Origin of the sequence: Algoriphagus vanfongensis DSM 17529 (genome assembly GCF_000429465.1) — a bacterium.
Lineage (GTDB): Bacteria > Bacteroidota > Bacteroidia > Cytophagales > Cyclobacteriaceae > Algoriphagus > Algoriphagus vanfongensis.
Genome location: NZ_AUBX01000015.1, coordinates 57,672 through 115,342 on the forward strand (window position 1 = coordinate 57,672; position 57,671 = coordinate 115,342).

At 43.5% G+C, this 57,671-nt stretch carries 53 protein-coding genes (1 of these 53 only partly in view); 21 read left to right on the forward strand and 32 right to left on the reverse strand.

Translation table 11 applies throughout. From position 1 onward, the window contains the following. Nucleotides 1-464: 464 nt before the first annotated feature. Nucleotides 465-1,931 carry a glycine--tRNA ligase gene (locus tag G460_RS0113490; protein WP_026955857.1) on the forward strand — a complete coding sequence of 489 codons (1,467 nt, stop codon included), beginning with the start codon at nt 465-467 and terminating at the stop codon, nt 1,929-1,931. Between the two features lie 154 nt (nt 1,932-2,085). On the opposite strand, the gene G460_RS0113495 is transcribed toward G460_RS0113490, so the two are convergent. Continuing rightward, nucleotides 2,086-3,105 carry a glycoside hydrolase family 43 protein gene (locus G460_RS0113495; protein WP_035464448.1) on the reverse strand — a complete coding sequence of 340 codons (1,020 nt, stop codon included), beginning with the start codon at nt 3,103-3,105 and terminating at the stop codon, nt 2,086-2,088. A 169-nt stretch (nt 3,106-3,274) separates the two neighbouring features. Here G460_RS0113495 and crtD point away from each other — a divergent pair, with 169 nt between their 5' ends. After that, on the forward strand, nt 3,275-4,753 hold the full coding sequence (gene crtD, locus G460_RS0113500) for a 1-hydroxycarotenoid 3,4-desaturase CrtD (RefSeq protein ID WP_026955859.1): 1,479 nt from the start codon (nt 3,275-3,277) through the stop codon (nt 4,751-4,753). A gap of 383 nt (nt 4,754-5,136) precedes the next feature. Here crtD and G460_RS0113505 read toward each other — a convergent pair whose 3' ends face one another. Further along, nucleotides 5,137-5,643, reverse strand: coding sequence for a regulatory protein RecX (locus G460_RS0113505; RefSeq protein ID WP_026955860.1), 507 nt, complete (start codon nt 5,641-5,643; stop codon nt 5,137-5,139). A gap of 67 nt (nt 5,644-5,710) precedes the next feature. Between G460_RS0113505 and tpiA the strand changes: the two genes are divergently transcribed. From tpiA to G460_RS0113535, 6 genes are all read left to right on the forward strand, one after another. Continuing rightward, nucleotides 5,711-6,472: a triose-phosphate isomerase gene (gene tpiA / locus G460_RS0113510; protein WP_026955861.1), complete on the forward strand. Its 762-nt coding sequence runs from the start codon at nt 5,711-5,713 to the stop codon at nt 6,470-6,472. 3 nt (nt 6,473-6,475) lie between these two features. Next, the gene (gene prmA, locus G460_RS0113515) at nt 6,476-7,303 is read left to right on the forward strand and encodes a 50S ribosomal protein L11 methyltransferase (protein WP_026955862.1); all 828 of its coding nucleotides are present in this window, start codon (nt 6,476-6,478) and stop codon (nt 7,301-7,303) included. Nucleotide 7,304: 1 nt separating this feature from the next. Then, nucleotides 7,305-7,493, forward strand: coding sequence for a hypothetical protein (locus G460_RS0113520; protein WP_026955863.1), 189 nt, complete (start codon nt 7,305-7,307; stop codon nt 7,491-7,493). 97 nt (nt 7,494-7,590) lie between these two features. Next, nucleotides 7,591-9,315, forward strand: a complete 1,725-nt coding sequence (gene recJ / locus G460_RS0113525) for a single-stranded-DNA-specific exonuclease RecJ (protein WP_026955864.1) — start codon at nt 7,591-7,593, stop codon at nt 9,313-9,315. A 1-nt stretch (nt 9,316) separates the two neighbouring features. Beyond that, nucleotides 9,317-10,057 (forward strand): LPS export ABC transporter ATP-binding protein, encoded by a 741-nt coding sequence (lptB, locus tag G460_RS0113530; RefSeq protein WP_026955865.1) that lies wholly within the window; start codon nt 9,317-9,319, stop codon nt 10,055-10,057. After that, nucleotides 10,057-11,586 (forward strand): GH3 auxin-responsive promoter family protein, encoded by a 1,530-nt coding sequence (locus G460_RS0113535; RefSeq protein ID WP_026955866.1) that lies wholly within the window; start codon nt 10,057-10,059, stop codon nt 11,584-11,586. Before lptB ends, G460_RS0113535 begins: the two co-directional genes overlap by 1 nt. 12 nt (nt 11,587-11,598) lie before the next feature. Here G460_RS0113535 and G460_RS0113540 read toward each other — a convergent pair whose 3' ends face one another. Next, nucleotides 11,599-11,937, reverse strand: a complete 339-nt coding sequence (locus tag G460_RS0113540) for a tRNA-binding protein (protein ID WP_026955867.1) — start codon at nt 11,935-11,937, stop codon at nt 11,599-11,601. A 73-nt stretch (nt 11,938-12,010) separates the two neighbouring features. Here G460_RS0113540 and G460_RS0113545 point away from each other — a divergent pair, with 73 nt between their 5' ends. Beyond that, a complete protein-coding gene (locus G460_RS0113545; RefSeq protein ID WP_026955868.1) occupies nt 12,011-12,367 on the forward strand; it encodes a hypothetical protein in 357 nt (118 codons plus the stop codon). A 49-nt stretch (nt 12,368-12,416) separates the two neighbouring features. Here G460_RS0113545 and G460_RS0113550 read toward each other — a convergent pair whose 3' ends face one another. From G460_RS0113550 to G460_RS0113590, 9 genes are all read right to left on the reverse strand, one after another. After that, the gene (locus tag G460_RS0113550) at nt 12,417-13,157 is read right to left on the reverse strand and encodes a 1-(5-phosphoribosyl)-5-[(5-phosphoribosylamino)methylideneamino]imidazole-4-carboxamide isomerase (RefSeq protein ID WP_026955869.1); all 741 of its coding nucleotides are present in this window, start codon (nt 13,155-13,157) and stop codon (nt 12,417-12,419) included. A gap of 137 nt (nt 13,158-13,294) precedes the next feature. After that, complete coding sequence (locus G460_RS0113555; protein ID WP_026955870.1) at nt 13,295-14,332, reverse strand: WD40/YVTN/BNR-like repeat-containing protein; 1,038 nt, start codon at nt 14,330-14,332, stop codon at nt 13,295-13,297. A gap of 10 nt (nt 14,333-14,342) precedes the next feature. Next, complete coding sequence (locus G460_RS0113560; protein WP_026955871.1) at nt 14,343-15,257, reverse strand: hydroxypyruvate isomerase family protein; 915 nt, start codon at nt 15,255-15,257, stop codon at nt 14,343-14,345. Between the two features lie 3 nt (nt 15,258-15,260). After that, nucleotides 15,261-16,574, reverse strand: a complete 1,314-nt coding sequence (locus G460_RS0113565) for a Gfo/Idh/MocA family oxidoreductase (protein WP_026955872.1) — start codon at nt 16,572-16,574, stop codon at nt 15,261-15,263. A gap of 19 nt (nt 16,575-16,593) precedes the next feature. Next, complete coding sequence (locus G460_RS0113570; protein ID WP_035464450.1) at nt 16,594-17,547, reverse strand: formylglycine-generating enzyme family protein; 954 nt, start codon at nt 17,545-17,547, stop codon at nt 16,594-16,596. 16 nt (nt 17,548-17,563) lie between these two features. Beyond that, nucleotides 17,564-20,878 carry a VCBS repeat-containing protein gene (locus G460_RS0113575; RefSeq protein ID WP_026955874.1) on the reverse strand — a complete coding sequence of 1,105 codons (3,315 nt, stop codon included), beginning with the start codon at nt 20,876-20,878 and terminating at the stop codon, nt 17,564-17,566. Nucleotides 20,879-20,930: 52 nt separating this feature from the next. Further along, nucleotides 20,931-22,784: a RagB/SusD family nutrient uptake outer membrane protein gene (locus G460_RS0113580; protein WP_026955875.1), complete on the reverse strand. Its 1,854-nt coding sequence runs from the start codon at nt 22,782-22,784 to the stop codon at nt 20,931-20,933. Between the two features lie 12 nt (nt 22,785-22,796). Continuing rightward, entirely contained in the window at nt 22,797-25,952 is a 3,156-nt protein-coding gene (locus tag G460_RS0113585; protein WP_026955876.1) for a SusC/RagA family TonB-linked outer membrane protein, read from the reverse strand. A gap of 263 nt (nt 25,953-26,215) precedes the next feature. After that, nucleotides 26,216-26,800, reverse strand: coding sequence for a hypothetical protein (locus G460_RS0113590; RefSeq protein WP_157366932.1), 585 nt, complete (start codon nt 26,798-26,800; stop codon nt 26,216-26,218). Between the two features lie 142 nt (nt 26,801-26,942). Between G460_RS0113590 and G460_RS0113600 the strand changes: the two genes are divergently transcribed. After that, a complete protein-coding gene (locus G460_RS0113600; RefSeq protein WP_026955878.1) occupies nt 26,943-29,756 on the forward strand; it encodes a YCF48-related protein in 2,814 nt (937 codons plus the stop codon). 6 nt (nt 29,757-29,762) lie between these two features. Here G460_RS0113600 and G460_RS0113605 read toward each other — a convergent pair whose 3' ends face one another. From G460_RS0113605 to G460_RS0113630, 6 genes are all read right to left on the reverse strand, one after another. Further along, complete coding sequence (locus G460_RS0113605) at nt 29,763-30,287, reverse strand: GNAT family N-acetyltransferase (RefSeq protein WP_026955879.1); 525 nt, start codon at nt 30,285-30,287, stop codon at nt 29,763-29,765. Nucleotides 30,288-30,371: 84 nt separating this feature from the next. Then, nucleotides 30,372-31,448, reverse strand: coding sequence for a peptide chain release factor 1 (gene prfA / locus G460_RS0113610; RefSeq protein WP_026955880.1), 1,077 nt, complete (start codon nt 31,446-31,448; stop codon nt 30,372-30,374). Between the two features lie 49 nt (nt 31,449-31,497). Beyond that, complete coding sequence (locus G460_RS0113615; RefSeq protein WP_026955881.1) at nt 31,498-32,325, reverse strand: SGNH/GDSL hydrolase family protein; 828 nt, start codon at nt 32,323-32,325, stop codon at nt 31,498-31,500. Nucleotides 32,326-32,523: 198 nt separating this feature from the next. Beyond that, the gene (glmS, locus tag G460_RS0113620) at nt 32,524-34,365 is read right to left on the reverse strand and encodes a glutamine--fructose-6-phosphate transaminase (isomerizing) (protein WP_026955882.1); all 1,842 of its coding nucleotides are present in this window, start codon (nt 34,363-34,365) and stop codon (nt 32,524-32,526) included. Between the two features lie 122 nt (nt 34,366-34,487). Then, on the reverse strand, nt 34,488-35,789 hold the full coding sequence (locus tag G460_RS0113625) for a DUF4270 family protein (RefSeq protein WP_211226755.1): 1,302 nt from the start codon (nt 35,787-35,789) through the stop codon (nt 34,488-34,490). 19 nt (nt 35,790-35,808) lie between these two features. Then, nucleotides 35,809-36,621: a glycogen/starch synthase gene (locus tag G460_RS0113630; RefSeq protein WP_026955884.1), complete on the reverse strand. Its 813-nt coding sequence runs from the start codon at nt 36,619-36,621 to the stop codon at nt 35,809-35,811. A 127-nt stretch (nt 36,622-36,748) separates the two neighbouring features. Here G460_RS0113630 and panC point away from each other — a divergent pair, with 127 nt between their 5' ends. The 6 genes from panC (at nt 36,749) to G460_RS0113665 (ending at nt 41,997) form a co-directional block, all read left to right on the forward strand. After that, on the forward strand, nt 36,749-37,597 hold the full coding sequence (gene panC, locus G460_RS0113635) for a pantoate--beta-alanine ligase (RefSeq protein ID WP_026955885.1): 849 nt from the start codon (nt 36,749-36,751) through the stop codon (nt 37,595-37,597). Between the two features lie 25 nt (nt 37,598-37,622). Further along, complete coding sequence (panD, locus tag G460_RS0113640; protein ID WP_026955886.1) at nt 37,623-37,970, forward strand: aspartate 1-decarboxylase; 348 nt, start codon at nt 37,623-37,625, stop codon at nt 37,968-37,970. Then, nucleotides 37,970-38,974, forward strand: coding sequence for a lysylphosphatidylglycerol synthase transmembrane domain-containing protein (locus tag G460_RS21880; protein WP_035464452.1), 1,005 nt, complete (start codon nt 37,970-37,972; stop codon nt 38,972-38,974). The genes panD and G460_RS21880 overlap by 1 nt, the downstream gene beginning before the upstream one ends. 30 nt (nt 38,975-39,004) lie before the next feature. Continuing rightward, a complete protein-coding gene (locus G460_RS0113650) occupies nt 39,005-39,697 on the forward strand; it encodes a zinc metallopeptidase (RefSeq protein ID WP_084421324.1) in 693 nt (230 codons plus the stop codon). 95 nt (nt 39,698-39,792) lie between these two features. Next, the gene (locus G460_RS0113655; RefSeq protein ID WP_026955888.1) at nt 39,793-40,932 is read left to right on the forward strand and encodes an acyl-CoA dehydrogenase; all 1,140 of its coding nucleotides are present in this window, start codon (nt 39,793-39,795) and stop codon (nt 40,930-40,932) included. Between the two features lie 138 nt (nt 40,933-41,070). After that, the gene (locus G460_RS0113665; RefSeq protein ID WP_026955889.1) at nt 41,071-41,997 is read left to right on the forward strand and encodes a helix-turn-helix domain-containing protein; all 927 of its coding nucleotides are present in this window, start codon (nt 41,071-41,073) and stop codon (nt 41,995-41,997) included. Here the strand turns inward: G460_RS0113665 and G460_RS0113670 are convergent. The 4 genes from G460_RS0113670 to G460_RS0113685 form a co-directional block, all read right to left on the reverse strand. After that, entirely contained in the window at nt 41,983-42,750 is a 768-nt protein-coding gene (locus G460_RS0113670; RefSeq protein ID WP_026955890.1) for a geranylgeranylglyceryl/heptaprenylglyceryl phosphate synthase, read from the reverse strand. The genes G460_RS0113665 and G460_RS0113670 overlap by 15 nt on opposite strands. Continuing rightward, complete coding sequence (locus G460_RS0113675; RefSeq protein WP_026955891.1) at nt 42,728-43,105, reverse strand: SH3 domain-containing protein; 378 nt, start codon at nt 43,103-43,105, stop codon at nt 42,728-42,730. Before G460_RS0113675 ends, G460_RS0113670 begins: the two co-directional genes overlap by 23 nt. After that, complete coding sequence (locus G460_RS0113680) at nt 43,098-43,457, reverse strand: phage holin family protein (protein ID WP_026955892.1); 360 nt, start codon at nt 43,455-43,457, stop codon at nt 43,098-43,100. Before G460_RS0113680 ends, G460_RS0113675 begins: the two co-directional genes overlap by 8 nt. A gap of 64 nt (nt 43,458-43,521) precedes the next feature. Beyond that, entirely contained in the window at nt 43,522-44,115 is a 594-nt protein-coding gene (locus G460_RS0113685) for a YkgJ family cysteine cluster protein (RefSeq protein ID WP_026955893.1), read from the reverse strand. A 165-nt stretch (nt 44,116-44,280) separates the two neighbouring features. On the opposite strand from G460_RS0113685, the gene G460_RS0113690 reads away from it, so the two are divergent. The 3 genes from G460_RS0113690 to guaB all read left to right on the forward strand — a co-directional run bounded on the left by G460_RS0113690 (nt 44,281) and on the right by guaB (nt 47,611). Beyond that, nucleotides 44,281-45,003, forward strand: a complete 723-nt coding sequence (locus tag G460_RS0113690) for an LOG family protein (protein ID WP_026955894.1) — start codon at nt 44,281-44,283, stop codon at nt 45,001-45,003. Next, nucleotides 45,003-45,941 carry a lytic transglycosylase domain-containing protein gene (locus G460_RS0113695; protein ID WP_035464454.1) on the forward strand — a complete coding sequence of 313 codons (939 nt, stop codon included), beginning with the start codon at nt 45,003-45,005 and terminating at the stop codon, nt 45,939-45,941. The genes G460_RS0113690 and G460_RS0113695 overlap by 1 nt, the downstream gene beginning before the upstream one ends. Nucleotides 45,942-46,132: 191 nt before the next feature. Beyond that, a complete protein-coding gene (gene guaB / locus G460_RS0113705; protein ID WP_026955896.1) occupies nt 46,133-47,611 on the forward strand; it encodes an IMP dehydrogenase in 1,479 nt (492 codons plus the stop codon). A 78-nt stretch (nt 47,612-47,689) separates the two neighbouring features. Here the strand turns inward: guaB and G460_RS0113710 are convergent, their stop codons facing one another. Then, entirely contained in the window at nt 47,690-48,166 is a 477-nt protein-coding gene (locus G460_RS0113710; protein WP_026955897.1) for a GNAT family N-acetyltransferase, read from the reverse strand. Nucleotides 48,167-48,232: 66 nt separating this feature from the next. Here G460_RS0113710 and G460_RS0113715 point away from each other — a divergent pair, with 66 nt between their 5' ends. Then, nucleotides 48,233-49,009, forward strand: coding sequence for a type III pantothenate kinase (locus G460_RS0113715; RefSeq protein WP_026955898.1), 777 nt, complete (start codon nt 48,233-48,235; stop codon nt 49,007-49,009). On the opposite strand, the gene G460_RS0113720 is transcribed toward G460_RS0113715, so the two are convergent. Further along, nucleotides 49,006-49,641 (reverse strand): peptidoglycan DD-metalloendopeptidase family protein, encoded by a 636-nt coding sequence (locus G460_RS0113720; RefSeq protein ID WP_051316069.1) that lies wholly within the window; start codon nt 49,639-49,641, stop codon nt 49,006-49,008. The two genes, G460_RS0113715 and G460_RS0113720, sit on opposite strands and share 4 nt — an antisense overlap. Before the next feature lie 130 nt (nt 49,642-49,771). Here G460_RS0113720 and G460_RS0113725 point away from each other — a divergent pair, with 130 nt between their 5' ends. Next, nucleotides 49,772-50,725, forward strand: coding sequence for a pyridoxal-phosphate dependent enzyme (locus tag G460_RS0113725; protein WP_026955900.1), 954 nt, complete (start codon nt 49,772-49,774; stop codon nt 50,723-50,725). A gap of 8 nt (nt 50,726-50,733) precedes the next feature. Here G460_RS0113725 and G460_RS0113730 read toward each other — a convergent pair whose 3' ends face one another. From G460_RS0113730 to G460_RS0113765, 8 genes are all read right to left on the reverse strand, one after another. After that, entirely contained in the window at nt 50,734-51,786 is a 1,053-nt protein-coding gene (locus G460_RS0113730) for an oxidoreductase (protein WP_035464456.1), read from the reverse strand. Next, nucleotides 51,787-52,413: a response regulator transcription factor gene (locus G460_RS0113735; protein ID WP_026955902.1), complete on the reverse strand. Its 627-nt coding sequence runs from the start codon at nt 52,411-52,413 to the stop codon at nt 51,787-51,789. A gap of 37 nt (nt 52,414-52,450) precedes the next feature. After that, nucleotides 52,451-53,206 carry a sensor histidine kinase gene (locus G460_RS0113740; RefSeq protein ID WP_026955903.1) on the reverse strand — a complete coding sequence of 252 codons (756 nt, stop codon included), beginning with the start codon at nt 53,204-53,206 and terminating at the stop codon, nt 52,451-52,453. Further along, the gene (locus tag G460_RS23190) at nt 53,206-53,610 is read right to left on the reverse strand and encodes a hypothetical protein (protein WP_157366933.1); all 405 of its coding nucleotides are present in this window, start codon (nt 53,608-53,610) and stop codon (nt 53,206-53,208) included. The genes G460_RS0113740 and G460_RS23190 overlap by 1 nt, the downstream gene beginning before the upstream one ends. A 348-nt stretch (nt 53,611-53,958) precedes the next feature. Beyond that, a complete protein-coding gene (locus G460_RS21885) occupies nt 53,959-54,330 on the reverse strand; it encodes a hypothetical protein (protein ID WP_051316048.1) in 372 nt (123 codons plus the stop codon). Between the two features lie 136 nt (nt 54,331-54,466). Then, nucleotides 54,467-56,986 carry a cytochrome c biogenesis protein CcsA gene (gene ccsA, locus G460_RS0113755; RefSeq protein ID WP_026955905.1) on the reverse strand — a complete coding sequence of 840 codons (2,520 nt, stop codon included), beginning with the start codon at nt 56,984-56,986 and terminating at the stop codon, nt 54,467-54,469. A 22-nt stretch (nt 56,987-57,008) separates the two neighbouring features. Beyond that, nucleotides 57,009-57,425 (reverse strand): cytochrome c maturation protein CcmE domain-containing protein, encoded by a 417-nt coding sequence (locus G460_RS0113760; RefSeq protein ID WP_026955906.1) that lies wholly within the window; start codon nt 57,423-57,425, stop codon nt 57,009-57,011. A gap of 3 nt (nt 57,426-57,428) precedes the next feature. Further along, a protein-coding gene (locus G460_RS0113765) for a CcmD family protein (RefSeq protein WP_026955907.1) crosses the window boundary here: on the reverse strand, nt 57,429-57,671 show its 3' portion. 6 nt of this gene lie beyond the right edge of the window; 243 of the gene's 249 nt are visible here — the last part of the coding sequence; its start codon lies off the right edge, out of view; its stop codon occupies nt 57,429-57,431.

A 57,671-nucleotide genomic window follows, 5' to 3' on the forward strand; every position in this document is an offset into this window, starting at 1 on the left:
TATTTAGTACTAATGATTAATTTTAAAATGTGCCATTTGACCAATACATTCCAAATGTGAAAATTCACTTTATTGACATTTATCAAAAAGAATAAGGAGGTGATTATATCTTCCCAAACATTACTCTCTCCCCAATATCTTCACCACACTTTTGAAAAGAATTTCTGAAAGATTCCAGTTTTACCCATCAAAATTGACAGTATTCGTAGACTGAAGACCGGTTGCGTCTAATTCCTGATGGGATTCAGGGATTGTTTGGTAGCCGGGGATCAGTCCGGAATGGGTTTGGAATCGGCCTATGCATAGTTTTAAAACCACTCCCAAGTCTAAACACGTTCTAACTGAGTTGAGCTTGCGGAATAGTTCTAAAAATATACTTTTCGATGACCCAAAATCCATTCGGGGCAGCCTGATTTTCCAATTCTCTTCCTGCAAATCAATTTGTTTCTTTATTTTTGCGCCCTATGGCAAAGACAGCAAACCAGGCGGAAAACGCCCAATTGAAAGATATTATTTCCCATGCCAAGGAGTATGGTTTTGTGTACCCAAGTTCTGAGATCTATGATGGCTTGCAAGCGGTCTATGATTATGGGGCTTACGGGGTTGAGTTGAAAAACAACCTAAAGCGTCTCTGGTGGGAAACCATGACCCGTCTTCATGGCAATATCGTGGGGATAGATGCAGCGATTTTTATGCATCCGACAACTTGGAAAGCTTCCGGTCACGTGGATTCTTTCAATGACCCTATGATCGACAACAAAGACAGCAAGAAGCGTTATCGTGCCGATGTGTTGGTTGAAGAGCATGCTGCCAAATTGGAAAATGAAGGAAAAGAAGACGAGGCGAAAGCTTTGACTGCGTCTTTGGCAAGATTGCTGGAAGCGGAAGATTTGGCTGGAGTTCGTGATTTGATCGTGAATACCGGGATCGCTTGTCCGATCAGTGGAACTACCAATTGGACCGATGTTCGTCAGTTCAACTTGATGTTTTCTACTCAAGTGGGTTCTGTGGCTGAAGATGCTTCCACTATCTACTTGCGTCCAGAGACTGCTCAAGGGATTTTCGTCAATTTCCTGAATGTGCAAAAAACAGCCAGAATGAAAGTTCCTTTCGGGATTGCCCAGATCGGTAAGGCTTTCAGAAACGAGATCGTTGCCCGTCAGTTTATCTTCCGTATGCGCGAATTTGAGCAGATGGAAATGCAATTCTTTGTACGTCCTGGTTCAGAACTGGAATGGTACAAGCAATGGGCTGAAACCCGTATGAACTGGCACTTGGCTTTGGGCACGCCAGCCGAAAAATTGAGAAAGCATGACCATGAGAAATTGGCTCACTATGCCAATGCTGCCATGGATATCGAATATGAATTCCCATTTGGTTTCAAGGAAGTGGAAGGGATTCACTCCAGAACTGATTTTGATTTGAAATCCCATCAGGAATTCTCCAAGAAGAAGCAACAATACTTCGATCCGGAAATCAACCAGAACTACATTCCCTATGTGATTGAAACATCAATCGGTGCCGACCGCTTGTTCTTGTTGACCCTTTGCAATGCCTTCACTGAAGAAAAAACTGAAGAAAAGAGCAGAACCTATTTGAAATTCCATCCGGCTATCGCTCCAGTGAAAGCAGCTATCCTTCCGATTACCAAGAAAGATGGATTGCCAGAGAAAGCGAAGGAAATCGTGGAGTTGCTGAAGTATGATTTCAACATCATTTATGAAGATGCGGCTTCTATTGGAAAGAGATATACCCGTCAGGATTTGATTGGTACACCTTTCTGTATTGCTGTGGATCATCAGACGTTGGAAGACAATACCGTTACGATCCGTCATAGAGATACCACCGAGCAAGAAAGAGTTTCCATCTCTGAATTGCATGGCAAAATTGCTGAGGCAACCAGCTTCAGAAGAGTTTTTGAAAAGATTTAATGTCGGATACTTAATGCCCGATGAACTATAAAAAAAGCCTTGAGAATTTAATTTCTCAAGGCTTTTTGTTTGGTTTCTTCCGCCCGGTTTCGTGTCCTCACGAAACCTTTTATTCTGCGTACTTTTCAGAATTCAAACTTTATCCTACTGAATTTCAATCAATCGGATTCGCCGCCACTCCTTCAAAAGTCATGACAATGGGCTTGATGGTGCCATCCTCATTGAATTCCATCACATCGATACATGTCACACGATGATCTCTGTCCTCGTTTGGAATGGGTCTTCTGTGATAGATCATATACCAATCATCTGAGTTGGGCTTTTGGATCACAGAGTTATGTCCTGCTCCAGTTGCGATGCTATCTCTTTCCAAGATGGTTCCCACTCTTTCAAAAGGCCCTGTCGGAGAATCAGACATGGCGTAAGCTACTTTGTAGCTTTCATTCGTCCAGCCACCTTCAGACCACATTAGATAATAAGTTCCATTTCTCAAAAACATAAAAGGGCCTTCCACATAGCCTTCTGGGGTAATTTCATGGAAAAGCTCACCATCTTCCCAAGGTTCAAAACCGGTAAAGTCAGCGTTTAATTTCCCCAAATTACAGTGTCCCCAGCCTCCGTAAAAGAAGTAATGGGTGCCATCTACATCTTTGAATACAAACTGATCGATCGGCTGTGCACCATTGTAAAATTCAGAGAGTAAAGGTTCTCCCAAATAGTCTTTGAATGGACCTCCCGGGTTGTCAGCCACAGCGATGCCGATTCCACCAAAGTGGTTGATGTCATTATTCGGATCGTAACCCGCACGCTCGGGAGTCTGGATGTCATTGGCAGAGAAAAAGAGGTAATATTTCCCATCCTTTTCAATTGCCGCTGGAGCCCACATAGCCTGTCTGGCCCATTTGATTGCTGCGGTATCCAGGATATTTGCATGCTTTTCCCACGTCACCAAGTCTTTGGAAGAGAATGCATCAAAGTGCAATTGTTCTTTGTATTTGGCCGAAAAAGTCGGATACACCCAATATTCATCTCCAAAAACGATCCCTTCCGGATCAGCATACCAACCCTCAAAAATGGGGTTGCCAGAAAGCTGTGGAGCTTCTTCTTTCGTTTCAGTTTTAGTAGAGCATGCAAACGCTAAAAGCGAAAGCCCCCAAACAAAATGCTTTTTCATCAAATAGAGAATTGGTTTGAAACCTTAATATTAGAAAATGTATGCTTCACAAGTGTCAGCTTTTTCTGGACGGGGAATAATAGGTTTGGGTGAAGTATTTAGGTTCTTCGGAATTTAAAATTCCGAAGAACCTAAAACAGTCTAAACTTTTGTATGTTAGTAAAACTACATGAATCAAAAACTAGCCATAGTCATCGGATCGGGAATTGCCGGAATTGCCGCGGCCATTCGTCTTGCCGTAAAAGGGTATCAAGTCGAGGTTTTTGAAGCCAACTCATATCCAGGCGGGAAATTATCGGAAATCAGAAAAGACGGATACAGATTCGACGCAGGACCATCTCTTTTCACTTTGCCAGAGCAAGTGGAAGAGCTCTTTTGCCTGGCCGGAAAAGATCCTAAAGAGCACTTTGACTACCAAAAACTGGATGTGACCTGTCATTATTTTTGGGAAGATGGAAAAAGAATTCAGGTTTGGGCAGATATCAATCGCTTTGCCGAGGAAGTAGAAACCAAATTAGGCGAACCCGCGGATCATATCAGATCGGCACTGAAAGATTCCTCCTTTATCTATAAGCATCTGGCTCCGCTTTTTATGCATCAATCTCTCCATAAGTTGAGAACTTGGACTGGACCAGATGCTTTGAAATCCTATGGAAAAATAGGAAGGCTTGGGATTTTCTCTACCATGAATCAAGCCAATGAAAAGCTATTCGAAAATCCGAAATTGGTGCAATTATTCAATCGCTATGCGACCTACAACGGTTCTGACCCGTATCAGACCCCAGCGACCCTGAATATCATCCCTCATTTGGAGTTCAATATCGGTGCCTATTTCCCCAAAAAAGGGATGCATGATATTACGCTTAGCTTGTACCAACTCAGCAAGGACTTGGGTGTAAACTATCATTTCGATTCAAAAGTAGAAGAGGTAATTGTAGAAAGAGGAAAGGCTGTGGGTGTTTTCGCCAATGGGAAAAGGTTTGATGCTGATTTGGTCGTAAACAATATGGATATGGTCAATGCTTACAAGACCATTTTGAAGAAACAAAAACAACCCAAGCGACTCCTCAACCAGCCCAAATCCAGCTCGGCATTGATTTTCTATTGGGGGATCAAGAAAGAATTTAAAGAATTAGACCTGCACAATATCCTGTTTTCGGAGGATTACAATAGCGAATTTGAGCATATCTTCAAAAAAGGAACCATCTACCAAGATCCTACGGTCTATATCAATAGTACTTCTGTTTGCAAACCTGATGATGCACCAACAGGATGCATGAATTGGTTTACCATGATCAATGTCCCCAATAATCAAGGTCAGAACTGGGATGAGTTGATAGCAGAGGCAAGAAAAAACATCCTTGCCAAAATCAATCGTATTCTGAAAACCGATCTGGAACCCTTGATTGAAGTCGAAGAAATGCTGGATCCCAGACTAATCGAGATCAAAACTTCCAGCGCGCAGGGAGCCTTGTATGGCAATAGTTCCAACAACCGATTTGCAGCTTTTCTCAGACATGCCAACTACTCATCAAGTATCAAAAACCTATACTTCTGCGGAGGATCTGTGCATCCCGGCGGAGGGATTCCTTTGGCCTTGCTTTCGGCGAAGATTATGAGTGATTTTATTCCAAAATTGGAAGACTGAGAGAAAAGAGAATAGAAGATTAAGAGATTGTCCTAAGTCCATGGTTCATAGCTTTCACACCAGTCCATTTAAATTCTTCTAAAACGTCCAATTTTGTAGAATCCGTCAAACTCCACTCTACTACGCGTAAATCGTAATTCGTAAATCAAAAAATCTCCGTTGCTCGTTTTTCGTAAATTTCCTATCGCTTTCGATTATAGAGATTGAGAGAATAAGAGATTGTACTTGGTCCATGGCTTTCGCACCAATCCTTTTAAATTCTCCCAATGACGTTCAATTTTGTAGAATCCGTCAAACTCCACTCTATTGCTCGTAAATCGTAATTCCTAAATCAATAATTCTCCGCTGCTCCAACTTCTCATTTCGTAAACTATGATTACTAATCACTGAGACTGAATACTAGCCAAGGCTTCCTGCACCAAATCCTGCTCAAAACCCTTCTGCATCAAATAGCCGACAACTTTATAACGCTTTTTGAAAAGGTCAGCTTCAGTAGTCTTCTCCCATTTCTTTTCGGTCTCACACAGCAGAGTGTCATAGTATTCCTCAGGATCTATCTCTGACAAACCCTTTCTGATCAATTCTTCAGAGATCTGTCGCATTTTGAGTTCTAGCTTGATTCTGTTTCTACCCCATTTCTTTAGGCGGAATTTACCCCGGGCAAAAGCCTTAGCATAGCGCTCTTCATCCAGAAATTTCTCAGTGATCAGATACTCGATCAGCTCCTCTGCTTTTTCTCCCGAAATCTTTTTTTCATAGAGCTTTCGGCGGACCTCCCAGGCACATCGCTCTTGGTAGGCACAATAGCTCGAAAGCTTCTCTTTAGCTTCCTCGAGAGTCCAGGTTTTTTTTGGGCTAGAGGAAGGCTTATTTTTTCGCCAACCAGACATTTTCCTTACTTTTAGGCCAAAATGAAAATTTTTAGAAACTCAAACCTATAAAAATTTTAAATCCGATATGCGCAAAAAAATCATCGCCGGAAACTGGAAAATGAATCTGACTTTTGATGAAGGCCAAAAACTGACCTCTGAAATCGTCAACATGTACAAAGACGAGCAGGTTTCCGATGTGACGGTAGTGCTCAATCCTCCCTTTCCTCACCTATTCCCAGTTAAGAAATTGATCGGAGATACCGCAGGAATTTTCGTTGGCGCCCAAAACTGCTCCGACAAAGACTCTGGTGCCTATACCGGTGAAACCTCTGCTTCTATCATCGCTTCTTTTGGAGCACAATATGTGATCATCGGACATTCGGAAAGAAGAGAATACTTCAAAGAAGATAATGAGCTACTGGCACTGAAAGTGAAAAAGGCTTTGGAAAATGGCTTGACCCCGATTTTCTGCTGTGGTGAATCTCTTGAAATTCGCGAGGCTGGTACTCACGAATCCAACGTGAAATTCCAATTGACTGACTCCCTATTCTCTCTCAGCGCAGAGGAAATCCAAAAAGTAGTCATCGCATACGAGCCTATCTGGGCTATCGGAACAGGAAAAACCGCATCAGCTGACCAAGCTCAGGAAATGCACCAAGCTTTGAGAAGACATCTAGCCAGCAAATATGGCAAAGAAGTAGCTGCTGAAATTTCGATTCTTTACGGAGGTAGCATGAAGCCGGACAATGCCAAAGAATTGCTTTCCAAAGAAGATGTGGACGGTGGTTTGATCGGCGGGGCTTCTTTGAAATCAAGAGACTTTATCGACATCGTAAAATCTTACTAAACCATGGATTACCTGGAATTTAAAATCACCTGCCTGGAGGAATTCCGGGAAATCCTGATTGCCGAATTATCTGAAATTGGCTTTGATTCCTTCCTCGAGACAGAGGAAGGAATTGATATTTATGCCCCTTCTGATTCCTTCGAAAGAGTAGCATTTGACGAGCTAATCGCAAAATACCAAGAGGCTGCTCAGATTACGGTGACCGAAGGAAAGGTAGCCAAAGTCAACTGGAATGAGGAGTGGGAAAAAAACTATGATCCCATCGCAGTAGATGATTTGGTCTATGTCAGAGCTTCTTTTCACCCAGCAAAAGAGGGATTCAAGCATGAGATCGTCATCAACCCGAAGATGTCTTTTGGCACAGGGCATCACGCGACTACTTTTCAGATGCTCAAACTCCAAGGGACTATCGCCCATCATGGAAAAAGAGTCTTGGATGTTGGTTCTGGCACTGGAATTCTCGCTATTATGGCTCATCTTCTGGGGGCCAGTGAGGTAGAAGCTTTTGATATCGACGACTGGTGTGTGGACAATGGCAATGAAAATTTTGAGCTCAACGGAATGGGGCTGAAGATGGGGCTCGGTACCATTCGTGAGGTAAAACCTCAAGGTCCTTACGACATTGTTTTGGCAAACATCAACAAGAATGTCCTCTTGGATGAAATGGAGGTGTATGCCTCACTTTTGGAAAAAGATGGATTTCTCTTCCTCAGCGGTTTCTATACAGAGGATATTGAGGATCTCTTGGAAGTGGCAAATCCACTGGGACTTGAGATGATCAAAAGCTCTGAAAAGAACAATTGGGCAGCATTAATCCTTAAAAAATCCTAAGATGCAGGAGCTGATTAGTTATGCAGTCATTTTCGCAGCCTTGATCGGACATTGTCTTTTGGCTGGTAAAATGTACCGTACAGTACATGCAGATAATGACCTGAGCATCAAGGAGAAGAACGACTGGAAACTTAAAGCACTTATTTTTCCTGGATTTTTTTGGTTTCGCTACAAAAACACGAAAGGCTGAAGCCACTGAAACCTTTTCGGGTTATCTTCGATTGAAAGACTAATGCCCTCTTCAAAAGAGGCAGATTCTATCCCAAATTCTTTCGTAATTTAGCCAAATGGAGTACGTCTGGAAGCAAAAACCCAAAGCCTCACAAGCCACCATTGAGCGATTAGGCAAAGAGATCAATGTGAATCCCACCTTGGCGAATATGTTGATCAATCGGGATGTGGAGAGTTTTGAGCAGGCCAAGGACTATTTCAGACCTACTTTGAGCCAATTGCATGATCCTTTTTTGATGCAGGACATGCAAGCTGCCGTGGAAAGGATCGAGCTGGCGATCGCAAGCGAAGAAAAAATCCTTGTCTACGGAGACTACGACGTAGACGGAACGACAGCCGTGGCCTTAGTTTATAGTTTTTTAAAAGGCATTTACCCTCATGTGGACTTTTATATCCCAGATCGCTATAAAGAAGGATATGGTATTTCCGAAAGGGGAGTCCGCTACGCTGCCGAAAATGACTTTTCCCTGGTAATCGCACTAGACTGCGGGATCAAAGCTATTGACAAGGTCAATCTTGCCAAGCAACTGGGAGTCGATTTCATCATCTGTGACCATCATACTCCGGGCGACGAACTGCCACAGGCTATCGCAGTGCTGGATGCCAAGCGAAAAGACTGTGTCTATCCCTACAAAGAACTTAGTGGTTGCGGAGTGGGCTTCAAGCTGATTCAGGCTTTTGCGAAAGCAAAAAAAATGGAAGAATCCAGCCTTTATGGCTACTTGGATTTGCTGGTAGTAAGTATTGCTGCTGATATCGTACCAATCACCGGAGAAAACCGTATCCTCGCCTATTACGGGCTGGACCGAATCAATAATTCTCCTAGGCCGGGACTCAAAGCCCTTATTTTCCGCAGTAAAATAGAGAAGGATATCGGCATCTCCGATATAGTCTTCAAAATCGGACCTCGTATCAATGCCTCCGGGAGACTCGAGCACGCCAAAGCTTCGGTGGAGCTCTTAATTTCCACTGATTTGGAAGAAGCCATCGAACGGGCCAAACTTGTCGACGAAGTCAATGCGACCAGAAGGAATTTTGACGAAAATATCACCAAGGAAGCTTTTGAAATGATTGCTTCCCGAGAGGAAGAAGCTGAGTGGAATACCACGGTTCTTTTCAAGGAAGATTGGCACAAAGGAGTGATCGGAATCGTAGCCAGTCGCTGTATCGAAAAGTATTACAGGCCTACGATTATCCTCACCGAATCCAACGAAAAAGCCACTGGAAGTGCACGCTCAGTGGTAGACTTTGACATCTACGAAGCTATTGCCGAATGCTCCGATTTACTGGACCAGTTTGGCGGACACAAGTATGCTGCTGGTCTCACCCTATCGGTGGACAAGGTGCCTGCTTTTCAAAGCAAATTTGAAGCAGTAGTCAAAAGTCGCATCGAGGAAGTACACCGCAAACCCGTCATAGAGGTAGATGACGAATTGCTATTAGATCAGATCAATTACAGATTTTACAATATACTCCGCCAAATGGCACCTTTTGGCCCTGGCAATCCAGAACCTGTGTTTAGGATTTCCAATGTCTTGGCAGAAGATGTCACCGTTTTGAAAGACAAGCACCTGAGATTCAAAATTGTGCAAGATGGACAGGTGACCACGCCTGTATGTCTCGGATTTGGCATGGCAGACCGCGCCAAAGACCCGGATCTGACTACCGTGAATATGCTACGAGGCAGGATGCGATTTGACATTGTAGCGGAGATGAGAGAGAATTTTTTCAGAGACAGGAGTAGCCTGCAACTCTATGTGAAAGACATCAAATTTGATTAGGATGAAACTTCGGGCCGACCATTTGGTAAAAATCTACAAAGGCAGACGTGTCGTCAATGACATTTCTGTGGAAGTCAAACAAGGTGAAATTGTCGGGCTTCTCGGCCCCAATGGAGCTGGAAAGACTACTTCATTTTATATGATAGTGGGACTGATCCAGCCTAACGAGGGGAAAATTTTTCTGGAAAATGAAAATATCACCAGTCTCCCGATGTACAAGCGAGCTCAGGAGGGAATCGGCTATCTCGCTCAGGAGGCCTCCGTTTTCAGAAAATTATCGGTCGAAGAGAATATTCGGGCCGTATTGGAAATGACCAATATGCCCAAAGCCCAGCAGAAAGAAAAGGTAGAAAGTCTCCTCGAGGAATTCAGTCTGACTCATGTCCGCAAAAACTTAGGGATGGTCCTATCAGGAGGCGAACGAAGAAGAACCGAAATCGCTCGGGCTTTGGCAGTAGATCCCAAATTTGTGCTCTTGGATGAACCTTTTGCCGGGGTCGATCCTATCGCAGTAGAAGAGATCCAAACCATCGTCGCCAAACTCAAAACCAAAAATATCGGAATCCTGATTACAGATCATAATGTCAACGAGACGCTCTCAATTACAGACAGGGCATATTTGATGTTTGAAGGGAAACTGCTCAAAGCAGGGACTGCCGAAGAGCTAGCCGCAGATGAGCAAGTCCGAAAAGTATATTTAGGAAGTCAATTTGAGCTGAAACGTAAAATTTTTAATCACTAATGGAAGTCTTAAACAGCTTCATGACCTGGATTTTCAAAAACAGACTGGGTCAGATCGACAATTTTAAGAAAAACCCAATTCCTGTTCAGGAGGAGATTTTTTGGGATTTGATAGAGGCCGGAAAGCACACCACGTTCGGAAAAGAACATGATTTCGCGTCCATCAAAACCTATCAGGATTTTGCTGCAAAAGTTCCCGTACTCGATTATGCTGGCATCAAGCCCTACATCGATCGACATATGAAAGGGGAGCAGTTTGTACTCTGGGACACCGAGATCGAATGGTTTTCGAAGTCCTCAGGTACTACCTCCAGTCGCAGCAAATACATTCCTGTTTCTGAAGAAAGTCTGGAAGATTGTCATTACAAAGGTGGCAAAGACATGGTATCGATCTATGTAAACAACTTTCCAGAGTCTAAACTATTCTCAGGCAAAAGCCTCTCTGTAGGTGGTACACTGGAGAAAAACCCACTTAATCCTGATGGGAGTGCAAAAGTCGGTGATATCTCTGCCGTCATCATGCAAAACCTCCCGATCTGGGCTCAATTTGTCAGGACTCCATCGCTAGAAACAGCTCTGATGGGGGAATGGGAGGCCAAAATCGACAAAATGGCTAAAGAGACGATGAATGAAAATGTCGTCAGCATTGCCGGTGTTCCCACTTGGACCATCGTTTTGATCCGGAAGGTTATGGAACTAAAAGGTGCCAAGAATATTTTGGAAGTCTGGCCCAATCTGGAGGTCTTTTTTCATGGCGCAGTAGCTTTTGGCCCCTACAGATCACTCTTCAAAGAACTCATTCCCTCGGACAAAATGAGGTATATGGAGACCTATAATGCTTCCGAAGGGTTTTTTGGGCTTCAGGATCAGCCTGACTCTGACGAGCTTCTACTTCTCTTGGATTATGGGATTTTCTACGAATTTATCCCCATGGAAGAATGGGATAGCGATAGCCCTCAAGTGATCCCGCTACAAGAGGTAGAAGTAGGGAAAAATTATGCACTTATCATCACAACCAATGGAGGTCTCTGGAGATACAAAATAGGAGATACGGTCAAATTCACCTCGACAAGCCCCTATCGCTTCCGGATCTCTGGAAGGACAAAACACTTCATCAATGCATTTGGCGAAGAGGTCATTGTAGAAAATGCTGAAAAAGCCATTGCCATGGCTGCTGAAGAAACGCAGGCAACTGTGTTGAACTTCACTGCTGCCCCGGTATATTTTGAAGGGAGTGACAGCAAGGGTGCACATGAGTGGATCGTTGAGTTCAAATCCCCCCCAGCACAGCTTGAGCGCTTCAAGGAGGTGCTGGACCAGCATTTACGAGAAGTCAATTCTGACTACGATGCTAAAAGACATAAAGACTTGGCTCTTGAAAAGCCAATAATTCATATAGCTCCAGAAGGTCTGTTTGAACATTGGCTCAAATCCAAAGGAAAGCTGGGAGGACAAAATAAAGTCCCAAGGCTTGCTAACACACGGGAATATTTGGACGAGTTACTGCCTCTACTTCAGGAGCTGGCATAGATCAGAACCTGCTCAATGAAGCTTTGCACCATTGGGAGCTGTCCGCTCTGCTGTAGTCAGAATGATAGCTCCATTCGGATCTGAAAATCCAGTAATCAAGACTTCTGACATAAAATCAGCAATTTGCCGGGGTTTGAAATTGACCACGCAGAGTACTTGCATGCCAATGAGATTTTCTGGGTCATATAGCTTGGTGACTTGCGCAGAAGATTTTTTCACTCCAAGCTCTTCTCCCAAATCAACCCAAATTTTATAGGCAGGTTTTCTCGCTTTCTCAAAATTTTCTACCCTTAAAATTGTTCCTATTCTAAGATCAATTTTGGAAAAATCTTCGATATCAATCGTTTGCATAGAAAAATTTTTTACTATTTTTAGAAACTCTTTGCAAACCTATTACTTAAACTTTGGTAATCCAATTTTAAAAATGTCCAAAATTTCAATATTTTCTTTCAAGAAAGCTGGAATTCTTAGTGGAGTCACGCTAGGATTATGCCTATTGGCAGGAGAATCTTTTGCTCAAAGCGAGCGAGACAAATTGGAGCCTGAGTCTTCCAAGACGATGGATAGAGTCATCTTGGAGGATCAATTAGAGCAAGAAGTGGTGATTCCCAAAGTTTTACCAGCGACAAACAAGTCTACTCAGAAGCCATCTCCGATCCCAAGTACTCCTATTCGTAGAGAAGTGGTTTTGAATCCGGAGGGTAAAAAAGTAGAGCCAGTACCATCTACGCTATCATTCAATATCTTTTTGTACGTGGTGGACAAGTTCAAAGCAGATTAAGTTGTGTTTTCTTAATATGAAAAAAAAGAGGCTCATGGGCCTCTTTTTTTTATGCTTCTGCTAGAAATTCTTCTAAGTCCTTCAAACTGATTCTACCCTCATAGAAGGCCCGTCCAAATACCGCAGCTTTTAATCCAGCTTCTTTCATTTTTCTAAAATCATCTATCCCCCTGACTCCTCCGCTGCCTGCGAGATGAATAGACGGGAATTTTTCCATGATCTGTCGATACAGCTCAATATTTGGCCCTTCCATGACGCCATCTCGACTGATATCGGAGCATTTGACATACTTGAGTCCTCTATCATGAAAAAACTCAATGTGATCAAAAAGATCAATACTGGTTTTTTTCAACCATCCCCGGATTTTGATTTTGTAATCGGCAGGATTGGTATCGGCAGCGAGATTTATTTTTTCACGGCCATAGGAAAGGAGAAATTGTGAAAATCGCTCTGGATAATTGGCTGCTGCGGAAGAAATAGTGACGGTCTTGGCTCCAAACTCAAAGCTTTTGATGACATCACCATCTGTCGTGATGCCACCGGTATAATCCACCTTCAGATCGGTATAGCCCGCAATCGCCTCTAGAATGTGATAATTTTTGGGTTCGCCTCGACGGGCTCCATCCAAATCCACTAAATGCAAGCGTTGGATACCGATAGATTCAAATTGCTGGGCAATTTCCAGTGGATTATTGGAAATCACTTCTTCGGTAGAAAAATCACCTCTTTGGAGCCGGACACATTTTCCGTTGATCAACCAAATGGAAGGAATGATTTCAAACGTCATCATATTTTTAGGTTTATTGGACTGAGATCTGCGTATTGCATCCCTAAGATAATACTGTAGTCAGGTTTCCACTATATCGAAAAATTAATTCTTTTGAATATTTTTTAGATACCCGTGGTCAAACCCATTCCTTGATCACCTTAAAAAATCAATTTTGCCACCTTCCCATCCGGTCCAGATGCCCACATACTCCCTCCACTGTGGCTCAGCTCAACAGCCCGGAATGTCTCCTGAGAAAATGACTCCCAACTAAGACCTCCATCTTTTGAAAAGTCTGTTCCGGTCGTCCCCACAGCAATAATCCATTGAAATCTAGGGAAATATTGCACACCTGAACGATAGCCCAAAGGCGGTGAAGTAGGTTCTACCCATTGCTGGTGAGTGAGTGAAAACAAACCAAAATTCCCCTCTACCAAGTCTGGCTGAGTATAATCCCCGCCGACCATGATCAACTCTCCTTTTCCATCTGAGGTCATACTAAAAATCCCTTGAGAAGATTCCCCCTGATTCATAGGGCTTTTAGTTTTTAGCCAAGTACTTCCACGGTCACTTGAGATGTAAAGATTGGACTCGCTACCACCGCTACCCAGAAAAAGCTCATCTCCTACCGCCAGTAGATTTGAGGCACTCGCTGCAAATGCAGCCTCTCCTGAGATTGGATCAGGAAGGGTTTTGAGTGCAGTCCAAGTAGTTCCTTGGTCGATAGTCTGCAGCAGCATCCACTTGCCATCCACCGGATCGCCGATCACATAGCCCCGATCCTCATCAGCAAATGTAATCCCGTCCAAAAATGCTTCTTCTACCTCTTGATGCTTGAGCAACCAAGTCTTACCCCCATCTTCGGTCTTGTAAATGACCGATGGCTGGCCTGCAGACACCACCACAGCAGTCTCCGCATCAAAGGCATGGATAGATCTGAAATCTACCGTATCCAAGCCAGCCACAATTCCGTGAGTCCAAGTCTTGCCTCCATCCACAGTCCTTAGCCAAGTACCTTCGGAGCCACTCGCCCAAGCAATATCTTTGGTGACAGCAGAAAGCCCTCTCAAAGAGCTTTTCACGGGAGTTTCAAAAATTTCCCAACCCGATGGTTTATCGGGAATACTTTCCTCTTCTGAATTTTGGCAGGAAAAAAGCGCTAACCCGAAGGAAAGCGCTAATAAATACTTCTTGATCATGCGATATAAATTAAGGAACATCCACCGCTCTGTAGGCCTGGATCAGGGCTTCTTCCCCCTCCTTGCCAGGTTGGGCATTGCCGTGCTCCATTCCACAGATACCTTGGAAGCCTTTTTCATGGATAAATTTAAAGACATTACCATAATGAATTTCGCCTGTTCCTGGTTCCTTTCTGCCTGGATTATCTCCGATTTGGATATAAGCAATCTCATCCCAGGTCTTTTGCATAGTGGCAATGAGATTTCCTTCATTGCGCTGCATGTGATACGCATCGTATAGGATCTTACAAGCCGGACTATCCACAGCTTTGCAAATCATATAGGATTGATCAGCATGTCTTAGGAAAAGGTCCGGATTGTCACTCAATGGCTCCATCACCATCACCAATCCATGCGGCTCGAAGATTTCAGAAGCTCGCTTATAAGCCTCGATGATATTGGCTGTCTGGACACCCATGGGAAGGTTTCTCTCAAAATAACCAGGAACTACAGTCATCCAAGTGGCATTGACACGCTTGGCCACCTCCACAGATTTTTTACAGGTAGCCAAGAATGTATCCATGAATTCTTGCTTTCCAGTAGTCAGAGATACTTTCCAGTTGTCTCCACCATCAATGACAAAAACTCCCATTCTCATCCCGAGCTCCTCCATAGTTTTGGCAATCAGAGTCTGATCTTCGACTGATCTGCCAAGCATTCCATTGTCTTCCAACGAACGGAAACCTTGATCTGCCATGAATCTCAACTCATCTTCAAGACCTCCCGGAGCTGAATTGCGAAACATCCCGAAATGTGGAGCGAAGTCCATTTTGAAAACTGGAGCTTTCTTTTGTTCCATTCCAAAAGCAGGCATAGCCATAGCACCTGTCATACCCATCAAGGTACTTCCTAATCCTACTTTTTTGATAAATCCTCTTCTTTCCATGGCTTAGATCACTTTAGTTTTTCCAGGAACCGCATGTGGATAATACCCATCTTCACCCGGCAAAACTTTTGGATTAGCATCCCAAGCCAAAGTCTCTGGCATCAGGTCTATGGAACCATTGAGTGCTTCATCCCACGTCAAAGGCTTACCGGAATACGTAGCATAACGTCCCATAATGGCAGTCATGGTACTTTTAGCGGCATTTTCAGCATCCGCATATTTATAATCCCCATTGAAAAGAGCCTCCCAAAGCAAATCATGCTCTACTTGATAGGGATTAGGCTGATTTTTTCTGTCATGCTCATAGAGCACATTTCCTTTCCAATCTTTCAGAGTACCGTGATTTCCAGCACTTAGGTAAGCTGTGCCTTTAGTACCTTGGAAGCTTTCGTCTACTCTATTTTGAGCGCCAGGAAAATGCCTGCACTCACTGTGGATCACAGAGCCATCCGCATAAGTATATGTCAATACATGATGGTCAAAGATTTCACCATTTTCTTTACCAGTTCTCACCAATCGACCTCCGGTACCTTCCGCTTTCACAGGGTAGCCTTTCTTCACCCAATTGGCAATGTCGATGTTGTGGACGTGCTGCTCATTGATATGATCACCACACAGCCAGTTGAAATAATACCAGTTTCTCATTTGGTATTCCATTTCAGTTTGGCCAGGTTGTCTTTCTCTTACCCAGACACCCCCGTCATTCCAATATACCTGTCCATTGATGATATCACCGATTTCACCATCATGGATTCTTTTGATAGTTTCGACGTAGTTAGCTTGATAATGTCTCTGAAGACCCACTACCACGTTCAATTTTTTGGCTTTTGCCTCTTCAGCAGCCTTTAGGACTTTACGGATACCCGCAGCATCTACTGCTACCGGCTTTTCCATGAATACTTGCTTTCCTTGCTTGACAGCTTCTTCGAAGTGCATGGGGCGGAATCCTGGAGGTGTGGCCAATATCACCACATCCGCTTCGGCAATAGCTTGCTTGTAGGCATCAAAACCGACAAACTTTTTATCTTCTGAAACAGTGACTACATCTTTGCCATACTTCTCGATCAGAGGCTTGTATGCCCCATCCAAACGATCTCTAAAGGCATCAGCCATAGCGACCAGCTTGATGTTATGACCAGTATTTAAAGCTTGAAAAGCGGCTCCGGTACCACGACCGCCGCACCCGATTAGGGCAAGCTTAAGCTCAGTGACAGGTGCTGCATAAGCACCGGGAAGAACAAATGAGGAGGCTAGCAATCCGCCTGTGGCTAGAGCAGAGGTTTTGATGAAATCTCTACGTGAGTTTTCTAATTTCATAATATGGTTGTTTTGAGGTTTAATAATCTGTGATAGGGGCTGCGGTGTAGTAGGCTTTGATTTCTTCTTCGCTAGGTGGAGTCAAAGGTCTAACTAGTCGCATGCCTAAAAATGGAGCTTCGGGAAACCACCATTGACTTTTCGGGATCTGCGGATCGATTCGCTTCCAATCAGCACTGGAGACAAACCGTTTGGAAGAAGTGATTTCCGCAGATGGCGTATCATAGCTTCCCCCTCTTACCACTCTCGGATATAGTTCACTTGAGGGGTTTAAGGGATTTTCTTCTGCTGAAGCCGCATAGAACTCAGGATCATACTGATCAGCAGTCCATTCGAGCACATTGCCATAGATGTCATACAGTCCCCATGGGTTTGGCTTTTTGGTGCCTACCGGATGAGTCAATTCCTCCGAATTTTCCTTGGTCCAAGCGTATTCGTCCATTAGAGACGCATCAGTGCCAAAGAAAAAAGGTGTATCTGTTCCGGCTTTGGCGGCATATTCCCATTCAGCCTCTGTAGGCAATCTGTAGAATATCCCGGTTTTCAAATATAACCAGTGACAATATTGGACGGCTCCATATTGCGTCATCCCGATCGCTGGCTTGCCTTCTTTACCCATTCCAAAAGTCATATCCAAATAAGGAATACTTGGCCTGGTCAAACCATCCACAATATCCCCGATAGGCCCTTCGGAAATCGCCAATTCGTAGTTTTTGTCCAAAAACATCTCAAAAGCATCCCAGGTTACTTCATGAGTTCCCATCCAAAAGGGATCAATTTTGACGGAATGAGTAGGCTTTTCATCTGAATCTCCATTATCAGAACCCATCATAAAAGTGCCTCCCGGAATAGGAGCCATATCAAATGTGACTTGAGAGCCCGGTATTTTCTGGGAATAAGGCTCAAATACCGAGTCTTCTGAATCTGAGCCGAAAAGCCAGAAAAAGGAAATAAGGGTAATCTTTTTAAGCATCGAAATAAGAAATAAACTAGTGATAGATATGGATACCTTGCCCTTTGACAAGGAATAATAGTTTCTGATCTAGTGGCAAAATAGACCGGATCTCGCCAGTCACACTTAAGCCAGACTCAGCAGCAGAAAGCGGGTCAAAATTGCCCTGACCATCTCCCAGTAAAACCAGTCCTTTGCCGGCATCATACTTGCCAAGACTTAGCTTTCCAAATCCCAAGTTTCCACCCAGAATCATATCCAGATTTCCGTCTTGATTGACATCTGCTGCCAAAGAACTATATACCGGAAAAATCTGGGCTTGCATAGGAAGATTCTTTTTGCGGTAAATACCTGATGCGTCCTGCACCAAATAGACTGTTTCCAGTTCGTTGATCTGGATAGAAGAGGCTCCGGACTTTTCTGCCGGAGTGAACAGCTTGTCAAACGTCGTCTGGGAATACACCTTGAAATCCAAGTATTTCTTCTTTTGAATCGGGATTTGAGCTATCAGTTCATTCCGGCTTGCAAGAGGATATTTTTCATCCCCGATATAATATCCAAATATCGGATCGATGGTACCATTGCTGTCAAAGTCTTTGTAAAGCAATTCCATCGGTTGCTCAAAGCTGGCATTGAGCTGTGTATTGAGCCCAAGATTGCCTATTACTAATTCTGTCTTGCCATCGCCATCCCAGTCACTTGCCTCCACGGAATTCCATAAGCCCACCAATGGGCGGTCAAAAAATTGGGAAGTTTGGTTCCTCATTTCACCTGACTCCATTCCCAAAACAGTTACTGGAGTGGCTTCACCTACCAAGACTACTTGTTGCTTTCCGCTGCCATTGAGATCCATCACAATCATATCTGTGATCATACCCAGATCTGCCATCCAGCTTTGATTGATTCCACTGAGGGAAAAGCTACCAGTCCCATCATTTTCCCAAAGTTGGATTCCTTTGGAACTTGGGTACTGATCTGGCACTTGGCGAAAAGCAAGTAGTACATCCTGATCTCCGTCCTGATCCCAATCCCACTGGCCAACTGCCGAGATAGGAAAATCAAAATACGGAAAGGCTTCTACCTGCTCTCTAAATGTTCCTTTTCCGTCATTCAAATACAATTTGGCAGTCCAAGCTTTCGAAGTAGGATAAAAATCATACAAGCCACCAGTCACTACCAATAAGTCCAAATTTCCATCTCCATTCGCATCCATACTCACCACATCTACCTCTCCCTGAAAAGAAGTGGATTCAAAGGCGGATGAATTTGGGTTACCAAAAGCTCCACTCGAAGTCTGGAAGTATACCGCACCTGCCGCTCCTGCTTCTCCTCCCACGAAAATATCCTCCCTACCGTCCTGGTTGAAATCACCAGTGACCATGGCTTTGCCTTGCCCTGACACCGGATGCAGCATCAAAGGCTGACGCTTGTAATCATTGGTGATTTTCCCTTGCTTCACTGGCAAAACCTGTGATTGTTGGAGCAGGGTCTCCCCGGTTATGGACTTAACATATGCCGATTCTCCCATCTCTGGCTTGAGTTCCAGCGTCTGGTTTGCGTCGATGGATTTGACGATCTTCTTAGGCCCTCCGATCCAGGAAATCTCTAAAGAATCCACCTTAGTGCTCGCTCCCAAGCCTACCAGAAGAGTAGGGCTGACAGAGGACTGGTAGCCGCGATAGGGATTTTGTTCGAGGTATTGAACCGCTCCATCGGTGTACACTTTCAAACTAGTGCCAATGGCAAAAGAATTTTTTCCCTCTCCGAGAAGACGGATTTTCAGGTAATTTTTACTTTCCCTTTCATTGCTTTTATTTTCGTAGACCCCTGCTGGAGCATTGACATTGTTGATCACCAAATCAAGGTCTCCATCTTGGTCCAAATCTGCGTAGGCTGCCCCATGACTGTTGGATGCATGATCAAATCCCCAGTTTTTTACTTCATTTTCAAACTGAAGATTCCCAAGGTTCTTATAGACATAATTATTCAATTCTGTAGAAGGCATGGATTTTACCAGATTCAGGAGATCTTCCCGCTTTAGTTTTCCTCCAGAAGTTCGTACATAGTTATCCATGTAGTTCAAAAAATCCTGATTGTTGTAGTCCCTCATGTAACCATTGGTGACGAAGAGGTCTTTCAGTCCATCATTGTCAAGATCTGCGAAAAGTGCCGACCAGCTCCAGTCGGTATTCGAAATACCCGAAAACTGTCCAACTTCAGAAAAAGTCCCTGTTCCATCATTGACATGGAGCATATTACGCATGTATTGGTGATGCCAGCCTCTGTCGACATTGAGCTGAAACAACTCGAAATTGTCCGGAGCCAGCAGTAACTTTTGCCTTTCATTGTCCTCCGGAAGCATGTCCAAGGTGAAAATATCCACCAGCCCGTCATTGTTTACATCGACCAGATCGTTGCCCATGGAGAAATTGGAAATATGCCCCAATCGCTCTCCGATTTCATCTTTGAATCGGCCATTTTTCTGATTGATGTAAAGGAAATCCGGAATCGAATAATCATTGCCTATGTAAATATCCGGCCAGCCATCCTGATTGACATCTGCCGTAGAAACCCCAAGCCCATAAGAAAACATGGAACTGGAAATACCAGCCTTTTCGGTGATTTCGACAAATTTTCCGTTTTGATTTTCAAAAAGTTGGGAACCCGCCTCATGCCTTTCCTGCATCAATTTTTGGGTAACCATGACATTTTGATTTTGGATGGATTTGGTATTATGATTCAGAAGAAACATATCCAGATCTCCATCCAGATCAAAGTCAAAAAAACTGGCAGAGGTACTCGGTGCAGGAGAATCTAGGCCATATTCAGCCCCTTTTTCTGCGAAAACAGGGATTCCATCCTCTCCCGCGCCTTGATTAATAAAAAGTTGATTTCGCCTTTTTTCTGGAGGCAAAGCTCCAGAGCGACATAGATAAATATCCAGCAAACCATCACCATTGACGTCTGCCATGACAGCCCCGGTATTCCACGGTCCTTCTGGCCCAGCTACTTGAGCTTGAGCTGTAATATCTTTGAATTTGAAATTGCCCTCATTGAGGTACAGTTTATTGCCACTGACATTGGCAGAAAAATAAATGTCATCCAAGCCATCCTGATTGATATCGCCGATGGCCACTCCACCTCCATTATAAAGATACTCATACATCAGGACATTGAGATTGAGAGATTCTTCCAAGGAATTTTGAAATGAAATCCCAGAACTGGATGGATCTATCTGGTGAAAAAGTGTGGATTCTGAAGTTGAACTGGATTTGTCAATTTCCTGATCGGATGAGCATGCAAAAAAGAGGGGAAGGGTAATTGAGGTTATTAGGGGTAGTACTCGTTTCATAGTCGTAATAAATCCGGGCCATCTTTAAAGATGGCCCGGAAAATTAAGAAACTTATTCGAATCCAGGATTTTGGATCAAATTGGAGTTTCGATTCATCTCATCCCTATGGATCGGAATGAAATACATTTTATCTAGCCAGGTTCTATTTTCTTTACCTGGGTCAATGTTGATTACAGAATAATCGTAATCGTATAGCTCAGGATCGTATCTATAGATAGAGACACTTGCACCCGGTTTCAAAGTACCGGTAATGCTGATTCCATTTGCTTTACGTCCTAGTGTTTCCTCTGCAATCATCCATCGTCGAGCATCATGATAGCGCTGCTCTTCATAGGCCATCTCGATTCTACGCTCATTGCGATATGCCTCCACGAGTTCTTCCCCAGTGGCAGTCACTGCAGGCAATCCTACACGATATCTGATTTGATTCATCCAAGCTCTGGCTTCCTCTTCCTGTCCCAATTCTATAGATGCTTCTACATAGTTTAGTACAGCTTCAGTATACCTCAAGATTGGCCAAGGCACTTCCTGCCAGGTGTTCTGATCTACGATAGCTGGATCTGGATCGATGAATTTTCTCATGTAATAGCCTGTGTAGCTACCATTCCAGTCTTCGATGGAAGAGTTTCTGGTATCCAGACCAAAGTGAGTTTCTACAGTTCCTCCCGGATTGATTTCGTAGGTACCAGTTTGGATTTGACCCAATGGATCCTTGGCTTGGTTGGCTGTGGATCTTGGCTTCCAAGGAGCACCTTCGTAAAGCACAGAAGCATAGAATCTTGCCTCTCTGTTTTCGTATGGAGCTGCTGCATGCTCAGGATTACTCCAGTCAAAATCTGATCCATCCATCATTTGGTAGTCGTCTACCAGTAGTTGGACAGGAGTATTACCAGCCCAGTTGTTATATCCGTTTGGACCATTGAAAAGACCCTGACGGCCCCCGTTTTCTTGCTTGAGATTGATAAAATATCTTCCCAAAATCAGGTCAGCTTCTCCACCATTTCTAGAAAGAGAGGTATTGATATAATTCTGAATTCCTTCTTCATGAGAAACTGGCTCTGAAAGACCGTACATACTACCGGTACTTTTGTCAAGCACTGCTTTGGAAGCAGCCTGAGCTCTTTGCCATCTCTCGGTCTGAGAGCCATCGGTATACGCAATCAATTCAATATTGGCATATCCAGCCAACAGTGTAGAATTAGCTTTTGCCATCCCTGCATCATGCAAGTCACTGGCTGCATAGGTCAACACTCTTGATTTCAAAGCCAAAGCTGAAAGCTCAGAAGCTCTACCTGCGGCCATGGATTTGCCAGCCAATAAAGAAGCAGCATCGTCCAAATCGGCAACGATAAAATCAATGGTTTCTTTCCACGTACTTCTAGGCGCTTCGTATGTCTCCTCGTTCAGTTCGTAAGGTCTGTCTATCAAAGGCACCCCTCCATAATAGCGAGCCAACTGCTGGTAGTAATACGCTCTCATAAACTTCGCCTCACCCATCAATCTATCCACTAGTGCTTGATCGGCAATTTCCGTCTCACTTAGATTGGAGATAGCGATATTTGCACGACGGATATAAGAGTACATGGTACCCCACCAGATGGTGCCATTGACCCAACCAACATCTGCTGGGTTGGTTCTAGCCTCTGTGACGGTAGTGATACCTCTACCCGGGTGAGTAAAGATGGCTTCATCAGTAAGAGATGCAAGCATCTGCTCATCAAATCCGCCATTGCCAAATCCTTGATAGATTCCAGTGACAAATGCTTCGGCCAATGCTGGATCCGTCCACACTGCTGATTCTGAAATCTCTCCCAAAGGATCTACATTCAAGAAATCATTGTTACATCCGACCAACATCAAAATCATGGTCAGCGTCGCAAGTATATTTTTTAGGTTATTTTTCATGTTGTCAATTTTTTAGAATGAAACAGAAAGACCGGTGTTGATCACTCTCGCTTGCGGATAGTATTGACCAGTTTCGCTACTACCTTCAGGATCATATACTTTCAAATCATCCCAAGTAATTAAGTTCAATCCATTCACATAGAATCTTGCGTTTTGGATTCCCACTTTTTGGGTAAGATGTGCTGGTAGATTGTACCCGATTTCCAAGTTTTTCAATCTCAAATAATCGGTTTTTCTAAACCAGTAGGTGTTGCCACCGGAATACCATTGATCGGATCTATTGGCGATACGAGGATGCTCAGAGCTTGGATTGTCGATCGTCCATCTGTTTTCGTAGAAGTCCAAAAGGTAGTTACCTATGTTTCCGGACTCTCCAGCAGACACATATTGTCTAGCTCCCAAAGCACCTTGGAAGAGAATAGCCAAATCAAATCCTTTCCAGTTGGCATTGAAGTTTACCCCTCCTTGGAACAACGGAATGTTGTTATTGTCCATTCGTACACGGTCATCTCCATCGATTTTACCGTCATTGTTGTAATCCTTGTACTTCATATCACCTGGTCTCAAAGTCCCAGTCATCGCTGAATAATCCAAAGTCTCTGCATCAATTTCCTGCTGATCTCTGAACACTCCATCATACTGATACACCAAGAAGGTATTCATAGGGGAGCCAGTAGACATCTGCCATTCTGGAGCTCCCGGAGATTCATCCCAGAACAAGATTTTGTTCTTGGCATAACCACCATTGGCACTGATAGAGTATTGGAACTCGCCCTTGCCACCACGATAACCGACATTGATGTCAAATCCTTTGTTTTCAACTTCTCCGATATTTTCTGCAGGAAGTGAAAGTCCTGTACTCTGAGGAATAGAGGCATTTCTTTGCCAGAGGATGTTGGTTCTCTTATTGTAAAAGAGATCAAACTCGAAGAAGATTTTTCCTTGCAAGAATTGACCTTCAAATCCTAGGTTGGAGTTGTTTGCAATTTCCCAGGTAATTGATCTGTTTGGAATTCTAGTTTCATACAAAGTCTTTGTCTCTGTACCTCCGATAATATATGAGCTAAATCCATAGGTAGACAGGTATTGGAATTCACCAATCTGATCATTCCCCAATTGGCCCCACGAACCTCTAACTTTAAAGAAGTCGAATGTTTGACCAATTCCTGAATTTTTCCAGAAACCCTCTTCGGAAGCTACCCATCCAAGCATGATGCCTGGGAAGAAGCCGAATCGGGTGTCTTCAGGGAAGATATACGATCCGTCATATCTCCAAAGAAACTCTGCCAGATATTTTTCTTTGTAGTTGTAGGCTACTCTACCGAAGTAGTTTAAGCGAGCTCTATTGAAAGCGCCACCACTATTGTTTTTCTCCAAATCACCACCGGCAAACATTTGGTCGATTGCCGTGGAGATAAAGTATCTACGATATGCACTGAAGTCATTTCCTTCGATCGTCTCTCTGTTGACACCAGCTACCACATTGATCGTATGGTTTTCGTTGATGGTTTTGTCATAGGTAAATACACCTCCCAAAAGGATATTCAATTGCTGACTGGTGTATTCGTTCAAATTTGGTTCGGCCGGACCTCTTTGGTTTCCTACCAAGACAGGAGTGACACCATCTTCTTCAAATCCATTGCCTAATTCGTATAGAGTCCATGGAATTTGCCAGTTTTTAGTATATCTGATGTACTTATCAATAGCAGCTGTACCGGTGAATTTCAAACCTTCTACGCCAGGAATCTTGATTTCAAGGTTACCAGTTGTCTGGATATAGTCTCTTTTATCTCGATTATATCCTGTTGCATTAGTAGTGATTACCACAGGGTTTTCACCATTCTCAATATCCGGCCCAGGAAGACCATTTGGCCAGTAAGCAGGCTGATTTGGCTTACCTCTCATCTGCATTCGGAAAATAGCCCCTGCACCTCTGGTAGGGAAGAATCTAAATTCCTCTCTGGCCAAAATGCCCAATCCTACTTTCACATATTCATTGATATTCGCATCGAGGTTGATTCTGAAATCATACTGCTTGTATCCTGTTGCTGCATTTTTATAGTAGGCATCTTGGTTTTGATAGCCTAGGGAAGTCAAGTACTTCACATTTTCACTACCACCTACCAGCTGAAGATTGTATCTGCTTTGCGGAGACCAAGTCTTCAAAGTCTCACCGTACCAGTCAGTGTTTGGATAGTACCAAGGATCAGATCCATTTCTATACAGTTCCAATTCCTCAGGAGTATAAGGAGCGGACCTTACTTGACCATCTGGTCTTACATACTCACCGTTCTGCTTGTATGCCTGATTGGCAGCTTCCCACTCACTGACTGGGAGCTCATAGACACTGAGGTCATTGAGCATCTCTGCGTACTGAGCAGCATCTGCAAGATCAGGAATGACGGTAGGCTGAGCCCAACCTTGGTTCATTTGGAATGTCAATTCCGGCTTGCCCGTACTACCTCTTTTAGTAGTTACGAGGATTACGCCATTTGCAGCACGAGAACCATAGATGGCCGCAGATGCATCCTTCAATACCGAAATGTTTTCGATATCATTAGGATTCAATCTTTCTAGACCACCAGCTCTTGCAGGGATTCCATCGATTACGACAAGGGCGTCGTTGTTACCCAAAGTATTACTACCCCGGATACGGATACCGGAACCATCATAACCAGGCTCACCACTTCTATTGACCGCAACCACCCCTGCCATACGACCGGCGATTGAGTTGGACAAGTTCATGGCAGGAGACTTGGTCAATTCCTTTCCTTTCACCGTAGCTACGGATCCAGTAATGGTTTCTTTTTTCTGCTCACCGTACCCTACGACTACCACTTCCTCGAGGGATTTGGTATCTGGTAGCAAAGTAATATCAAGGGTAGTTCTGGATCCTACCTCGACCTCTTGCGTGATGAAACCGATAAAAGAGAATACTAAAATCGGATTGTCTGAATTGACGGTGACAGAGAAATTACCATCGACATCCGTGACGGTACCAGTGGTGGTACCTTGTACCAGGATGGATACTCCTGGAAGGGGAAAATTATCTTCCCCTGAGATTACTACTCCAGACACCTCCCGGGTCTGGGCCATTGTCGAGGCAGAAATGCCAAGACACAGCAAAAATGTTAAGCCAAACAGCTTAAGAGCGTTGAGATTCCTCATAGACAGGCTTTTGGGTTAGTAATTGATTTATTTAACCCCTAAAACTCCTTTTTTTTAAGTAGGAAATCCTGCTGTTTTTTAACATAAACTGACTGTATATTGTCAATATTTAGATTTTTTTGGAAAAAATCAGTCAGATTTTGCCAAATGAACTATCGAGTTGATAAAAATTGTTAGTTATAGGGCAAAAGCCCTAGGGGGCTTAGTGATATTTTGACCCCTTCAATTTCACGGAATATGTACTCGGAAAAAACGTGAAATACCTACATTTTCTTCACCACTTCTTTTTTGGGCAAATACACCGCCCACATTCCTGCCAAGACCTTCTTATTCTCTTCCCCATTGGCCTGTTTCAAAGAGTCACTACCACTATCCTGCAATGCATCCTTGGATATCAAAACTGCTTTACTGTATAAATATACTTCTCCACTTTGGACCTCCTGAATGCTTGGGTGAGTCTCTATTCCATTTTCTAAATCATAACGATAGGTTTCCAAAATCTGAACTTCCATTTCAGTACTAGTCCCCGGATCGATTTGATTAGCTATCCATTTAATTGGAAATGAATGACTCGCACTCATAGATTCGGAAACCATCTGGGCTTTCGCTTGAATCTCCTCCAGCCCATCAGTAGAATCATTGTCTTGTAATAGCTCCTTCAAACTCTCTGTGGCTTCTACCTGAAGAGAATCTCCCCAAAGCATTGCCGCCTGTACTATTTCAGCATCACTGAGCTTTTTCACCTCCATGGATCTATTTACTTCTTCAAATACTTCTTTGGATACTCGCTCCCCTGATCCACAGGAAATGAAAAGACAGCAGATGCAAATGACTAGTGAATTTTTCATATCAGACTTTTATGCTTTCTTCAAAAGTACCCAAAATTCACCAAGACATTAAAATCACAATCCAATTGTATGGCTTAGCCTGAATCAAAGCCTTTGAGAACAGGCAAATTGGTTTATTTTTGTTCCTATACATTGACACCTTATGTACAGAGCCCTATTACTTTTTTGTTTTAGTTTCCTCCTGACTTCTGCCGGATTTGGACAGACTTGGACCAGATTGCAAGGATGGGGCTTGGATCTGCAATCTGTCAATTGGGTAAACGATCAAATTGGATATGTGGGCGGTGAAAACTTACTCATCCGCACAGCCGATGGGGGACAAACATGGGAAGAACTGGCTTACAGGTTTGAAGGGAGAGTTTTGGACCTTTATTTTTTGGATGAAAAGAATGGAATCGCAGTAGGGCAAAACGGCTTGGCTATTCGAACTGCTACTTCTGGCCAAAACTGGTCTACCATGAATATCCCGTCGACCTCCAACTTTACAAGCCTAAGCACCAATAAAAAAGGAGTATGGCTCATAGCGGGCCAAGCGGGAGAGCTATATCGCTCTGCAAATAATGGAGAAACCTGGGCCAGAGTCGCCACAGATATCTCTGCTGATATCTTTTCTGTTTTTTTCTATGGCGAAAATCTAGTTTTTTTAACTACAGATCAGGGAGGAATCTATAGAAGTAATGACCAAGGCCAGTCTTGGGAAAAATTGAATTCTGGAGTTTCAGATACGATTTGGGATGTGAAATTCATCACAGATCAGTTGGGATATGTTGCCGGATCCAATGGTCTCGTCATGAAATCATCAGATGGAGGAGATACTTGGGAAAAACTAGCAACAGGAACCACAGAGATATTAAAATCTCTAGATGTATCACCTCTAAACCAAAATACCGTGGTGGCTTCGGGCGAAAATGCTACCATCATCCGTTCAACCAACGCAGGAACCAGTTTCAGCAAAGTGAATCTGGGGACAAACATAAGTCGGGGATTGAATCATATCACATTTCTGCCCGACCTCAATCAGGCCGTAGCAATAGGGGGAAACGGCTACATGATCCGCTCAAGCAATGGAGGTAGTAGCTGGACCCAGCAAATGGCCGGGTATAGAAACGATTTCACAGTTGTGGATTTCAAGTCTGACCGCGTTGGATTTGTTGCTGGCCAAAAGGGCGAGTTTTTAGTGAGTTCCAACTATGGAGCCTCTTTCGTAAGCAGACCTCTTCCAGAGCCAATAGACATCGCCGCCATGGATTTTTGGAATACGAATTATGGATATGTTTCAGCTCCATCCGGCAAAATCTACCGTAGCTCAAATTCCGGCACCTCTTGGGTCGACTTAAGTATAAACACTTCTGAAAGAATTGATGGTTTCTATCTTTTCGCTACTTCAGTATTGTATTTGGCTGGCACAGGAGGAATCATCACTCGTTCTTACGACTCTGGGGTTACTTGGGATTTGGCCGTTGAGTCCAACACGACCGAAAATCTGAAAGATGTGATGTTTTTTGATTTCAATGAAGGAATAGCGGTCGGAGAAAATGGCACCATTCTTTATTCCAATGGAGGTACAGAATGGGTCAACATCAGCCCAATCACCACTGAACATTTCAATGCTTTAGCAAAAGTAAGCTCTAGTAGCGCAGTAATGGTTGGCAATAGCGGAACTATAGTAAAAACTGATGATTTGGGTAAAACATTCCAAGTTATAGCGTCTCAAACTACTGAAGACCTCCTATCTGTTGATTTTTTTGATGATCAGTCTGGTTTCATTTCTGGAAAAAATGGTGTTTCGCTTGCTACAAAAGATGGCGGTAACTCTTGGGAATTGATCGCATCTGGAACATATAGAGACCTAAAATCAATTAGTGCTTCTAATGTAAACAAAGCCTACGCAGTGGGAGACGACGGCACAATTCTTACTTATGAATGTATCGCTCCGACTGGAGCTCTCAGCGATATCAGTGGGGCTGCCCAGTCCTGTCTCAATACTCAGACTTACTCAATTCTTGATGGACCTGTATCCGGATCCCAATTATTTTGGAGAGTAGATGGTGGAGAAATTATCTCAGGACAAGGATCCAGCTCCATCGAGGTATCCTGGAGTAAAACCGGAAAAAATGCTGTCTTTGTAGATCGAAGAAATTTTTGTGGAGCCGGTGAGACATCCTATATGGAAGTCATCGTCTCTGATCTACCTGCTAGCAGCTCTAGTATTCAGGGAGACGGTAGCGTCTGCCAAAACACTGAAAACATATATTCCTTGCCCAATTGGGAAGGAGTCAATTATACTTGGACAATAGCCGGTGGTGAAATCACAGAAGGACAAGGCACTGCTTCAATCACAGTCAACTGGACCACTCCAGGCTCAGGGTCCATCACAGCTCTTGTGGAAAATACCTGTGGAAAATCCGAGTCACTTGCACTCCCTATTTCAATTCACCCAACTCCAAGTCAACCTGGCGACATCGTGGGTGCCAATCTGGTAGCTCTGGGGCCACAAGACTATGAAGTACCTCAGGAGGAGGGATTCAGCTATCGTTGGAATCTCAGCGGAGGAGGATCAATTATTTCAGGTCAAGGAAGTTCAAAAGTCAGAATCAACTGGGAAAGTGAGGGTGATTTCGTCCTCACTGTTCAGGCCCAAAATGCTTGTGACTTTGGACCCGAGCAGGTACTTGCTGTCGAGGTAAATTTGGTAACCGGTATCGACGAAAACCCTGATTTGTCAGGCTTGAAACTATATCCAAATCCTTCAGATGGCCAGTTTACGGTAGAGGCGCCTTTTTTAGATCGATGGCATTCAGCTCTACTCGTCTCGAGTCTTGGACAAATCATCCAAGAAAATGTGATTGTACCTGGACAAAGAAAACTGGAGTTTGTGGATGTCAGACCTGGACTTTATATAGTCCGATTAGAGGGCAATCAGGGAAGCGAAACTAGAAAAATCATTGTTCACTGATTCTCTTTACCCCTCTCCTCGGATTTTAACATATTGAAATATATCTCCGACTTCCCCTCTTTTTACAAACGCTTTCTTCAAAATCGCCTCGGGAATATATCCGGCTTTTTCCAACACATTCATAGACTCCACATTAAAGTCATAAACTTGGGCATAGATTCTCTGGATATCAAATCTGTCCAAAAGATGCTGGGTAAATAGCTTGACCGCTTCAGTCGCTATCCCTTTACCCCAAAATGACTCTCCGATCCAAAATCCCAACTCCATATTGGTTCGCAACTCATCCTTTCCTCGGTCACAGCCGATAGCTCCTGCGAGCTTTCCTTCAAATTCGATCGCGAAATTGTGCGGGGGGTTAAATTTTTGATTATGCTCTATCCAGTGCCGCGCATCGTGAATCGTATAGGGCTGCGGAAAGCTGTCCTTCAAATTCATGGCGATTTTGGGATTATTGGCCAATGGATAAAGCTGATGAAAATGAGCCTCGTTCCAAGTGACCAGATTTATATCTCTTTCTCCGGAGATGATCATAAAAACTTAACGGTTAATTACTCAAGATAATAGGCAAAATGCACATTCTGCAAAAAACCCGAAACATTTATGCAAAAGGTGATCCTATTCTTCCAATCCTGAGCTTTGCATCTTCTCGAGGTTTTCGGCAAGCCTCAGGGCGGAGATAAACTCCTCAATGTGTCCATCCATTACCTCGGGCAGGTTGTACACAGTTTTATTGATCCGATGATCTGTCACCCGGGATTGTGGATAGTTGTAGGTCCTGATTTTATCCGATCTATCACCAGAGCCTACCATAGATTTTCTTTGTGCGCCGACGGATTCATTGTGCTTGGCTAGCTCAATCTCGTACAGTCGGGACCGAAGTACTTTTAGTGCCTTTTCAAAGTTTTTGATTTGGGACTTTTCATCTTGACAGGTCACTACGAGGCCGGTAGGGTTGTGAGTCAGACGTACTGCCGAATAGGTAGTATTGACAGACTGTCCACCTGGGCCAGAGGAACAATATGTGTCTTTTCGGATGTCATTCATATCCAGATGAACTTCTACCTCATCCATTTCCGGAAGTACAGCTACCGAAGCAGCGGAAGTATGGACTCTGCCTTGAGACTCAGTAGCGGGCACACGCTGCACCCGATGGACTCCGGATTCATATTTCAGCATTCCATAGACATCCGCACCGGACACGGTTGCGATGATCTCCTTGTATCCGCCTGCGGAGCCAAAAGTCAAATCCAAAACAGTCAGTTTCCAACCTTGCATTTCGCAGAAGCGCTCGTACATCCGGAAAAGGTCTCCTCCAAAAATAGCTGCTTCATCACCACCCGTTCCACCGCGGATTTCCAAAATGCAATCTTTGGAATCATTTGGATCCTTGGGAATCAGCAATTGTTTCAACTCTTCCTCGAGAGTGTCTTTCTTCTCTCTCAATTCGTCGAGCTCTGCCTTAGCCATATCCCGGAAGTCCGGATCTTTTTCCTTTTCCAAGATTTCCTTGGAGCTATCTATATTTTGAAGAACTAAAAGATAGGCATCATAAGCCTGTACGACCTTTTCCAGGTCCTTATATTCTTTGGTAAGCTTGGCATATTTGCTCATGTCCGTCATCGAATCCGGCAAAATGATCAATTGGCCTACTTCTTCAAATCTCTCTTTGAGTACTTGTAATTTGTCCAGCATAGTCTTATTCGCTGAGGCAAAAGTAGGGAAATTTATCCATCCGATAGAATCACATCCATTCTTTGAAATAGGGTAGCAAACACTCAAATATCAATTGATACCCTGCATCGGAAGGATGAAGCCCATCATAAGTCATAGCAATACTTTCTTTGGGATAAGGATACACATCGACTTTTGGGTCAAATGGAATCCCAATAAAATCTGGATATGCATATTTTTGGTAATCTCCTGACGCTGGATTTTTCAACCATTTGAAATGTACCAAGTCCTCAAAATCCAGTTGCGAATGGTGATACAAGTCAATCACAGGCAGGTCCGCCTCCTTTCCTATATTTTTCAGCGCATCAGCAAAGCTTGCCAAATCTTGCTGATTCTTAGCTTGGTAGGAACCGAAAGCATTGTTTGTAGGATCATTGATATACACAAAGTCTACCCGCTTCATCGGAGTCAAAATGACTATTTTGGCCTCAGGGTTCAATGACCTGATATTATCCAAAATGGCTCTGAAAGCACCATGGACCGTAGCTGTTCCGGTTGCATCTTGAAAGTCCTGGATTGTTCCAAGGGGCTTTCCCGCCCACCAGTCATTTGTGCCTAGAAATATTGAATAAATATCAGCCTTTGGAATATCCAGTTTATGAAACTGCTCAGCAATTGCTACCGCTGTCCACCCATTGTATCCTTTATTGACGATTTTCAGATTTGGAAATTCCTCCCCGATTAAAGTTAGATAGCCTTTGCTTATCCGATTGCCAGTTTCATCTTGATGATCATTGAGGTAAGTGATAGAGTCTCCAATAGCGACCCACGTCACTTCTTTGGGAGCAGAATCAATGACTAAAAACAGCGCAAAAAGACTGAAGAATAAAGTTTTCATAGCGACTCAATAGGGCAGATTTGGACATAATAAGCCAAGTTAAAAATTAACTACTATCCTGCCTCCTCCCGCAGCAATGCGAATCTTATAAAAAATTACGAGAAACCTTGCCGGGCTAAAGCTTCACATATCCTCGTTGGGAATTGGAAAGTATGATAAACAATTTGAGCTGCCTCGACTGACAGCTCAAATTTAGACTTATTCTACAGTCACTGATTTCGCTAAATTCCTAGGCTGATCTACATTGCAACCTCTCATCACCGCTATGTGATACGAAAGCAATTGCAATGGAACCACCGCTACCAAAGGGGTAAACGCCTCGTGCGTATGAGGAATCTCTATCACATGATCTGCCATTTCTTTGACTTGAGTGTCCCCTTCAGTCACTACTGCTATCACTTTACCTTTTCTAGCTTTTACTTCCTGAATATTGGAAACTATTTTTTCGTACGAGCTATCTTGGGTAGCAATAAAAATCACAGGCATTTCTTCATCGATAAGCGCAATTGGCCCATGCTTCATTTCGGCAGCTGGATATCCCTCTGCATGGATATATGAGATTTCTTTGAGCTTTAAAGCCCCTTCCAAAGCTACCGGAAAATTATACCCTCTTCCCAGATAAAGCGCATTCCTCACATCTTTATATTCAGATGCTATGAACTCTATCTGATCATTAGTTTCAAGAGCTTGCTCCACTTTGGATGGCACTGCTGCTAACTCATGCAATAGCTGCACATACTTGCTTTCCGTAAGAGTCCCTCTTTGATAGCCCAATTTGAGAGCCATCATCGCCAAAACAGAAATCTGAGCAGTGAATGCCTTAGTAGAAGCCACGCCTATTTCAGGTCCGGCATGGGTATAAGAGCCGGCATGAGTAGCACGAGGTATAGATGAACCCACCACGTTGCAAACACCAAAAATGGTAGCTCCTTTTGATTTGGCGAGTTCGATAGCGGCAAGCGTATCCGCAGTCTCTCCTGATTGGGAAATAGCTATTACAAAATCCTTTTCATTGATCACAGGTTTTCGATAGCGAAATTCAGAGGCATATTCTACCTCGACCGGCACTCTGGCAAATTCTTCAAACAGATACTCCGCCACCAATCCTGCATGCCATGAGGTACCACAAGCTGTAATAATGATACGTTCCGCATTCTGGAATTTATTCATATAATCCCTCAATCCCCCCAAAACCAAACGTCCAGACTTGGCATCCAGTCTACCTCTTAGACAATCTGCTATGGACTTAGGCTGCTCATAGATTTCCTTTAGCATGAAATGCTCGTAGCCTCCTTTTTCGATGGCCTCAAGCTCCATTTCAAGTTGATTGATATAAGGGTTGGTTTCTACATTTTCTATCGTTTTCACCTGAAGCCGGTTGTTTCGGATCACGGCGATTTCATAGTCATCGAGATAAACGACCTTGTTGGTATATTCAATAATGGGAGTTGCATCAGATGCCAAGAAATACTCTTCTTCACCTACTCCTATTACCAAAGGAGAACCCTTTCTAGCCGCAATAAGAGTATCTGGCTCTTCCTTGTTGATCAAAACAATCGCATAAGCACCGACTACCTTATGCAGTGCCAACCTCAATGCTTCCTCCAATGAGCAAGCATTATTGGCCTGGATATCTTCAATGAATTTGATAAAAACTTCGGTATCAGTTTCTGATTGGAAGCGATACCCCTTCTGAAGCAGGTCTTTTTTCAGCACTTCATAGTTTTCGATGATCCCATTATGAATCATCGCCAGCCTTTCTGAAGAAGAATAGTGGGGATGAGCATTCACATCATTGGGCTCTCCATGAGTGGCCCATCGAGTATGTCCGATCCCAATAGTGGAAAAGGTCTCACCCTGCAAAGACAGGTGACTTTCCAACTCGGACACCTTTCCCTTCTTTTTGTAGATACTCAGACCTTGTTTATCGAGCAGGGCTACTCCGGCACTGTCATAGCCTCGGTACTCCAGTCTCCTAAGTCCTTTGAGAATGATAGGCAAGGCTTCTTGTTGCCCAACATAAGCGACGATTCCGCACATAATTAAAAATTCTAGTGGTGAAATTGAACTTCCACAAATAAACAGCATTCATACCAAAAAAAAGAACCCACTTTCATAAAATTAGAAAGTGGGCTCGAATATGTTTTTATAAATCAACGGCTCTATCTCAGCTTGGAATAAATAGCCCTTACCTTAATGTTACCTTTAGACACTTTCATTTGGCGCAGAGATTTTTTAAAATCGTCGCCAGTAGTGCTTGGTGTATTTGCATACAAAATCCAATCTTTTCTAGTAATCTCATTTTTAAATAGAGCGTTCAAATGCGAAGTTATTGCCATAGAATACTCCTCATCTTCTGTATTGATGACTCCGACTGCTGGTACAGATACTGCAGGCTCTTCGGTTCCGTCTTCCATTTCTACTACCTGCGGCTGTCCATCCCTTTGCACTGTCAAAGGTTGTCCATCACTCCTAGTTAAGAAATCATTGCTGAAATCTGTAAAATAGGCAACAAAAAAGCTGGGAGAAGCTTGTCCTTCCGGAACTGACTCGTAGTTTTCAATTTTTAGCTCAGCCTGTTTAAACACAACACCCGACAAGGTATCTAAAAATGGATCTATTGGGGATGTATCTAATCTAATTACCATCCCTAAATTAGATTTCATTCCAACCAGGTCACCTGTAGAATACGCAACATTTTTATCCTGAACTATTTCCGTCGCAGTACCAGATCGGTCACTTTTTACTCCATTGAAACTTCTTGAAGAAACAGTAGTGATATTGAAAGAAGTAGAAATCGTATCGCTAGCATCATTTCGATAATAAAATGAGAGCTTGGTACCTTCCCCTAAATCTATCCCTACAGTTGTATTATTTGATTCCAACCCTTGAACAGCAATCCCAGGAAAATACTCTCTGAAATTAAAAACATTATCAAATTCTTCACCCCTCTTTAGCTTTTCAAACACTTCTTCAGCGAAAGCTTCTTCGGCTTGCATGGAGACAATCGTATCCGTGACTTCTCCAAATACAAATTCTGACGACGCCAGAGGAGTAGCCTCATACATCAGCTCATCAAAATTGTAATACATGGTATCCAATATCGGTTCGGTCAATCGATGAATGGAGAAGGTTTTTGCCTCTTCTAAATCCTGACCATTGACACTGATGATATCTAAGTCAAAAATCACTGAATCCAAAATAGCTTGAGACTCAGGTCTCACTGCCGAAGTGGTGAAATACATTCTGGAATATCCAGTGCTAGTAGTCTTACCAAAATAGGGGTCCTGCTCATTCCCTACGACTAACAAACCTTGGTTGGTCGTGTTAAAAGAGTCCAATAACACAACTTCCGCAGGAAGCTCGAAATCGACAAAGAAAACTCCTACTTGGTTGTTTCCTGGTGCCAATTCGATCCCTACGGAAGCTGGATCAGAACATGAACTTGATAAAATAAGGGACAAGAGGGCCAAGCAGGCTAGCTTAGCCTGCGAGGTTGGTATAAATGCCGTAAAGCTCTTCGTGAGCTTGTTCTTCTTCTTCAATACTGATTTCAAACTTCTTGTCTTTTGAGAAATCCTCGATTAGTTGGTTTAATTCATCCGAAACTTCACCGCCTTTTACTACTAGGTCTGCGTACTCCATACCCATACGGATAAAGCCTTCGAAGTCTTTGCTTTCCAAAGGTGCTAAAATAGTGTCATCTATATCGACCATCTTAACCTTGTTTAACAAATCGTCGCCAAAGGTATGAGAAAATCCGTTGTTGTAGATAGCAAATACCGATTTTGTATCCTTGAATAGCGGCTCGTTTTTATAAGTCGTTTTCAGATACATCGGGATCAATGAGGTCATCCAGTCATTGCAATGAACGATATCTGGGGCCCATCCTAGTTTTTTGACGGTTTCGATGACGCCTTTGCAGAAGAAGATCGCTCGTTCGTCATTGTCCTCGTAGAATTTCTGTTGCTTGTCGTGGAAAACGCTTTTTCTCTGGAAGTAATCTTCGTTATCGATGAAGTATACCTGAAGTTTAGCATTTGGGATAGAAGCTACTTTGATTACCAAAGGCTTTTCTTCTTCACCCACTGCGATATTGATTCCTGACAGTCTCACGACTTCATGAAGACGGTTTTTTCGCTCATTGATCAAGCCAAACCGAGGTACCAAAATTCGAATTTCCATGCCACGCTCTTGCATCGCTTGAGGAAGGGTTCGTAAGAAATTGGCTACTTCTGAAGTCTGGAGAAAAGGGTTGATTTCACTGGCAACGTAGAGGATACGTAATTTAGACATGCTATTGAATTTTATTGATAAGTGATAAACAACGGGCACAAAGATAATAAAAAAAGCTCGAAATGCCTTGTTTTTCTGAATATTAATCTAGTTTTGCGGCAATTTCCCCCAAGTATTTCCCTTTCACGTGCAGGTATTCCATACAAGGGCCGAATGGCAAGAAATCAGGCTCCAGCATCTCCAAAACGCCAAATCTATAGGTCTCGTTCCCACCATGGGGGCTTTGCATCAAGGCCATCTGGATCTGGTCGCCCAATGCATCCAAAAAAGTGACATTTCGGTCGTCTCAATCTTTGTGAACCCGACGCAGTTCAACAATCTGGAAGATTTTGAAAAGTACCCTCAGACACTAAGCGAGGACTTGGAGCTACTTCAGGATGCAGGTGTGGACTATGTATTTGCCCCAACTGTAGAGACCATGTATCCCAGTCCTACTCAGCTTCAGTTTGACTTCGGTGAATTGGAGACAATCCTGGAGGGTGCATTTCGCCCAGGACATTTCAACGGAGTTGGAGTAGTCGTTTCCAAGCTATTTCATATAATCCAACCTGATCTAGCATTTTTTGGACAAAAAGACCTTCAGCAAGTAGCCATTATCCGACGCCTGGTTCAGGACTTATCGTTTCCCATCGAGCTCCAACTTGTCCCCACACGAAGAGAATATGATGGCTTGGCTATGTCTTCGCGAAATAGAAGACTCAATTCTGATGAAAGATCGAAAGCGCTGATCCTCCACGATTCATTAGTTTTTGCAAAAAAGGAACTTGAAAGCGGGAGAGACTGGTTTACAGTCCAGAAAAGTATCAGCCAAAAATTTGAGAATACTACGGGATGTCAGCTGGAATACTTTGAACTCGTAGAAACCGACAAATTCAAGGTTTTCAGCCAATTTGAACCTCAAGAAAAAACATCTATCTGTGTAGCAGCTTATATAGGAGATGTGAGATTGATAGACAACCTTCCGATAAATTCTTAAATTTGCGGCCGGAAAAACTAAGCCAATGCATATTCAAATCATGAAGTCCAAAATCCACCGAGTGAAGATCACTCAGGCGGAATTGCACTATGTAGGATCGATCACGATCGATGAAGACCTGATGGATGCAGCCAATCTGATCGAAAACGAAAAGGTTCAGATCGTCAATGTCAACAATGGCGAGCGATTGGAAACCTACGTGATCAAAGGAGAAAGAGGTAGTGGGCAGATTTGCCTCAATGGCCCGGCGGCCCGAAAAGCATCGGTGGGAGATATCATTATCATCATCTCTTATGCCGGAATGGAATTCGAAGAAGCTAAAAAATTCAAGCCGGTTGTCATTTTCCCAGACGATCACAATAAAGTCATTTGATGATCCATCCCCGAATCAAACAAGCTATCCAGATTGTGATTTCTTTGGTGATCGCAGTCTGGATTTTTTGGTTTTTATACAAGGATATTGAGTTAGATAGTTTGCTGAAGCAGATTTTTTCCAGCAATTGGGCTTGGATCGGGCTTTCCATGCTGATAGCACTTACCGGATACTGGCTGAGAGGCTGGAGATGGACTTTATTGATTTCTGATCAGGAAGGAAAAAAAGTAAGCGCTGGCAATGCCTACCATGCGGTGATGGTAGGATATCTTGCCAATATGATCGTTCCACGAGCGGGAGAAGTAGCTAGATGCGGAGTCTTAAATAGAACCAACGGTCAATCAATAGGCCATCTGCTGGGGACTGTGATCGTAGAGCGTACGATCGATTTGGTTTTCTTAATAGCCACGATTTTTCTTTCATTTCTTGTTGAAAACGAGTTATTCCTCGCTTTGGCAAATCAATTGGTGAATTTGGAAAGTCTGGGAGAAAAGATCATTCAAAATCTACCCGTAGTCTTGGGAGGCGGATTGATATTTATTTTGGCTTTTTATTTCCTTTTGAAGCGATTTAGAGATCATGGTCTCATCCAAAAAATTCAACATTTTCTGAGAGAAATGTACAGTGGGATCAAGGGAATTTCAAAATTGAAGAATCCTGCTGGGTTTTGGACCAGCTCTGTAGTGATTTGGATCATTTACTTTTTGACGATGTACACCGTATCCTTGGGAATCCAGAGTACTGCCAATTTGTCTCCTGGTGAGGTACTTTTGGTCATGGTCATGGGAAGTATTGGCATGGTGGCACCCGTCCAAGGCGGTATTGGGACCTTCCATGCACTTGTGGCCTTTATTTTGATCCAACTAGGTATATCAGAGCAAGACAGTAAAATCTTTGCAGCTATCATTCACGGCACTCAAGTGATTTTGGTCGTAGTCGCAGGATTGATAAGCTGGATTGTGATGATGCAAAAGCAAGTTGGGAATAAACCTCAGGAAGCCTAACTTCGTATTCATCCTGCAAACATTCTAATTATGATATTTCTCATTTTAATCGTCATAGTATTTGCCATTGCCGGCTTTGTAGTCAGCAATAAATTGAAATCAAAATTTCGCAAATACTCTCAAACTGCATTAGAGGCTAATCTATCAGGTGCCGAAATCGCCAAACTGATGCTGGCAGATCACAATATTCATGACGTGCAGGTGGTCTCCGTGGAAGGCCAACTTACTGACCACTACAACCCCATGAACAAGACGGTCAACCTCAGCCCAGATGTCTATTATGGCAGAAATGCCGCAGCTGCAGCTGTAGCCGCACACGAATGCGGTCACGCCGTGCAGCATGCGACCCAATACGCTTGGCTGGGAATCCGATCCAAACTTGTTCCGCTTCAAAACGTATCTGGAAAAATCCTCAACTTTGTCCTGATTGCTTCCCTGTTTGGGGGCTTTGCTATGGGATTGCCTTACGAATTCATCGGGTATATCGTAGTGGGAGCTTATGGGATTATGACTCTATTTACCCTAGTCACTCTGCCTGTGGAATTTGATGCTTCCAACAGAGCATTGGCTTGGGTCAAAAACAGAAACATCGTCACAGGTTCCGAATATGCCATGTCCAAAGATGCACTCACTTGGGCTGCAATGACCTACGTAGTTGCTGCGCTTGCATCATTGGCTACTTTGGCTTACTATATTTTTGTTTTCTTTGGAAACCGAGATTGATCCAAATCAAAATAAAATTGGGTAAGGGGCAAGATTTTGCCCCTTTTTTATTTTTAGGCTAAATTCCCAAAAACGACATAAACCCAATTATTTATATGAATTTCCAATTGACAGAAGAACATCTAGCTGTACAACAAGCCGCTAGAGAATTTGCCAAAACAGAGCTATTGCCTGGTGTAATCGAGCGGGACACAGAAGCAAAATTCCCAAAAGAACAAATCCGACAGATGGCTGAACTGGGATTTTTGGGGATGATGGTAGACCCCAGCTATAATGGAGGAGGGATGGATACCATTTCATATGTACTGGCTATGGAAGAACTCTCCAAAATCGACGCATCCGCATCAGTAGCCATGTCTGTCAACAACTCTCTGGTCTGCTGGGGCTTGGAAAAATACGGCTCTGAAGAGCAGAAAGAAAAGTACCTCAAAAGACTTGCCTCAGGGGAAGTTTTGGGAGCTTTTTGCCTTTCTGAGCCAGAAGCCGGTTCTGACGCTACTTCCCAACGTACAGAAGCCCACAAAGAAGGAGATTTTTACATTCTGAACGGCACAAAAAACTGGATCACAAATGGATCTACTGCTTCTATTTATTTGGTCATTGCGCAGACAGACCCCAGCAAAGGACATAAAGGAATCTCTTGTTTTATTGTCGAAAAAGGATGGGATGGTTTTGTAGTAGGAAAAAAAGAAGACAAACTCGGTATACGAGGAAGTGATACTCACTCGTTGATGTTTACAGATGTCAAGGTTCCAGCAGCAAATAGAATAGGCGACGAAGGATTCGGCTTTACCTATGCTATGGAAACACTCAATGGCGGCAGAATCGGGATAGCGGCACAAGCTTTAGGCATAGCAGCGGGAGCCTATGAATTAGCTTTGGCCTATTCCAAAGAAAGAAAAGCATTTGGCAAACCGATCAGTCAGCATCAGGCCATTCAGTTTAAGCTGGCAGACATGGCAACGCAGATAGAGGCCGCCCGGATGCTAGTTTATAAAGCTGCTTGGCTAAAGGATCAGGGGGAGGACTACTCACATGCTTCTGCCATGGCAAAACTCTATGCTTCAGAAGTGGCGATGAATGTCACAGTCGAGGCAGTTCAGGTCCATGGAGGATATGGATTTGTCAAAGAGTATCATGTCGAGCGACTCATGAGGGATGCCAAAATCACACAGATTTACGAAGGGACATCTGAGATTCAAAGAATAGTGATATCTAGAGGACTGCTCAAATAAACCACTTATACTTTTTGAATGGCGTAATTGAAGAAAATTACGCCTTTTTTAATGCTTTTTAACTGATCCTGTAAAAATATACTGCTTTTTAATTGGAAAAGTGATATTTTTGGCCATTCATTATTCTTCAATAAAATCATGGAATATTACAACAAGGTTATAGAATCAGTAAATGTCAGGTTTCTGAGAGGAAATAACTTCCTCGTAGAAAAACCAGTCAGTATTTCTGACCACAAGGAATTTGACAACATGCTGATTCTCCTTCATCATGGTACGCTCAAGTTTGGAGATGACCAAGAGCTACTCAATGAGGGAGAGGTGCTTTTCTTACCTGGGGAAAAAAAGACCTCCCTGACCTTTGGCGGGGGAGCAAAGAAAGCTGAAATATCCATGGAAAACTACCAGGAGAACAAGAAAAAATATCTTCAGAGTGTCAGCATCAAAGATGTCCGAAATGCCCAAGAAGATTGTCTTTCTGTACTGAGTTTTGAATCCAAGGTATTCGATGTAGTGAATTTCTTCAATTCGCTAGAGATTCCCGCATTTGTGATTCGATTCAACGACCGGATCGGAATGCTCATCGAGGATATTATGAAGGAGCTGGAGCAAAGTCATGTCGGCAAAGAGCGAACCTTGCGAGCATTGACCGAAGTATTGGTGATCGAGCTACTTAGACATATTTTGAAAAACAGACTATTCCTAGAAGAGCTCTCTACCAATGTCACCTATTTCAAGGATCCTCGATTGATCGAATTGTTCAAATTCATCAAAACCAACCTAGGTGGTGACCTTTCCAACAAAGTATTGGCAAAAGTCGCCAATGTCTCCGAAGACTATGTAGGACAGTATTTTAAAATGCTCACCGGCATCAATCCCCAGGATTATATCGAATACCAGCGGATGGAAGCTGCTGTAGACCTCCTGCGTACCACCAAAAAGTCGATCAGAGATATCGGGAAAGAAGTAGGATATAAGGATACTGCCTATTTCTGCCGCCGATTTAAGATGATGTATGGAGTACCTGCAGGTAAAATGAGAAGAAGAGAAAGTCTAATTAACGTGTAGACTTTGATTATACCACTCTTTGTAAGAAAGGACCTCGGTGAGAAAATCGGGGTCCTTTTCTATTTGATTCCCTATCACCACCATATCTGCCCCAGATTCCATCGCTGAGTGGATTTTACTAAGCGTATCCAGTCCTCCACCCACTATCAATGGGATTTGAATATGGGACTTGACTGCCTGAATCACCTCAGCGGAGACACCGGATGTAGCTCCACTTCCTGCATCCAAAAAGCAATGTGTCATGCCAAGGAACGTACCTGCCAATGCTGTTTTTAGGACGATATCTGGTCTCTGATTTGAAATAGGTAAAGTATTGGACTCCCGGTGCACACTTTTCAACTCCCCGTCATTGACCAAAATATAAGCCGTCGGAAGCACTTCTAGCTCAGACTCATATACCTTGAAAGCTGCATCCACTTGCTGAGAAATCAAAAAATCAGGATTACGGCCAGAAAGAAGACTCATAAACAAAATACCATCGGCTTTGCCAGAGACTTGACCGTGGGAACCGGGAAACAATACTACTGGGATATTTCCCGCTATCAACTGAACCTTCTCCACCAGTTCATCAAAACTCTCCTCCACATAGCGACTACCTCCGACCAAAATCAGGTCTAGCTTCGAATCCTTGACCCAATTCCATTGTGAAAAATCCATCGAGTCCAGCTTGTCTGGATCTATCAGCCAAGCCACCGCTTTTTTGTTTCTTTTTGCTAGCTGCAAAAAGAGCTTACGGACGGACCTCTTTTTCATCTGGCTCTTCCGAGACTAATAAATTTTTGAAATACCTCTCTTTAGCCAATGCCAAACCCAAAATCAACAACCTCTGGCTCATACTTGGCCAAAATGTAGATTTCCTTTTTTTGGTCAATCGCTCTTCTAACTCTTCTGTCAACAATCCTTCCCGCTCCAGAACTTCCAGTGCTTTCTGACTCTTTCTGTCTTTTTTTCTCCTCCCGATCTTCACGATAGAATAAGCAAGCAAGCCACCGACCAATACAGCGCCTCCCACTTTGACCCAATCCTCAGAATCTCTCTTCAGCAAGTCCAATTGCTTCTGGAGGGTTTGCTCCAATTCTTCTGCTTGGTTTTCCAGCTCTTTACTCATCTTGCTTTTTGGCTTTGATTCTATTAAAAATAAAGTTTTTCAATCCTCCCTGTACCTTGACCTGTATAGTCGGAGAGTACCTCCCCATATAAATCGCCAGCAATAGGGCGAGATAAATCAATCCCACAATGAGAAATCCCATAAACGGAGACTCAAAATAGGTGGCGAGATAGAATGCCAGAGAAAAACTGAAAAACAACAACACCAACATGGTCAAGCCTCCCAAAACAATCAATAAGATCGTACGGGAAAGGATTCCCAGAAATTCCTCCTGAACTTCCTCTTTGACCAGATTGATTCGGGTTTCTATCAGACTTTTGACCGTCTGGACGATTTCGGATACCTTGAGCATAGGATTCAGTAAAAGTGATATTAATAGCCCTAATATACTTGAATTGCGATGATCAAAAAAATCCTTAGTCAGCGGCTAGCTCTCCTTCCTCATAAAACTTATAGCGCAAGACCAGCTCTAGCGCAAGCCGAATCGCTTCATTCACCGTGCGCTCCTCGCAGAGGCTGGCATCGATATCTCTCAAATACGAATAATAAGCGGTCGCCATCGGCACCTCAAGCGATTGATTGATTTGCTCGCTGACTTTCAAATACTCCGCCTGCTTCTCAGATTTTAGGATTTTGCAAGTGATGAGCTCCTTAGATCCAGATTTGCTTCTACGGGCAGATGCACCAAACAGCCTACAAATCATCCCCCTATAGGCATAGCCACTACAATAGCCAGATTTGCCTTCTGGATCTTGAGTCCTGTAAAGGATGCAGTTGCTTTCGGGATTTGATTCGATTATTCGTAAACTTGCCTCGGCAGCACCCTTTTCATAAAGCTCGAAAGCCAAAGGCAGAAACTCCAAAATAGTAGCTGGGATTTTGGGATTTGCACAGCAAAAACCGCAACCACTGAGACAACTTAGTCCTCCCTCAGAAGCATATTTGGTAGCCTCCGCCTCCAGCTCCTTGTACAATGATAAGACAGCCAGAGATTTTTCTTTTATATTCAAATGATCAAGAAAATCCCGACAAAATTAGAATCGAAACAACCTATTTGATACAGGGCGATAAAGATTTTTTCCTTCTCAAAATCAGAACTTTACAAACCGAAGAAAGAAAATGAAGGACGAAAACCTCGGAGAGCCGTTTTCATCAATAGCAAAAGAACACAAATTATGAGTGATCAAACTACAAAAACCCAAGAGGACAAAATCAGGAAAGCTTTCAAGGAGAAAGACTGGAGTGAAATCAAAAGCGCAGATTCCTGGGCCATTTTTAAGGTAATGGCTGAGTTTGTAGATGGATTTGAGAAACTAGCCAAAATAGGTCCCTGTGTTTCGATTTTTGGGTCTGCCAGGACTCCGCGGGATCACAAACACTACCAAATGGCGGAGGAGATCGCTGCCAAGCTAGTCCGACACGGATATGGTGTCATCACAGGAGGAGGTCCCGGGATCATGGAAGCCGGTAACAAAGGCGCCCATTCCGAAGGAGGTAAATCCGTCGGTTTGAATATTGTATTGCCCTTTGAGCAGTTTGACAACATCTACATCGACCGAGACAAACTGATCACGTTTGACTATTTCTTTGTCCGCAAAGTAATGTTTATCCGATACTCCCAAGGATTTGTGGTTCTTCCGGGAGGCTTTGGTACGATGGATGAGTTTTTTGAGGCACTCACTTTAATCCAGACCAACAAAATAGGCCGATTTCCGATCGTCCTAGTCGGCAAAAGCTATTGGGAAGGACTCGTAGATTGGATCAAAAAGACGCTATTGGAACACAAATACATCAATGAAGAAGATCTGGACCTCTTTTCGGTGGTCGAAGATGCCACGGAGGCAGTTCGTGTGATTGATGATTTCTATAGCAAATACCTGCTTAGCCCTAACTTCTGATGCAAAAATCCCATCTATTTCTCCTTTATGGCCTGGTTGGACTTTGTTTGATAGCTATTGTGCTTCTTTGGAACAAATCAACTCCAGCCGAACCAAGTGTAGCTACAACCCCACCTGTGCTAGGAGCTGTCGGACTTCCCACGCTTCCTCCTGATTCAGTCCGCATTTTTGAGATCCCGGCAACGTTGGAATTTGCAGGAGAAAAAGTACCTCTGGAAATCCAGGACGTCTACGAAAGGCTGGAAAGAGAGATTTATGTCAATGCTTATTGGCAGTCCAATATGGTCTTGCTACTCAAAAGATCTGGTAAGTACCTCGATTCGATGAGCGAAATTTTAAAAGAAAATGGAATTCCAGACGACTTTAAATACCTGGCCATAGCAGAGTCAGCCCTTATGAATGTTTCTTCTCCTGCGGGAGCAAGGGGCTTTTGGCAATTTATGGAGCCAACAGCAAAGGAATATGGCCTAGAGGTCAACTCTGATGTGGACGAGCGATATCATTGGCAAAAAGCAACCGTAGCAGCCAGCAAATACTTGAACAAGGCACGTCAGCGCTTTGGCAACTGGACAGCCGTAGCGGCGAGTTACAACATGGGGCAGGCAGGTTTTTCGCGAAGACAGACAGAGCAGCTTCAAGAAGACTATTATGAGTTATTGCTCAATGATGAAACCAGCCGCTACATGTTTCGAATTTTGGCATTCAAAGTCATTTTTGAAAATCCCAAAAAATATGGCTTTGGTCTCCGGGAAGAAGATTACTATCAAGAGCCACCTCTCCGTGAAGTACCTGTGAACGATGACATCAAAAATCTCGCTCAATGGGCCAAAGATCATGGATCCAGCTACAAAGAATTGAAACTTTACAACCCTTGGCTGCGAGACAAAAACTTAAATGTGAAAAAGGGAAGATCTTATACCTTTTTACTTCCAGATTAAATCCCTAGGCCGAAACAGAAATCATTCTCTTCATCTATGGTTTTTTGATTTGCTGAAAGAAGAAAGGAAATTCTAAATCTGAAGTTAAATTTCATCTATTTCAAAAGATTTTTTCTTTTGTGATAGCTTGGCATTGATTATTGTTTGTATCTTTGACGGGCAAATAGGGTTCCCTACAACCGATATTTGCTATGAATCGAAACTCCGATAAATTCCTCTACGAAGCACTTACCTACGACGATGTGCTTCTTGTTCCTGGGTATTCAGAAGTCCTTCCACGAGACACAAACACTTCTACCCAGCTCACCAAAAAAATCAGACTGAACATCCCACTTGTTTCCGCAGCGATGGACACAGTGACCGAAGCAGAGCTTGCTATTGCAATTGCTTTGGAGGGTGGTTTGGGCTTCATTCACAAGAATATGCCTATCGAAAAGCAGGCAGCTCAAGTGAGAAAAGTGAAGCGTTCGCAAGCAGGAATGATTTTGGATCCCATCACCTTGCATATTGATGCCAAAGTCCGAGATGCCGAGCAAATTATGCGTGAATATCACATCGGTGGTATCCCAGTAGTAGACGAAAAAAAGGTCCTCAAAGGAATCATTACCAATCGGGACCTGAGATTTATCAAGGATCAAAATCGACCTATTCGTGAGATCATGACGATTGATAATCTGATCACTGCCAAAGCCGGGGTATCTCTCGAGCAAGCCGAAGAAATCCTTCAAGAGCACAAAATCGAGAAACTACCAATCGTAGACGAGGAAAACAAACTCTCCGGTCTCATCACCTACAAGGACATCCTCAAGAGAAAAGATAAGCCAAATGCTTGCAAAGACGAGTATGGCAGACTAAGAGTCGGGGCGGCTGTAGGAGTGACTGCCGATATAGTGGAGCGCGTAGAAGCGCTGAAGAGTGCTGGAGTAGATGTAGTCTCCATTGACACGGCTCATGGACATAGCAAAGGTGTCATCGATACCTGTCGCAAAATCAAAGATGCTTTCCCAGACCTAGAAGTGATTGTAGGCAATATCGCCACGCCAGAAGCTGCCATAGCGCTAGCTGATGCGGGTGCCGATGCAGTCAAAGTAGGGGTAGGACCAGGTTCTATCTGTACCACTCGTATCATAGCAGGAGTAGGAGTGCCACAGCTTTCTGCGGTATTCGAATGCTCTCAAGCTTTGAAAGATCGTGGAGTGCCTGTTATCGCTGATGGAGGGATTCGCTATTCTGGAGATTTGGTCAAAGCCATAGCCGCTGGAGGTAGCTCCATCATGATCGGTTCCCTACTGGCCGGTACAGAAGAAGCACCAGGAGAAATGATAATTTTTGAAGGCAGAAAATTCAAATCCTATCGAGGCATGGGCTCTTTGGAAGCTATGGAATCTGGCTCCAAAGATCGATACTTCCAAGATGCAGAAGACAATATCAAAAAGCTTGTTCCTGAAGGAATCGTCGGAAGAGTTCCATACAAAGGGCTTGTAGCAGAGGTTCTTTATCAGCTGGTCGGTGGACTACAAGCTGGTATGGGCTACTGCGGTACCAAAACAATCGAAGACCTCCAGATCGATGGAAAATTTGTGAAAATCACTGCTGCTGGTGTCAAAGAGTCACATCCGCACGATGTAAGTGTCACGAGAGAAGCACCAAATTATAGTGTGAAAGGATAATTTCACAATTGTATTTCAATCTAAAAGACCAGCCAAGGCTGGTCTTTTTTTGATTAGAATAAAACAAGATTTGGGAAATTAGCCAATATGCGCTTTGATCTGATCTCCCTGCAAGTGTGCGTTGAGCCAGCCCGCTTCCAGATCAGCTCCATATTTTTTGTAAAAATTAATAGCCGGCTCATTCCAGTCTAGTACTTGCCACATCATACCTGTACATCCTTCTTCTTGCGATTTTTGCATGACTCGATCAAAAAGCAACTTGCCAGCACCATTGCCACGCTCAGACTCTGTCACGACGATATCCTCTAGGTAGAGTCTTTTCCCCTTCCAGGTACTGTAGCGATAATAGTAAATCGCAATCCCTATGATTTCTTGGCTTTCCGATTTCTCACAGACAAATAAACCATAGACTGGATTGGGACCAAACCCATCCTCCTCCATCATTTCCAGTGTGTTGGTGACTTGCTCTGGTGCTTTTTCATAAAGAGCCAATTCTTTGATCAGCTCCAAAACTCTCGGCAGATCTTCTACTTTTCCTTCTCTGAGTGAATACATATTAAGTTGATGATTGTTGGAAATTCCTTGATTGAAATCCTAAATTAGTCAAAACCTAAAAAAAGCATGTTTCTAGCGATTGACGCCGGCAATTCCAATGTAGTTTTTGCACTTTATAATCAGCATGAGCAAAAATGGTCCAACCATTTTCGGCTGGAAACCCACGCTCCAAAGCTCGCTGCCCAACTGAGTAAGAAAGTGCCCGTTTATTTTTTGGAACACAGCATCACTCCAGGGGACATCACGTCAATCGGATTTAGCTCAGTCGTGCCAGAAATCAACCCATTGGTCCTTGATTTTTGCACAAGCTTCTTTGGAGTAGCTCCCTACCTCATCCAGCCTGATAGCTACCACAAACTCCCCATTTCCAGCCTTCGACCACAAGAAATCGGAACTGATCTCATGTGCAATGTCATGGCTGCGTGGACCCAACTTCAAAGTCCAGCGATTGTCGTGGATTTTGGCACGGCACTCACATTCACAGTTTTGGATCAGCAAGGACAGATTTTGGGGGTCTCGATTGTCCCTGGATTGCGCACAGCCATTAAATCTTTGTTTTTGAATACTTCCAAGCTTCCCGACGTGGAGCTCCAAATGCCAGTTTCAGCACTTGGCAAAGATACAATACATGCCATCCAAGCTGGTATCATGCATGGCTATACCGGCTTAGTCAGTGGAATGATCGCTAAAATCCGTGAAGAGCTCCCATTTGATGTCAAAATCATAGCGACCGGAGGTCTTTCAGAAATCCTTACTTCTCTGGAAAATCAATTTGACATCATCGATCGAAACCTTACACTAGAGGGACTCAGGCTAATTACCGAGTCTAACGGTGCTGGTTAACCCATACTAGGCTTCAAAATCAAAGCCGGGTTAGGACAGTTTTTCCCAAATTTAGGCAGATCATTTCTCGAAGCCACACCTGGAAAATCACCACGATTTCCCCACAATTCTATCATCAATTGGAAATGGAGGTGAGGAGGCCAATCTCCATTTTCTGGGAAGGGTCCTACATGACCCACCCGCTCTCCTGCCTCCAAAATCTGCCCTTCTCTGAGAACCTCCAGATCTTTCCTACTAAGATGTCCATAAAGAGAGTAGAGCTTTTCCCCTGCCAGCTCATGCTCCAAAATTACCGTAGGACCATAATTTCCAAAACCAGCATTATCTTGAAAACTATGAACCACAGCTCTCCAAGGAGAAAAAATGGGAGACCCAGCAGAGCACCATATATCCATGCCTAAATGGATATCTCTAAACTCAGCCGATGTCGTCGCAAAGACTTCTGAGCGACGATAGATCGCTCGATGCTCCAGATAGCCACCTATCCCATATTTTTTACCTTTGACGCGCAACTGATCAAAAACATACGCATCAAATACTTCTGTATTCGAAATATCCACTTCCTCCAACTCCGAATTGGCCGGTGAAAAATCCAATTGCATCGTGTTCTCCTTGGTAAGAGGCTCTCCCATGACAGGGAAAAATTTGAAATCACTCCACTTCATGCCTCAAATATGTGGAAAATGAAGAGACATGAAAAAGACATTAAAAATATTACATGAAGGAACTGTATTTTCATACGAAGCTTTCTAATTTTCTCCCATGGAAAGCCCACACATCCCCAGTCTGCAAGACATACAATCGGCAGCTCGTCGAATAGCCCCATTCGTGCACCATACGCCTATCCTGACTTCCTCAGCGATCGATGAAATCGCTGGCTGCGAATTGTTCTTCAAATGCGAAAACTTCCAAAAAGTCGGAGCCTTCAAAGCTCGGGGAGCTGCCAATGCAGTCCTCAAACTAGCTCCAAGCCAAATGGCCAAAGGTGTAGCCACACATAGCAGTGGAAATCATGCAGCAGCATTGGCGAGAGCAGCTAAAGTCGCCGGGATTCCAGCCTTCATCGTGATGCCTTCTAACGCACCCGAAATCAAGAAAAAAGCTGTCAAAGGCTATGGTGGACAAATAGTCGAGTGTGAACCCAATCTGAAAGCAAGAGAAACTACGCTGGAAAAAGTAGTCGCAGAAACTGGAGCGACATTTATCCCCCCTTACGATTATTGGGATGTAGTAGAAGGTCAGGCTACCTGTGCCTTAGAAGTATTGGAAGAAATTCCTGACTTAGACATCCTAATGACCCCTGTTGGAGGTGGAGGATTACTTGGCGGCACTGCATTGACTTCACATTATCTGAAGCCTTCACTTCAAGTGATCGCCGGAGAACCTGCCGGTGCTGATGATGCTTACCAATCTTTTCACAAAAAGGAACTGATCCCTCAAACCGGACCAAAAACAATTGCCGATGGACTGTTGACCTCCTTGGGAAAAATCAATTTTCAGCTGATCAGCACATATGTAGATGATATTTTGCTTGCTGAAGAGGAACAAATAAAAGAAGCAATGAGATTGATTTGGGAGCGGATGAAACTAGTAATAGAGCCCTCCAGTGCTGTTCCTTTAGCTGCATTGCTTGCCAATCGAGAGCAGTTCAAAGGCAAAAGAGTGGCGATCATCCTATCCGGAGGGAATGTGGATCTTGCAAAATTGCCCTTCTAATCTTCCAGTTACCAGGATCCTTCCTCTCGAGTGAGGATTCTCCCTTCTCGAGCACTCAAAAACGCCGCTTCTATCAACTTGAGAACTACAATCGCTTGATTTAGCTCCACCATGAGAGGCTTCTGACGCAAGATAGCATCCGCTATATTTTGATAAAAAATCCTGTAATCACCATTGACTGTTGGCAGAGGCTTAGTCTCATTTTCGAAATAGAGCATCCCCCATCGGTCTTCGGTTTCCACTCCCCAGTCTGGTCCTTCTGGCTTTATTCCAGCTTTGAATGCAGCCTCTTGCACGTCCAAACCAAACTTTTGATAGGAACCCTTTTCGCCTAATAACAAAAACTTGGGAGTAGGAGCTCCGACCAGTACCCCTGCCGTCACTCTGGCTTTTTTGTCAGAATAGAATAGCGTGATATCAAAATGATCATCTGCTTGGGCTCCTGTCCTTTGCTTGCGAATGTCTGCAAACAGTCCATCCGGTATCCCAAAAGCCAATACAATTTGGTCGATCAGGTGAGTTCCGAGGTCAAAGGTGATCCCTTTCCCCGGCACATCCTTTTCTCTCCAATTATCCGAAATCTGTGGCCTAAATCGATCAAAGTGAGATTCCAAATAGGCAATCTTCCCAAGCGTGCCCGACTCTAGCAATTGCTGTATAGTCCTGAAGTCCCCGTCAAATCTTCTGTTTTGAAATACTGTACAAATCTTTCCTTTGTCTCTGGCAATTGCTTGCAGCTCCTCTGCTTCATGGGAAAAAACACTCACTGGCTTATCTACTACGACATGCTTTCCAGCTTCTAGGGCAAGTTTTGCCATCGGAAAATGAAACTCATTGGGCGTGGTGATCACTATCAGATCTGCACCATCTTGCTCCAACAGCTCCTCAAGACTTCTGTAAGTGGTCACTTCCGGATAAATCTGCTCACATCGCCTGCTCGTACGCTCCACCACAGCTGTCAGCTCCAGGTCAGGACAAACATCTATCAGAGGAGCATGCATTTTTTCGGCTACGGAGCCAAAGCCAATTATGGCTGTGCGGATTGGAGAGATTAAAGTCATTTACAGTTTCATTTCGTAGGCTTTATTCACGAGCTCTACCCGCGTACTCACGCCCAGTTTTTGGTGGATATTTTTCCGATGGGTCTCTATCGTACTTGGACTCAGGCCCAAAATATCTGCGATATCTTTGCTTGTATTGCCATCTTTGATCATAGACACGATCTGTACTTCTCTGCGAGAGAGTCGATATTTGTCTCTAAAAGAATCAAAAAATGTATTGGGCTGAGCCTGTTCTACTACACGCTGAAAATTCAGGACATGTCGCCCTTCGTATACTTCACGGATCGTATACACCAGTTCATCTGGATCGGCATCTTTGAGTATAAACCCATCGGCTCCTTTCTGAATAGCTTCCTTGAAGATTTTCTCTTCATCATACATCGAAAGCACGATCACTTTTGCCCGATAAGGATCCAAAGCGATATGACTCAAAACACCGAAGCCATCCAATACAGGCATATTGAGGTCTGTCAGGACGACATCCACATCGTGAGTCTTCAAATAATCGACTAGTTTCTGCCCATTGGGAAAAATCTCAAGAACGACGAGATCATCGTGCTCTTCAAGCAATCCTTCTATGCCTTTGGCAAAAAGCGTGTGGTCGTCTGCGATGACTATGCGGATCATGATAAGTAAGGGTGAAACCTAAATTAGCTTTAGAAATTCAATTTGGCAAAATCAGTTTGATTTCTGTACCATTTCCTGGTGAGGAATGGATTAAAAATTGTCCGCCAATGGTTTCCATCCGCTTCTTTAGATTGTACATACCACTGCCTTCGGAGGCTACAGTGGTATCAAAGCCCCTTCCATCATCACGGATTTGGATTTCCTTATTTTCTGAAAGATTGACCAGTTCTACCGAAATATGATCCGGAGCGGCATGCTTCATCGCATTGTTCAGGCATTCCTGGATCACTCGGATCAAAACCAATTTTTGATTCTTATCCAGTTCCCAAGACTCCTCTTCCATTTCTAGAGTAGTCTGACAAAAGCCAGTCGCTTGGATTTTGTCCAACTGCTGCTGGACAAATTCCCCGATGGAAATACTTTCTACCCAGTCCAAATTTAAGGTTTTGGAAAGACCCCGCACCTCAGAGATGACTTTGGTGATCAGCTCCCGGCCTTCCGCCTGACGGTCCGGTTTGGATGAGCCCAGGTACAATTTTGATAGTGACAGCAACTGCCCAATATTATCATGGAGCTCCCGGCCGATATGAGACATGGTGTCTTGCTGGATTTCATTTTCAATGTTGAGCAGAGTCTTTTCATGCTCCATCTGAAGCTGGTTCATCCGCTGCTTATTTTGCACTTGTCTTTGTCTGTGCAGTATCACCATAGCAACCACAAAAGTGGCCATCAAAGCCGCCAGAAACGCTCCGGCAAACAATACAAATACAATCTGATTATCCTCTCCTTCCATTAGATAGTTTGTGCTTTTTTCTCGATAAGTAAACCGCGGTTTATGAAAATCAAGACAATTGAAGTCAGCATAAGTAAATACAGAATCATAGAAATGTCTTTGAAAAAATAATAAAGAGGCAGCTCATTAAATGTCAGGTAATCACGTTCTATTTCAGCCAAAATCAATATCACATTTTGAAAAAGATTGAAAGTAATAAACCAGAATGGAATAAACCTCAGAGGATTGATATCCAAATAATCATCTGAGCTGATCAAGTCCACAAAAAATAGACAACTGGCCACTATACTGAGCATATAACTCATGAAATAGACAATCGGCTGATGAAGTGTAATTTCTTCAATTTTAGAAAAATCCAAAAAAAGTGTAATCGCTACAAACCCAATTAAGAGGAATAAAAGCACCCTTTTAAGCTTTGGATTCTGGATGAAAAGATAAATCCAAGCAACCAGAATAACCTTCGATATCTGAAAGTTGAAAATATTATAGGCCCATAAATTCCACCCCTGATAAGGTAAGTTTGAGATTAAATGGTGCATTGATTCATTGAAGTCCCGGTTGACCAATGTAATCGAGCCAAATAATTCATAAAAAGATACCATCCACAGAAGAAAAAGAGCCATATAAAACCTTGGCTGCTTTTTCGGGATTTTTGAAAAACTGGCGAACACAACTGAACCTGTTAATGCAAGCACGTGTACACCAATCAAATATGGATTGGCAATTATCCTGTCGAAAACTCCCTCCAGCATTTAGGGCCTAGGGCAAGTAGGAGGGCAAAGTTCGCCACTATTGTAATAATCCTCTTCATCGTCCCCGATTTCTTTGTCGCCACCAAGATTGGTCGGACATAGTACCAGCGTCAATCTCCCGATGTATTTTTCAGGATCTTCAGGATGTGTCTCCTTAGCTGTTTCCTCGGTATATTCAGTAAGATAAAACTTGATTCCTCCGGTTTTCTCATCCGTTTTGTCTAGTATTTCCTGCAAGTACGCCCGATCAAAAAACACCCAATCCGTTTGATGATCAATATCCTTTTTCCGCTCCTTACCAGGCTTACCACTCCTGACCTCTTTGTCATACTTGCTCTTCATCTCTAAAAATGACTTTCTGCTGATTTTCATAATAAATAATGGGTTAGGTTAGAATTTGCAGGTCAAAAGATACTAGATTCTGCCCTTAGGCTGAAAACAATAGATTAAAAATGTACTAAAAAAGGAAGGCTTGACGGCCTTCCTTTCTTCACTCGATCAAGTCTGATTATTCCAGACCTTTATCTCTCATTTTTTTGAATTCATCAAATCTTCGATAGATCGCCACGGTGAATCCCACTAGCATGATCAGAGATCCTATCCATAGCAAATTGATATAAGGCTTCACGATGGCTTTCATGACCACATAGTCCTTTTGGTACTGATTGACCTTGAAGACAAACTTATTCTCTTCGGGCAGGATATTTTCCAGCGTTACTTTGATTCCCAGTTCATTGTCAATTTCTGGTAGTTTGCCTACCTGATTGTTTCGGATGATGAAAGTCGGTTCGATTTTCTTTTCCACATCATAATCGAGGATGCGAAGCTTAGCCTTGACAGCTACATCTCCTTCTTGTAGCGTGTAGCCCTCGATCTCTTGCATCACTTCAGCTCCATCAAAATAGGTCACATAGTCCGCAATGTGAAATTGCTCGCCAGGTGCTGCTTCGTAAAATTGATCTTCTTTCCACTCTGGATCTTCATAATCGTTCATCGCCGCCACATAGGTGTAGAGATCCTTGTCCAGATAGATCTTCGAATCCGGAGAGGAGATCAAGCCACCCATTCCCTCATTGAACTGGGACATGGGACTAAGCGAAAATTTCAAGACCTCATTTTGATAGTATTCAATCTGGAAGTAGTCATTTTCTTCCAACACGATATTGACTTTATCTCCTTTTTTGAAGTAGTCCTTGTAGTCTTCCAATGCAATCGCTTCGTTGACCTTATCAGTGGCTTCCAAAATCTTAGCTGGCACGTACTCCTGAATTCCTTCCACTTTCTTCTGTCTTCCGCGATAGATCACCGTGTAGTCCTTCATCTGCAGAGGCTTATTGATCCAAAGCAGAACATGTTCTTTGTTCAGTTCATCTTCCCAGCTATTGCTGTAAGTCAGACCTGACATATTGATAGAAATAGTCTCCGAATAGCCCGAGCTAAACATAATCCCAACTAGCATCATCCCCAGTCCGATATGAGCAAGAGAACCTCCAGCCAGCTTGAAAGCTGATTTTTTCAATAAACGAGAAAGTATGACAGCATTTGCTACGATGGTGAAAGTCCCTGCCACTACCAATATCATGTATTTCCAATCATAGACTTTGGCCAAAACAATCACCAAGGCTGAAATGATCACTGCAATAATGTATGGTGTCAGCAAGGCATCTTTCAGAGCCTTTTTGTCCATTTTTTGCCACCAGAAAAACTGTCCCACTGCTGTCAATAAGGCCAGTACTATTCCAAACCACAATTGAAATTTGGTATAAAACTCAACTTGATCGGCAGGAGGAGCCATATTGGAAATCCCTCCAAAACTCTCCACGAGTGCATTCCAAGCAGGAATAGAAGTCGGCAATATCACCTGAAATCCCATCAATCCTAATGTGGTCGCACCGATGAAAATCCAAAACTCTCTGGAATACACAGAAGCTTCTCTTTCCGAACTCGGGATATATTTCCATGCTCTGACCGATAGGAAAATCGCCACGAGAGCAAAGAAAATAAGATAGATGAAAAGCTGACCAGAAAGTCCCAAATCTGTAAATGAGTGCACTGAGGCATCTCCCAGTATTCCGGATCTCGTCAAGAATGTCGCATAAAGAACCAAAATAAAGGACAGGATCACCAAGACGATGGAGGTCTTCAGTGCAGTAGCGCTTTTCTTGAAAGTGATCATCGTATGGATCGCGGCTACCAGAATCAGCCATGGCACATAGACGGCATTTTCTACGGGATCCCAGTTCCAATAGCCGCCGAAATTCAAGGTCACATAAGCCCAGTAAGCACCCATCAAAATTCCCATTCCCAAAATCATGGCTGAGAAAATCGCCCAAGGCAATGCTGGACGAATCCATTCGCTGTATCTCTTGGTCACCAATCCTCCCATCAGGAAGGCGAAAGGTACCAAGGTAGATGCATAGCCCAAAAACAGCGTAGGCGGGTGAATCACCATCCAGATATTCTGAAGAAGCGGATTGAGACCTGTACCATCTTCAGGAATGAAATCAGGGTTCATCTGGAAAATAGGAGCATTAGTAGCATCTCTCAGCAAAATGAACGGGGAGCTACCAATCTTCAGATCGCCGATTACCACTCCTAAGATCATCGACACCAAAAATGCCTGAACCAGCGCAAAAACGATCATCACGGGAGCCTCCCATACTTTATTGGTATGGATCAGGATAAGCCCCAAAATGACATTCCAAAATATCCACAGAATAAACGCTCCTTCTTGTCCTTCCCAAAAACTGGAAATCATATAATGAACCGGCAATGCCATGCTCGAATGCGAATACGCATAGAAATACTCAAAGCGATGATTGTATATAATCTCAAAAAGAGAAAATGCAATCATGATGCTGGAGCCTGCGTGGACATAAAACGAAATCCTGCTAAATCGCTGCCAGCTTGCTTTCTCTATTTCAGTCGCCTGAAAGTACTTGAAGTAGGCAAATGCTGTCACCAAAGAAGAGACAAAGGCCACTATCGTCATCAAGTGGCCCATATTACCGATAAAGGTGTTAATCATGAATTCTGGGATTAAGGCTAGCTTACATGCCTGCCGCCTGCACTTCGGTTTCCTGATACTTGGATGGACACTTCATCAGGATCTTATCTGCTATGAATATTTCCTCGTTTTTGTAAGAGCCGATGACCACCACAGACTCTGATCTTGTAAAATCCGCAGGGACAGGTTCATTGTAAAACACTTCCTGCTCAGTGCCATCATTATCCACCAGCACAAAGGTGAAGGAGGTTTTATCATCACGCACATTCAGGCCGGTCACTTCTCCAGAAGTATCCTTTTTCAACTGCCCTACCACGTGGATCGCCTTATCATTGCCGTCTTCCTTCATCTCCCAGGCCGTGTCAAAGGTCTCATAACTACTCGCATCTCCGATAGAGGTCATAATGATGACAATGGCTACGGCGATGATTCCTATTCCTATCAAAGGTCCTTTTTTCATGGCTTAGTGATTTGGGGAAATACTTTTTTCAATTTTGCTGATTTTGCGGTCGGTCGACACCAGATACACGGCGATTCCGACAAAAATGATCCCGATGACTCCTACCAACACGTAGATTTTACCATCAGCTCTCATTCGGTCTGCCATCTCCACAGTATTATTGCTGTAGTCAGATTCGGTCACAGGGATCTTCTCTTGGGCCAGTGCAGATAGGCTGAAAGCCATCATCATCATGACTAGTAATTT

What these genes read in the sequence shown, in the direction of transcription:
- G460_RS0113710 (WP_026955897.1), bottom strand. Translation starts at nt 48,166, where the DNA reads ATGTATTCACTCAGAGAAGGAAAAGTAGAAGATCTGCCGAGAGTTTTG.
- G460_RS0113585 (WP_026955876.1), bottom strand. Translation starts at nt 25,952, where the DNA reads ATGAGGAATCTCAACGCTCTTAAGCTGTTTGGCTTAACATTTTTGCTG.
- guaB (WP_026955896.1), top strand. Translation starts at nt 46,133, where the DNA reads ATGAATCGAAACTCCGATAAATTCCTCTACGAAGCACTTACCTACGAC.
- G460_RS0113665 (WP_026955889.1), top strand. Translation starts at nt 41,071, where the DNA reads ATGGAATATTACAACAAGGTTATAGAATCAGTAAATGTCAGGTTTCTG.
- G460_RS0113540 (WP_026955867.1), bottom strand. Translation starts at nt 11,937, where the DNA reads ATGCAAACGATTGATATCGAAGATTTTTCCAAAATTGATCTTAGAATA.
- G460_RS0113545 (WP_026955868.1), top strand. Translation starts at nt 12,011, where the DNA reads ATGTCCAAAATTTCAATATTTTCTTTCAAGAAAGCTGGAATTCTTAGT.
- G460_RS0113490 (WP_026955857.1), top strand. Translation starts at nt 465, where the DNA reads ATGGCAAAGACAGCAAACCAGGCGGAAAACGCCCAATTGAAAGATATT.
- G460_RS0113590 (WP_157366932.1), bottom strand. Translation starts at nt 26,800, where the DNA reads ATGAAAAATTCACTAGTCATTTGCATCTGCTGTCTTTTCATTTCCTGT.
- panD (WP_026955886.1), top strand. Translation starts at nt 37,623, where the DNA reads ATGCATATTCAAATCATGAAGTCCAAAATCCACCGAGTGAAGATCACT.
- G460_RS0113520 (WP_026955863.1), top strand. Translation starts at nt 7,305, where the DNA reads ATGCAGGAGCTGATTAGTTATGCAGTCATTTTCGCAGCCTTGATCGGA.
- G460_RS0113555 (WP_026955870.1), bottom strand. Translation starts at nt 14,332, where the DNA reads ATGATCAAGAAGTATTTATTAGCGCTTTCCTTCGGGTTAGCGCTTTTT.
- G460_RS0113560 (WP_026955871.1), bottom strand. Translation starts at nt 15,257, where the DNA reads ATGGAAAGAAGAGGATTTATCAAAAAAGTAGGATTAGGAAGTACCTTG.
- G460_RS0113760 (WP_026955906.1), bottom strand. Translation starts at nt 57,425, where the DNA reads ATGAAAAAAGGACCTTTGATAGGAATAGGAATCATCGCCGTAGCCATT.
- G460_RS0113725 (WP_026955900.1), top strand. Translation starts at nt 49,772, where the DNA reads ATGGAAAGCCCACACATCCCCAGTCTGCAAGACATACAATCGGCAGCT.
- G460_RS0113690 (WP_026955894.1), top strand. Translation starts at nt 44,281, where the DNA reads ATGAGTGATCAAACTACAAAAACCCAAGAGGACAAAATCAGGAAAGCT.
- recJ (WP_026955864.1), top strand. Translation starts at nt 7,591, where the DNA reads ATGGAGTACGTCTGGAAGCAAAAACCCAAAGCCTCACAAGCCACCATT.
- prmA (WP_026955862.1), top strand. Translation starts at nt 6,476, where the DNA reads ATGGATTACCTGGAATTTAAAATCACCTGCCTGGAGGAATTCCGGGAA.
- G460_RS0113730 (WP_035464456.1), bottom strand. Translation starts at nt 51,786, where the DNA reads ATGACTTTAATCTCTCCAATCCGCACAGCCATAATTGGCTTTGGCTCC.
- prfA (WP_026955880.1), bottom strand. Translation starts at nt 31,448, where the DNA reads ATGCTGGACAAATTACAAGTACTCAAAGAGAGATTTGAAGAAGTAGGC.
- G460_RS0113680 (WP_026955892.1), bottom strand. Translation starts at nt 43,457, where the DNA reads ATGCTCAAGGTATCCGAAATCGTCCAGACGGTCAAAAGTCTGATAGAA.
- G460_RS0113695 (WP_035464454.1), top strand. Translation starts at nt 45,003, where the DNA reads ATGCAAAAATCCCATCTATTTCTCCTTTATGGCCTGGTTGGACTTTGT.
- G460_RS0113505 (WP_026955860.1), bottom strand. Translation starts at nt 5,643, where the DNA reads ATGTCTGGTTGGCGAAAAAATAAGCCTTCCTCTAGCCCAAAAAAAACC.
- G460_RS0113550 (WP_026955869.1), bottom strand. Translation starts at nt 13,157, where the DNA reads ATGATGACGTTTGAAATCATTCCTTCCATTTGGTTGATCAACGGAAAA.
- G460_RS0113580 (WP_026955875.1), bottom strand. Translation starts at nt 22,784, where the DNA reads ATGAAAAATAACCTAAAAAATATACTTGCGACGCTGACCATGATTTTG.
- tpiA (WP_026955861.1), top strand. Translation starts at nt 5,711, where the DNA reads ATGCGCAAAAAAATCATCGCCGGAAACTGGAAAATGAATCTGACTTTT.
- G460_RS0113675 (WP_026955891.1), bottom strand. Translation starts at nt 43,105, where the DNA reads ATGAGTAAAGAGCTGGAAAACCAAGCAGAAGAATTGGAGCAAACCCTC.
- glmS (WP_026955882.1), bottom strand. Translation starts at nt 34,365, where the DNA reads ATGTGCGGAATCGTCGCTTATGTTGGGCAACAAGAAGCCTTGCCTATC.
- crtD (WP_026955859.1), top strand. Translation starts at nt 3,275, where the DNA reads ATGAATCAAAAACTAGCCATAGTCATCGGATCGGGAATTGCCGGAATT.
- G460_RS0113630 (WP_026955884.1), bottom strand. Translation starts at nt 36,621, where the DNA reads ATGTCTAAATTACGTATCCTCTACGTTGCCAGTGAAATCAACCCTTTT.
- G460_RS0113720 (WP_051316069.1), bottom strand. Translation starts at nt 49,641, where the DNA reads ATGGGAGAGCCTCTTACCAAGGAGAACACGATGCAATTGGATTTTTCA.
- G460_RS0113565 (WP_026955872.1), bottom strand. Translation starts at nt 16,574, where the DNA reads ATGAAATTAGAAAACTCACGTAGAGATTTCATCAAAACCTCTGCTCTA.
- G460_RS21885 (WP_051316048.1), bottom strand. Translation starts at nt 54,330, where the DNA reads ATGAAAATCAGCAGAAAGTCATTTTTAGAGATGAAGAGCAAGTATGAC.
- G460_RS0113650 (WP_084421324.1), top strand. Translation starts at nt 39,005, where the DNA reads ATGATATTTCTCATTTTAATCGTCATAGTATTTGCCATTGCCGGCTTT.
- G460_RS0113605 (WP_026955879.1), bottom strand. Translation starts at nt 30,287, where the DNA reads ATGATCATCTCCGGAGAAAGAGATATAAATCTGGTCACTTGGAACGAG.
- G460_RS0113735 (WP_026955902.1), bottom strand. Translation starts at nt 52,413, where the DNA reads ATGATCCGCATAGTCATCGCAGACGACCACACGCTTTTTGCCAAAGGC.
- G460_RS0113715 (WP_026955898.1), top strand. Translation starts at nt 48,233, where the DNA reads ATGTTTCTAGCGATTGACGCCGGCAATTCCAATGTAGTTTTTGCACTT.
- G460_RS0113575 (WP_026955874.1), bottom strand. Translation starts at nt 20,878, where the DNA reads ATGAAACGAGTACTACCCCTAATAACCTCAATTACCCTTCCCCTCTTT.
- G460_RS0113670 (WP_026955890.1), bottom strand. Translation starts at nt 42,750, where the DNA reads ATGAAAAAGAGGTCCGTCCGTAAGCTCTTTTTGCAGCTAGCAAAAAGA.
- G460_RS0113740 (WP_026955903.1), bottom strand. Translation starts at nt 53,206, where the DNA reads ATGGAAGGAGAGGATAATCAGATTGTATTTGTATTGTTTGCCGGAGCG.
- G460_RS0113615 (WP_026955881.1), bottom strand. Translation starts at nt 32,325, where the DNA reads ATGAAAACTTTATTCTTCAGTCTTTTTGCGCTGTTTTTAGTCATTGAT.
- G460_RS0113495 (WP_035464448.1), bottom strand. Translation starts at nt 3,105, where the DNA reads ATGAAAAAGCATTTTGTTTGGGGGCTTTCGCTTTTAGCGTTTGCATGC.
- G460_RS21880 (WP_035464452.1), top strand. Translation starts at nt 37,970, where the DNA reads ATGATCCATCCCCGAATCAAACAAGCTATCCAGATTGTGATTTCTTTG.
- lptB (WP_026955865.1), top strand. Translation starts at nt 9,317, where the DNA reads ATGAAACTTCGGGCCGACCATTTGGTAAAAATCTACAAAGGCAGACGT.
- G460_RS0113570 (WP_035464450.1), bottom strand. Translation starts at nt 17,547, where the DNA reads ATGCTTAAAAAGATTACCCTTATTTCCTTTTTCTGGCTTTTCGGCTCA.
- G460_RS0113535 (WP_026955866.1), top strand. Translation starts at nt 10,057, where the DNA reads ATGGAAGTCTTAAACAGCTTCATGACCTGGATTTTCAAAAACAGACTG.
- G460_RS0113600 (WP_026955878.1), top strand. Translation starts at nt 26,943, where the DNA reads ATGTACAGAGCCCTATTACTTTTTTGTTTTAGTTTCCTCCTGACTTCT.
- G460_RS0113655 (WP_026955888.1), top strand. Translation starts at nt 39,793, where the DNA reads ATGAATTTCCAATTGACAGAAGAACATCTAGCTGTACAACAAGCCGCT.
- ccsA (WP_026955905.1), bottom strand. Translation starts at nt 56,986, where the DNA reads ATGATTAACACCTTTATCGGTAATATGGGCCACTTGATGACGATAGTG.